The sequence below is a fragment of the Paractinoplanes aksuensis genome, from assembly GCF_024137025.1.
Taxonomy (GTDB): domain Bacteria; phylum Actinomycetota; class Actinomycetes; order Mycobacteriales; family Micromonosporaceae; genus Actinoplanes; species Actinoplanes aksuensis.
This window is the reverse complement of sequence record NZ_JAMYJR010000028.1, coordinates 1-57671: the sequence shown is the minus strand read 5'-3', so window position 1 is coordinate 57671 and position 57671 is coordinate 1. Positions and strand designations below refer to the sequence as shown.

Sequence of the window (57671 nt, the reverse complement as noted above, 5' to 3'; positions counted from 1 at the left end):
CACGGGTTCGTCGTTCGGTTCGATGCCGATCAGCCGCAGCACCATGTACCAGTTCGACGGCACGTCCCGGTGCGTGATGACCCGGAGTACGCCCGGCACCCGCAATGCCTCGGACACGTCGACGCTGTTGATCCGGGCGTGGTGGTGGGCGGACCGGTGAATCTTGACGTGCGCGAGGTCGGGGAAGGTTCGGTCCTCGAAGAATTCCGTACGCCCGGTGACGTGCCCCAGCGCGTCCGAGCGCTGCACCGTCTTGCCGATGACGGAGAACTTGTCGTCCGGGCGCTCGTCCTTGAAGTAGTCGGAGTCGATCGGGTTGACCCGGGGCATCAGAGCTTCGCCCCCTCGCGCCGGCGAACGGCCGCGTCGAGGATCGCGCTGACGATCGGCTCGTAGCCGGTGCAGCGGCACACGTTCCCGCTGATCGCCTCGTTGACCTCGTCCCGGGTCGGGTCCGGGTTGCGGTCGAGCAGCGCCTCGGCCGACATGATCATGCCGGGCGTGCAGAAGCCGCACTGGGTGGCGAACCCGTCGAGGAACGCCTGCTGCACATGGCTGAGCGCGGGACCGTCGGCCAGCCCTTCGACCGTCGCGATGTCGGCGCCGTCCACGGTCACGGCCGGCACGAGGCAGGACACGACGGGCTCGCCCTCGAGCAGCACGGTGCACGAGCCACAGGCGCCCTGGGCACAGCCCCGCTTGGCCCCGGTCAGCCCGAGTTGCTCACGCAGGGCGAGCAGCAGTGTCGTCTCGGGCCGGGCGATGAACGTCTTCCCGACCCCGTTGACCTTCAGATTGACGATTCTCACCGGCGACCTCGTTCCTTCAACAGCCGAGCAGCGCTCGCCGCAGGTGGACAGGAAAGACGCGCTTGCGGTACCAGGCCGAGGCGTACGCGTCGTCGGCGGGCGACAACTCGGTCAGGCCGTCCTGGGCCGCGGCGTGCACGGTGGCCTCGTTCAGCGGCCGGCCGATGAGCGCCTCCTCGACGGCGTGGGCCCGGAGGACGTGGTCGCCGACCCCGCCGAGAGCGACCCGCGCCCCGGTGACGATCCCGCCCGACTCGACGACGGTGGCCGCGACCGTGACCAGGGACGCGGAGTTGAAACGGCGACGGGCCGCCTTGACGTACTTGAAGATGCCGGGCTCCGGCCGCTCGAACGTGACGGCGGTGACGAGCGCGGGTTGCCGCAGCGGCAGCTCGGCCGGCTCGTCGTGACCGGCCAGCGTGGCCCGGGCATCCAGCGCGACCAGGGCGACGGCCAGGTCCCCGTGCGGTTGCCGGACGAACAGGTTGCCACCGACCGTGGCCAGCGTGCGCACCGGCACCGAGGCGATCGAGCGGACGACCGGGTTGAGCAGGGCGAGCCGCGCGTCGTGCTCGATCTGGGCCAATGTGGTGGTGGCGCCGAGGGTCACTGTGGACCCGGCGACGGTGATGCCGGCCAGACCGGTGCGGCGCAGGCTCACCAGGGCGGTCGGCGGTGATCCGTAGTCGTTGAGCGCCGGCATCAGAGCGGTGCCGCCGCCGAGGATGGTGGCTCCCGAAGCGATCAGACCCACAGCCGCGGGCACGTCCTCGGGGACATGAACCTCAGTCAACATGCGAGATCCTTTTATCGATATCGATAATTCAACGTAACGGGAGGTCACTAAGCTGGTCAATGTCCGGGTGGCGATGAGGTACGGGAGCATACGGTGAACCTGTCGAGGCCGACGCTGAGCGAAGGCATCCGGGACGGCCTGGTCGAGATGATCGTGTCGGGCCGGATCAAGACCGGCGAACGGCTGATCGAGACGAGGATCGCGGCCGACTTCGGTACGAGCCAGGCCCCCGTACGGGAAGCCCTGCGCGAACTCGAAGGGCTGGGCCTGGTCGAGAGCCGGCCGCGACGCGGGCGGCACGTGCTGCCGTTCGTCGAGCAGACGCTGCGCGAGGCGTACGTGGTCCGGGCCGCCCTGGAAGAGACGGCGACCCGGCTGGCCATGCTGAATCACAAGCTGCCGCTGGAGGACATGCGCGAGGACGTCGCCGACATGCGCCGGTCGGCCGCGGGCGAGGACGTGCGGGCGATGGGCCTGGCCAGCACCCGGTTCCACCGCCGGGTCGTGCTGGCCGCCGGCAACTTCCTGCTCGAACGGGCGTGGGAGGCGCTGCAGATCGAGGCCCGCACCGCGATCACGCTGATGGTGGCCGAACCCGACCTCGGCCACGTGGCCGACGAGCACGCCGACCTGCTGGCCGTGCTCGAGGCGGGCGACGTCGAGGCGGCCTGCCTGCACACACGGTCGCACCAGTGGGCGTACGCCGATCTGCCCCACGACATGCACGGCGCGGCCCGGACGGTGCGGTTCCTGCCCTGATGCCCGGTTCGGGGCTCTGACCAGCACCGATAGTGAAGACATTCTCATCCGGTTCTCATGGCCGGGTCACAGTTGCCGGGCACGCTGATCCCCGTGCGAGTTCTGGACGTTCACCAAGGTCGACGACACGTACGTCGCCCTGGGCGCGGCCACCCTGCTCCTGCGCGACGCGGCCGAGCGGGCCATGCGGCTGGTCGTCCTGGGCGCCCCCATAGCCGCCCGCCCCTGATCGAGCCGGGCCACGGGTCACCCGACCCTGAGTGAGCGAGCCGGGCCGGGGGTCGCCCGGCGCGAGCACTCACCCCGGCCGCAGCGCCCTGCCGGTCCATCGACGAGTCGAGCCGGGCGCCGATCCGGGGCACCGGCCGGCCCTGATCGATCACGGTCTCTTGGTTGCTGCCGCTGAACTGCTGGGTTACCGTTCGGGAGCGCTCCCAAACCGACCTCCCCCTCGGAAGGAAGCACCTTGTCCCCAACTGCTCTCCGGCGCTCCCTGCTGGCCGCGTCGGCCGTGCTCGTCACGGCCGGCGTCGCGCTCGCCGCCGGCACCGCCTCGGCCGGAACGCTCTCCGGCACCCTCTACCGTGACCCCGACACCGCAGTCGCCCGCTGGGTGGCCGCCAACCCAGGTGATTCCCGTACGGCGATGATCAGCTCGCGGATCGCCAGTCAGCCCGCCACCCGCTGGTTGTCGAACTTCAATGTGAGCACCGTGCAGTCCGAGGTCTCCGGCTACGTCGGCGCGGCCGTTTCGGCCGGGCAGGTGCCGGCCCTGACCCTGTACGGCATCCCCAACCGGGACTGCGGCGGCGCCAGCGCGGGTGGCGCCCCCGACCTGGCCACCTATCAGACCTGGGTCGGCAACATCGCCCGCGGGCTGGGCGGCCGCACCACGCTGATCCTGCTCGAACCCGACTCGATCGCCCTGCAGACCTGCCTCAGCGCGGGTGAGATCACCGCCCGCGACCAGGCGCTGGCCACCGCGACCCGCACCCTCAAGGCGGCCGGGGCCAAGGTCTATCTGGACGGTGGCCACTCGGCCTGGAACGCCGCCGCCGAACAGGCCCGCCGCCTGGCCAACGCGGGTGTGGCCGACGGCGACGGCTTCTACACCAACGCCTCGAACTTCCAGTCCACGGCGAACGAGACCGCCTTCGGCCGTTCGGTGCTGAGCGCGCTGTCCGGCCGCGGCATCGCCGGCAAACGCCAGGTGATCGACACCAGCCGCAACGGCGGCGCGGCCGGCGACTGGTGCGGCGACGACAACACCGACCGGCGGATCGGCCGCTACCCCACGCTGGACACCGGCGACGCCAACATCGACGCCTACCTGTGGATCAAACCGCCGGGCGAGGCCGACGGCTGCGCCTACGCGGCCGGCTCGTTCCAGCCCGCGCTGGCCGCCAGCCTGGCCACCAACGCCCCGAACCCGCCGACCACCACGCCCCCGACCACACCGCCCACCACCCCTCCGACAACTCCGCCCACCACTCCCCCGACGACCCCGCCCACCAACCCGCCGGCCGGGGCGTGCGGCGCGACCTACACGACGTCGAGCTCGTGGCAGGGCGGCTTCCAGGGCCAGGTCACGGTCAAGGCGGGCGGCCGCGCGATCAACGGCTGGTCCGTCTCGTGGACCCTCGCCTCGGGACAATCCGTGAACCAGGTCTGGGGCGGCACACTGACGGTGACGGGATCGACGGCCACCGTCCGCAACGCGGCCTGGAACGGCTCACTGCAACCCGGCGCCACGGCCGACTTCGGCTTCATCGCCTCCGGCTCGGCCGGCACCCCCGGCCTCACCTGTACGGCGTAGAGAGACTGCGGCCCGGCGGCCACCACGCCGCCGGGCCCAGCACCGGCGCCTCGATCCGCCCAGGCGATACCGCTGCCGGGCCAGACGGGCGTCCCGGTCGACCAAGGCGATACTGCCGCTGGGCCACACGGGCGCTGAAGTCGAGCGAGGCCGGGCCATGCGGCAGCATCTCAGTCAACCGGAGCGACGCTGCCGCCGAGAAATACGCGGACGATCCGGCCGAGCGAGGCGACGCCGCAGCCTGGCCAAGCACGGGCGCCGCGGTCGATCAGGGTGACGTCAAGTAAACCCGCGCCGCAGAGGTGCCATTTGGAACGCCGGCCACTGCGGCGTCAGCCAAAGCGGCTGGACCGGGCGGCGGACTGGCCGATGGTCTCCGAGCGGCTTGGGCTGGCGACGGCCGAAGCCGCGCCGGCCAAAGCGGCTGAACCGGGGCGGCGGGACGGGCTGATGATCGCCGAGGGGTTCGGGCCGGCCCCACACACAAAGCAGCGTCGGCCGGACGCGGCCCCGGGCCGGGTCGGGGGAACCCGGCCCGGGAGGTGCGTCCGGCCGACGGTGGTGGTCGTGATCAGGCGGCCTGGATCTTGATGTCGCCGCCGCCCGACTTGACCGTCACCTTGCGGGCCGACGAGTCGCTGGTCTTGACCGAGACGTCGCTGGGGCCGCCGCCGCTGTCCGCGTTCACCGCGTACGGCCCGCCCGGCAGCTTGATCGCGGCGCCGCCGCCGGAGGTGTCGACGGCGACCGAGTCCGGCTCGGCGGCCAGGCTGGCCTCGACCGCGCCGCCGCTCGACTTGACCGTCAGGTTCTTGGCCGACAGCTTGTCGACGTTCACCTTGCCGCCGCCCGAGTCGATGTCGACCGGGGCCGCCACGCCGGACACGTCGACCGCGCCGCCGCCGCTGGACAGCTTCGCGGCCAGCGTCGCCGGCATCTCGATCTTGTAGTCGACGTTGCAGACGCCGTCGACGTTGCACCGGTCGGACTGCAGCAGCAGCTCGCCGCTGCTCACACTGTGCCGGCTCACCGGCTTCTTGTCGCGGTACTGCAGCGTCTCGGTGACCTTGATCGGGCCGCTGCCGGTGACGATCTCGATGTCGCCGCCGTGCCCGTCGACCCGCAGGGCGGTGACCGACTCGGCGATCTCGTAGGACGAGGACTCGCTCTTCTCGCCGCCGCCGCTCGTGCCGCACCCGGCCAGCGCGGCCGCGACGATCGCAGCCAGGCCCGCCCCGCGTACCCAGCTCATCGATCCGTCCACTTTCAGCATCTCCCGCGGCCCTTTCCCGTTGACGACCAGAAGCTCAACTCGCCCTGGCACCTGCAAAAAATACTATGCACGTGCCTGATACGTCAATCCGTCAATGGCTTCCCGACTGTCCGATCAGGTCCGCGGACGCGACCGGCGAACCGGCCGCAGCGGCGATGAGCTGCTCCGGAGCACCGGTCAGGGCGGTCAGCACAGCCACCATCTCATCGAGGATCGCCTCTGCCTGGTCGGCGCCGAACAGATCCGGGCGGTAACCCAGGCGCAGGTTCAGCACGCGGCCCGGCACCACCGCCATCCGCAGCGGATAGTGCGTGGCGTCGTCGTTGTCCACGCCGGAGAGCCGCAACCCGGTGCCCAGCGTCTCGAAGGCCGCCGGGTCGAGCGGATAGTTCGTGAACACGGTCGTGGTGTCGAACAGGGCCGCCCCACCACCGGCCCGCCGGACGTCGGTCAGCCGCAGGTGATGATGGCCCAGCAGGGTCGCCTGCTCGTCCCGGACCCGCCGCAGCAGGTCGCCCACGGTGTCGCCGGCCAGCAGCCGCACGCGCACCGGCAACGTGTTGGCCAGCAGGCCGACCATCCGCTCGATGCCCGGGATCTCCGGCGGCCGGCCCGAGAACGTCGTGCCGAACACCACGTCCGTCGTGCCCGTCCGCCGGCCCAGCACGACCGCCCAGGCCGCCTGGATGACGGTGCCGACCGTGACCTCCCGGGCCCGGGCCGCCGCTTCGAGCCGGGCCGCGAACTCGGCCGACATGTCACGGCGCAACTGCCGCTGGGGCTGCGGGTCCTCGTCGGCCCCGGCCGGCGCGACCAGGCTCGGGGTCGCCCCGGCCAGCGCCTCCCGCCAGGCCTGATCGGCCGCGGCCGGGTCCTGCCCCCGCAGCCAGCTCAGATAATCGCGGTACGGGACCACGGCCGGCAACGCGCCGCCGGCGTACCGGACGAACACCTCCTGCAGCACCACCGGCACCGACCAGCCGTCCCAGAGCAGGTGGTGGCTGGTGAGCAGCAGCCGATGCCGGGCCCGACCGAGCCGCAGCAGCCGCCAGCGCAGCAGCGGCGCCGCGGTCAGGTCGAAGGGCTCGGCCCGTTCGGCGGCCGCGACGCTGTCCGCCTGCTCGGCCCGGCCGGTCAGGTCGTCGAGCCGCCACGGCAGACCGACCTCGGCCCGCACCACCTGGACGGGCTCGTCGAGCCCCTCGTGGTGGAACGCGACCCGCAGGTTGTCGTGCCGGTCGAGCACCTCCTGGGCCGCCCGGCGCAGCCGCTCGGGATCGAGGTCGCCGTCCAGGTCGAGCCGGATCTGCGCGGTGTAGACGTCGACCTCGTCGACCAGGGCGTGGAACAGCAGTCCCTCCTGGGGCGGGGCCAGCGGCAGCACGTCGGTCAGATCCGGGTACGCCGTCTCGAGCTGCTCCACGTCGTCCGGGCCCAGGGTGACGAGCGGGAAGTCGCTCGGCGTGAACCCGCCCACGGCCACCGCGGCCAGGGTGTGAAGCTCGGCCGTGAACCGATCGGCCAGGTCGCGTACGTCGGTCTCGGTCAGCAGTTCGCCCGCCCACGACCACATCGCGCGCAGCCGGGACCCGTCGAGCCCGTCGTGGCTCAAGGCGTTCAGGGTGACGGCGTGGGCCAGCGGCAGACCCGGGTCGGCCCCGCCGCTCAGGACTGGTCCGCCGCCGAACCGGCCGAGGTAGTTGAAGGCGAACGGCGCCACGGCGTCGACCGCGGCCGCCCGCAGCTGCTCCTTGACCCCCTTGACCAAGCGGACCGGATCCCCGGCCGGGTGCAGGCGGAACGCCCGCATCCGGGTGAACCAGCCCACCGTCTCGGAGAGGTCGAGGTCGGTGCCGTCGCGGCCGTGGCCCTCGACGTCGACCAGCACGCCGTCCCCGATCTCGGGACGCCACCGGGCGACCGCCGCCGCGAACGCGGCCAGCAGCACGTCGTCGGCCCCGGCGTGGAACGCCGCCGGCAACCGGGTCAGGACGGCCTCGGTCACCTCAGCCGGGATCTCCACGGTCAGCTCGCGCCGGGTCGCGACGGTGTCCACCGAGCGGTCCAGCGCCCGGTCACCAGGTCCCGCACCGGCCGCCTCGACCGAAACCGGCGGGGCGACCGCGGTCAGCTCGGCCCAGCGGCGGAACGACACCGGGACCGGCCCGAGGTCCCCGCCCGCCCAGGCCGTCTCCAGATCAGCCAGCAGGATGCGCCAGGAGACCCCGTCGACCACCAGGTGGTGAGCCATCAGCAGCAGCCGGCCCGGCTCCCCCGGTCCCGCGTCGAACCAGACGGCCTGCACCATCACGCCGCGGTCCGGGTCGAGCCGTCCGCGGGCGGCCTCGATCTGGGCGGCCACCGGCTCGGACGCGGCGACCCGGGTCACCAGGTCCGTGACGTCCAGCTCGGAGGGTGGTGGCACGGTGAGGCGCCACCCGTCGGTGCGGTCCAGCCGCGCCCGCAGCATGTCGTGCCGGGTCATCAGCGCCCGCACGGCGGCCCGGACGCGGTCCAGGTCGCCCGGCGCCACGGGCACGACGATGTGCTGGTCGAAGCCCGCGATCGGGCCCCCGAGGACGGCGAACCGGTGCATCAGCGGGGTCAGCGGCACGTCACCCCACCCGGCCTCCGGCGCCTCGGCCGGGGCGCCGGGGGCGACGGCCACGGCGGCCAGCGCCCGGACCGTACGCTGGGCGAACACGTCGCGGGCGGTGAACACCAGCCCGGCCGTGCGGGCCCTCGAGACCAGGCGCAGCGTCATGATGCTGTCGCCGCCGAGGTCGAAGAACGAGTCGTCGGCGCCGGCCCGTTCGATCCCCAGCACCTCGGCGAAGACCTCGGCCAGGGCGGCCTGCGGGGGCGACATCGGCCCGACCGGCTCGGCCGAGGCCGGCAGTTCCGGCGCGGGCAGGGCCCGGCGGTCCACCTTGCCGTTGGTCGTCATCGGCAGCGCGGGCACCACCACGACCACGGCGGGCACCATGTACTCGGGCAGTCCGGTGGCCAGCGCCGCCAGCAGCCGCGGGCCGTCCAGCGTGGTTCCCTCGACCGGGGAGGCGTACGCGACCAGGCGCTTGTCGCCCGGGCGGTCCTCGCGGGCCAGTACGGCGGCCTGGCCCACCCCGGGCAGCCGGTTGAGCGCGGCCTCGATCTCGCCCAGCTCGACCCGGAAGCCCCGCAGCTTGACCTGCAGGTCGGCCCGGCCCAGATAGTCGAGCACGCCGTCGGCCCGCCAGCGCACCAGGTCGCCGGTGCGGTACATCCGCTCGCCGGGCGCGAACGGGCACGCCACGAACCGTTCCGAGGTCAGACCGGGACGACCGGTGTAGCCCCGGGCCAGGCCGGCCCCGGCCACGTAGAGTTCACCGGCGACGCCGGGCGGAACCGGGCGCAGCGCGGCGTCGAGCACGTAGACCCGCGTGTTGTCGGTCGGGCCGCCGATCGGTGGCGCCGCCGGCATGTCGGCCCCGCCGGACATCACGAAGGTGGTCGAGAAGGTGGTCGTCTCGGTCGGGCCGTACCCGTTGACCAGATGCAGCGAGGGGCAGGCGGCCAGCACCCGGCGCACCGCGACCGCCGAGGCGGCGTCGCCGCCGGTGCTGACCTCGCGCAGCCCGGCGAAGCAGCCCGGCCGCACCTCGGCCAGCACGTTGAACAGCGCGGTGGCGAAGAACGCCGTGGTCACGCCGTGCCGGGCCACGGCCCGCTCGACCACGTCGGCGTCGACCGGGCCGGGCGGGGCGACCACGATGGTCGCCCCGGCCAGCAGCGGGATCCAGATCTCGTAGACCGACACGTCGAACGCGTACGAGGAGTGCATGAGTATCCGGTCCCCGTCCGGGTTCCACCGGGTGTCCAGGGCGAACTCGACCACGTCGCGGTGCCGGACGGCGACGCCCTTGGGGACACCGGTCGAGCCGGAGGTGTACATGACGTAGGCGAGCTGGTCCGGGTGGGGCGAGGCGAGCCCGTACGAGCCGGGCGGCTCGCTGTCGTCGGTCACGTCCAGCACCAGGGTGTCGCCCGCGAAGGCGGCACTGCCGGCCACGTCGTCGGTCACCAGCACCGCGGCGCCGACGTCCCGCAGCACCCAGGCCATCCGGTCGGGCGGCAGCCCCTCCGAGAGCGGCACGAAGCAACCACCGGCCTTGAGCACGGCCAGGAACGCCACCGGGACGTGCGCCGACCGGGACAGTTTCAGAGCGACCGGGGTCTCGGCGCCCACCCCGGCCGCGATGAGCCAGCGGGCCAGCCGGTCGGTGCGGGCGTCGAGTTCGGCGTACGTCATGGTCAGTCCGTCGGCGACCACGGCCTCGGCCTCCGGGCGCCGGGTGACGGCCGCGGCGAACCGCGAGACCAGGGAGCCGGCGCGAGGCTCGCCCCCGGTGACGTTCCAGTCCACGAGCACCCGCTGCCGCTCGTCGGCCGAGAGCGGATCGAGGTGGTCGGCCACGGCTTCGGGCCGGTCGGCGAACGCCGCGAGCAGGCGGGCCAGGCGCTCGACGTACGCGCCGGCCTCGGCCTCGGTGTACCGGGCGGGCTGGTACATCACGCGCAGGGTCAGCCCGTCCGCGGGCAGCACGGCCAGCGACAGCGGGTAGTGCGTGGCGTCGTCGAAGCCGACCCCGGCCAGCCGGAGCCCGGTGCCGAGGGTGGCGAACGCGGCCGCGTCCAGCGGGTAGTTCTCGAAGACGGTGGTGGTGTCGAACAGCGCCCCGCCCCCGGCCAGCTGCTGGATGTCGGCCAGCCGCAGGTGGTGATGGGCGAGCAGGACGTTCTGCTCGGCCTGGACCCGGGTCAGCAGCTCGGCCACCGTCTCGCCCGGGGTGAGCCGGATCCGGACCGGGACGGTGTTGATGAACAGCCCGATCATCTGCTCGATGCCGGGCAGTTCCGGGGGCCGGCCGGAGACGGTCGCGCCGAACACCACGTCCTCGGACCCGGTGGTCCGGGCCAGCAGCAGGCCCCAGGCGGCCTGAACGACCGTGTTCACGGTGACCCCGAGCCGGCGGGCCAGGGCGCCGAGCCGTTCGACGGCCTCCGGCGGCAGCGGCTGCCGCACGTCGGCCTGCTCCCCCGCCTCGGCCCCGGCCGCGACCAGGGTCGGGCCGGGCAGGCCGGCCAGCGCGGTCCGCCAGGCGTCGGACGCCGCCCCGCGGTCCTGCTCCCGGTGCCATTCCAGGAAGCGGCGGTACGGGACCGCGGGTGGCAGCTCGGCCCCGGCGTACAGCGAGAACAGCTCGCGCAGCAGCACCGGCACCGACCAGCCGTCCCACAGCAGGTGGTGGGCGGTCAGGATGAGGCGGTAGCGGCCGGCCCCGAGCCGCAGCAGACGCCAGCGCAACAGCGGGGCGACGGCCAGGTCGAACGGCTCGGACTGTTCCTCGGCCGCGATCCGGTCGGCCTCGATGTCCCGGGCGGCCGGGTCCAGCCGGCTGAGGTCGTGCTGACGCCACGGCGCCTTGACCGCGGGCCGGATCACCTGCACCGGCTCGGCCAGCCCCTCGTGGTGGAAGGCGACCCGCAGGTTGTCGTGCCGGGCCAGCAGGGCCTGGGCGGCCCGCCGGAGGGCGCCCGCGTCGACCTCGCCGTCCAGGTCGAGCCGGAACTGCGAGCGGTACACGTCGACCTCGTCGGTCAGCGCGTGGAACAGGAGGCCTTCCTGCAACGGCGAGAGCGGCAGGATGTCCTGGATCGACGGCGTTGTCACTTCGACAGCTCCCACTCGTACTCGTCGGTGTCCGCGGTGTCGGTGCTCAGGGCGCCGAGCGCGTCGATCTGTTCCTGGCTCAGCCGCACCAAAAGGTCGGACGGGGTGAGCCCGCCGTCCTGGGTCTCGGCCAGCGCCCGCAGGGCAGCCAAGAACTCGTCCGCGAGCCCGCGCACCTCGGCCGCGGAGAGCACGCGGACCGGCCACGACCAGGTGGCGTGCAGCCGGGGGCCGTCGGCGTGGTCCCGGGTCAGCGCGTCCAGCGTCACCGCGTGGGTCAGCGGCTGGCGCGGGTCACCGCCGCCGCCGACCGCGACCGGGCTGAACTCGCCCTCGCGGTGGTCGCCGAACCGGCCCAGATAGTTGAACGCGAACTGGGGTGCGGGCCGCTCGGCCCACTGCGCGGCGTCCGGGCCGTAACGCAACCGGCCGTAACCGCCGCCCCCGTCCGGCACCGAGCGCAGTTGTTCCTTGACCGCCTTGAGCAACGCCCCGGGTTCCCCGGCGGCGTGCAGGCGCACCGGGTACACACTGGTGAACCAGCCGACCGTCTCCGACAGGTCCAGACCTTCCCCGGTACGCCCGTGGCTCTCCAGGTCGAGCAGGACTCCCGGGCCGGCGCCGTCCCCGCGCCGCTCGCGCCACCGGGTCACCGCGGCCGCGAACCCGGCCAGCAGCACCTCGTCGACCTTGGCGTGGAACGCGGCCGGCACCCGGGTCAGCAGCGCCTCGGTGACGTCGGCCGGCACCTCGACGGTCAGCTCCTGGCGGGTCGCCATCGTGTCCCGGGCCGGGTCGAGCGGCCGCCGCCCGACCGGCGGTTCCGCGGCGCCCAGGGTCTCGCGCCAGAACGGCGCCTCGTCGGCCGGCACGGTCTTGGCGGCCTCGAGGCGGGCCCAGCCCCGGAACGACGTCGGCGCCGGCGCGAGTTCGCCGCCGGACCAGGCCGTGGCCAGGTCGGCCAGCAGGATGCGCCAGGACACCCCGTCGACGACCAGGTGGTGCGCGGCCAGCAGCAGGCGGCCCGGCTCGCCCGGCCCGGCGTCGAACCACACCGCCTGCAGGGTCACGCCGGCCTCGGGGTCGAGCCGGCCGCGGGCCGCGGCGGCCTGCAGCGTGGTCACGTGGGCCAGCTCGGCCTCGTCCCAGCCGCGGATGTCCATCCGGGTCACCCAGGAGTCGCAGTCCACTTCGGACGCCGGGGGCACGGTGAGCCGCCAGCCGTCCGTGCGGTCCAGCCGCGCGCGCAGGAAGTCGTGCCGGCGCAGCAGGGTCCGGACGGCCGCGCGCACCTCGGGGACTCCGGCCGCGGGCGGGGTCCGCACCACCACGTACTGGTGGAAACCCGCGACCGGACCGCCCAGCCCGGCGAACCAGCGCATCACCGGCGTCAGCGGGACGTCGCCCAGGGCCGCACCCGGCTCCTCGCGGACGGCCGCGCCGAGGTCGCCGGCCACCGCGGCCAGGGCCCGGGGCGTGCGGTGGGTGAACACGTCGTGCACGGTCAGGGCCAGCCCGGCCGACCGGGCCCGGGACACCAGCTGCAACGCCATGATGCTGTCGCCGCCCAGGTCGAAGAACGAGTCGGCCACCCCGACCGTGGCCGCGCCCAGCACCTCGGCGAAGACCCCGGCCACGAGCGTCTCGCGGGCCGTGCCCGCTTCCCCGTCGCCGCCGCCGAACTGCGGGGCGGGCAGGGCCCGGCGGTCGACCTTGCCGTTGGTGGTCATCGGCAGTTCGGCGACCACCACGACGATCGCCGGCACCATGAAGTCGGGCAGCACGGCGCCCAGCGCGGAGCGCAATCGGGCCGGGTCGAGTGGGGCGTCCGGCAGCGGCGAGGCGTAGCCGACCAGCCGGCGGTCGCCGGGCCGGTCCTCGCGGACCAGCACGGTGGCCCGTCCCACGCCGGGCAGCCCGGTCAGCGCCGTCTCGATCTCGCCCAGCTCGATCCGGAAGCCGCGCAGCTTGACCTGGCCGTCGGCCCGGCCCAGGAAGTCGAGCACGCCGTCGGACCGCCAGCGGACCAGGTCGCCGGTGCGGTACATCCGCTCGCCGGCCGCGAACGGGCAGGCCACGAAGCGCTCGGCGGTCAGGCCCCGGCGCCCGGCGTAGCCGCGGGCCACCCCGGCCCCGGCCACGTACAGCTCACCGACCACGCCGGGCGGGACCGGGCGCAGCTCCACGTCGAGCACGTAGAGCCGGGAGCCGTCCAGGGGGCGGCCGATGGGCAGGGCGCCGGCCGGGCCGGGGCCGGACGGCCGCTGGTAGGTGGCCGCGAACGTCGTCGTCTCGGTCGGGCCGTAGCCGTTGGCCAGCACGACGTCCGGGCAAGCGGCGGCGACCCGGTTCAGCGCGGCCGGTGAGGCCACGTCACCGCCGGTCCAGGCCTCGCGCAGACCGGCGAAGCAGCCCGGCTGCTCGGCCGCCAGCAGGTTGAACAACGCGGTGGTGAAGAACCCGGCGGTGACCCCGTGCTCGGCGATCATGCGGGCCAGAACGGCCGCGTCGACCGGGCCGGGCGGGGCCACGACGACCGTGCCCCCGGTGAGCAGCGGGACCCACAGCTCGTACGTGGAGGCGTCGAACGCGGACGAGGCGTGCATCAGGACCCGGGCGTGCGCGCCCCCGGCCCAGAGCCGGTCGGCGGCGAAGGAGGCCACGTCGCGGTGCCGCACGGCCACGCCCTTGGGCTGCCCGGTCGAACCCGAGGTGTACATGACGTATGCGAGCTGGTCGGGATGCGGACCGGCGGGCAACGCGACGCCGGGCGCCTCGAGATCGGCCACCGGCAGGACGGTCGCCGCCCCGGCGAAGTCCGAGCAGGCCTCCGGGTCGTCGGTGAGCACGACGGCGGCGCCGATGTCGTCCAGGATCCAGGCCAGACGCTCGGCCGGATAACCCTCGGACAGCGGCACGTAGCAGCCGCCCGCCTTGAGCACGGCCAGAACGGCCACCACGATGTCGGCCGACCGGGGCAGCCGCAGGGCCACCGGGTCCTCGGGCCCGGCCCCGGCCGCCACCAGCCGGCGGGCGAGCCGGTCGGACCGGGCGTCGAGGTCGGCGTAGCTGAGCCGGACGCCGTCGCCGAGCACCGCCACCGCGTCCGGCGTCCGCGCGGCGATCGCGGCGAACGCGGCCGGCAACGCCGTGTCCGCGGGCGCCCCCGGGGTCGTGTTCCAGTCGGACAGCACCTGCTCGCGCTCGGACCCGGTCAGCAGCGGGACGTCGCCCACGGCCAGCTCCGGGTCGGCCAGCAGCGCGCGCAGCACGCGCAGGAACCTGTCCTGGTGGACCGCGACCTCGTCGAGGTGGTAGCGGGCCGGGTTGGCGTCGAAGTCGATGCGCAGCCCGTCGCCCTCCCCGCGGTCGTAGACGGCGACGGTCAGGTCGTCGGTCGGGCCGAGCCGCAGGTTGTGAGCGGTGGTCGGATTGCCGGCGTAGGTGAGCTCGTAGTCGAACGACATGACGTTGACATGCGGGCCCGAGGGGCCGAGCTCGTCGATCGTGTAGTCGAGGTCGCGACGCAGGTCCTCGTAGCGGTAGCGCTGGTGCTTGAGGGCCTGGCGCATCTCCTGGACGGCCCGGCGGGTCAGCGCGTCGAGCGGCTGGGCCGGGTCGACCTCGATCCGCAGCGGGGCCACGTTGGCCGCGAGGGCGGGGGTGTTGCGGGCCAGCGGGGTGGTCCGGGCGGTGACCGGCATCCCGATCGCGATCCGGTTCTCGCCGGTGATCCGGTGCAGGTAGGCCGCGGTGGCGGCGAAGGCGACGACCGACCACAGGGTCCGGGCCCGGCGGGCCGTCTCGCGCAGCAGCGCGGTGTCGGCCTCGGAGAGCCGGACGGTGCGGCGCAGCGGGGCCGCCGCGTACTCGCCGGCCGGGTGGACGGCCAGGGTCGGGGCCGGCGGCCGGTCGGCGAACCGCTCGGTCCAGTAGCGCCGGTCGGCCTCGTACGCCTCGGAACCGGCGTACGCGCGTTGCTCGTCCAGCATCGCGGCCCAGTCACCGGGCGGGGGCGGCGGCACCGGGGCCCCCGCGGCCAGGGCGGTGTAGATCTCGGCCACCCGCTGGGCGACCAGCATGCCGGTCCAGCCGTCGACCGCGATGTGGTGCACGCGCTGGTAGTAGTACCAGCGTTCGGGTCCGAGCCGGAGGAACGCGAACGTCGCCACGTCGCCGTCGACGACGACCGCGCGGTCCATGTCGGTCCGCATCCAGGCCCGCGCGGTGGCGCCCGGCGTCGGATCGGCGGTCAGGTCCATCTGCTGCAGTGGCGCGGGCGGGCCGAGGAACTGGCGCGGACCGTCGGGGGTGGGCCGGACGGCGTACAGGCGCATGGTCGGGAAGTCGCCGACCATGTGGCGCACGGCCGCGGCCATGAGCTCCGGATCCATCGGCCCGCGGATCTCGACGTACTCGCCGATGTTGTAGGTGGCCCGGGTCGGGTCGAGCTGGTGGGCGTACCAGACGCCGGTCTGGGCCGGGGTGAGCGGGCGGCCCTCGGTGCTCTCGACGTCCATCAGCCCACCCGCAGGTGCTCGCGCAGGCTCCGCGGGCGCATGTCGGCCCACTCCCGCTCGATGTGCTCGAGGCAGGCGGCCCGGGTGGTGGCGGCCAGGCCGACCGTCCACCCGGGCGGGACCGGTACACGCTCGGGCCAGAGCGAGTGCTGGTCCTCGTCGTTGACGAGGACCAGGAAGGTGCCCTCGGGATCGTCGAAAGGGTTCGTGGCCATAACGTCGGGTCTCCTGGAATCAGGCGCGCTGTCGCGGCACGAGCGAGCCGAGCCGGTCGGCCAGCAGGTGGACGAGCTGGGGCGCGGCCGTCTCGGTGTAGAAGTGGCCACCGGGCAGGACGTGGGAGTCGAACCCGGCGGTGGTGTGCGCCTTCCAGCCGAGCGCGTCGGTCTCGGTGAAGGTCGGGTCGGCGTCGCCCCCGATCGTGGTGATCGGGCAGGTCACCGGCGCGCCCGCGGTGTACCGGTAGCGCTCGACGAGCTGGAAGTCGGCCCGCAGCATGGGCAGGGTCAGCTCGCGCAGGTCCTCGTCCTCGAGCAGCGCCGCGCCGGCCCCGCCGAGGTTGCGGATGTAGGTCATGACCTGCTCGTCGGTGCGGAACTCGAGCGGGCCGGGTGGGGTCGAGGGCGGCTTGCGGGCCGAGACGAACAGCCGGCCCAGCGGCGACGGGTAGCGTGGTTCGAGCCGGCGGGCCACCTCGAAGGCGACTGTCGCGCCCATGCTGTGCCCGAAGAACGCCGTCGGGCGGTCGAGCCGGCCCGCGACGACCCGCGCGATCTGCTCGGCCAGGGTGGTCAGGTCGGCCGGCAGCGGCTCGCCGTGCCGGTCCTGGCGGCCCGGGTACTGGACGGCGACCAGCTCGACCGAGTCGGGCAGGAAGCGGGGCCAGTCCCAGAAGGCGCTGGCGCTGCCGCCCGCGTGCGGGAAGCAGAACAGCCGGGTGGTGGCGGCCGGGCGCGGGTGGTGGACCCGGAACCAACCGCCCTGCACGGTACGGGTCGTCATGGTCAGCCCACCGCCGGCGCGGCCAGGGTGGCCGCCGGGATGTGCGGCTCGGCCATCGCCACCGCGATCTTGCGCGGTCCCGTGAACGGCTCCCGGCCGTGCGCGGCCAGCATGTTGTCGACCACCAGCACGTCGCGCCGCTTCCAGTCGTAGCGCACGGTCGCCTGGCGGTAGCAGGCGCGCAGGTGGTCGAGCACGTCGTCGTCGATCCGGCCGCCGTCGCCGTAGTACGTGTTGCTGGGCAGGCCGTCCTCGCCGAACAGCTCGAGCACCCCGGCCCGGACGTCGGCCGGCAGCGTCGTGTGGTGGAAGAACGTGATGTGGTTGAACCACACCGTCTCGCCCGAGTCGGGGTGGGTGTGCACGGCGTCGCGGACGGCCCGGGTCCGCATGCCGTCGGCGCCGCGCCACTCCACCTCGAGCCGGCGCTCGGCACAGTAGGCCTCGACCGCGGCCCGGTCGTCGGTGCCGAAGATCTCGCGCCAGTTCAGGCCGAACTCCTCGTGGAAGTTGCGGACGACCGACCACCGGCGCCGGGCGAACTCGTCGCGGACGGCCGGGTCGATCAGCTCGTACACCCGGCGGATGTCGGCCAGCGGGGTGGCGCCCTGCGTCTCGGGCTCGGCCACGCAGTAGAAGTAGAGCGTGCGCGGCCACGTCGCCTGGTACGAGTTCTCGTTGTGGACGAAGATCTCCTCCTCCGGCGGGTAATCGGTGGAGGTGTAGACGTTGCCCTTGATGGAGTGCCGGGGCGACGAGCGCTCGGCGTAGGTCAGCAGGTCGCCGGAGAGGCCGCGGACGACGTTCTCGAAGTCCGCGACGCCCTCGACCGGGAAGCCCCGCAGCAGCACGGCCCCGTGCGTGCCGAGCAGGCCGCGCAGTTCGGCCCGCCGGGTGGCGAGCAGTTCGGCCAGGCCGGGGTCGGCCGGCTCGGCGTGGACCACGACCGGCAGGGCCCGCGGGTCGGAAGCGTCGATGATCATCGAGAGGTACCGCCTTAGGAATGGGTGTGCCCCGAAGTCTCGGGCGGGTGGCTATATTCCGTCGCTATCGCGGCTACCGGCCGTCCATAGCGGCGTTGGCTTCGACCAGCTCCCGGCTGCCGGCCCGGATCGCGGGGCTGAGCAGGGCGCCGATCGCGAGGACGGCCATCGCGGCGGCGACGCCGAGCACGGTGGTGGTGACGCCCAGGGCGACCAGCAGGACACCGCCGAGGGCGGCGCCGGCCGAGTTCATACCGGAGCCGATCACCGCGAACACGCTGGTGACCCGGCCCTGCAGCTCGTCCGGGGTGATCTGCACCTGATAGACGGTGGCGGCCACGTTGAGCAGGGCGCCGGCGAAGCTCATGGCGGCGAACAGCCCGCCGATCGCGACCGGGTGGTCGGTGACCGCCATCGGCGCGGTGAGCAGGCCCCACAGGGCCAGCGCACCGGCCAGCAGCCGCACCGGGCTGAGCCGCCGGATCAGCCACGAGCCGGTCATCGCGCCGAGCACCCCGCCGCCGCCGGAGAGCAGCCCGATGATGCCGACCGCGGCGGGCGAGCTGCCGCCCTCCTTGAGGATCAGCAGCATGGACAGGCTGATCACCTGGAAGAGCAGGTTGCTGGCGGCCAGCACGCCGACCGCGGTCCGCATGAACCGCTGCTTCCACACCCAGCGCACGCCCTCGGCCAGCTCGCGCCGGATGCTGCGGTCGCCCCGGGCCCGGTCGGCCTGGAAACGGCGGCGGATGAACAGCAGGGTCACCAGCGACACCGCGTGGGCCACGGCCGCGAAGGCGAACGGCCCCCACCGGATCAGGGCGATGAGCCCGCTGCCGACCGGCTGCCCGGCCAGCCCGGCCGCCTGCCCCCGGGCCTCGTTGTGCGAGAGCGCGGCGGGCAGCTGGGCGGCCGGGACGACGTGGCGCACCGCGGCCCGCTCGGAGAGCCGGTAGAGGATGCCCGCGCTGCCCTCGACGAAGGCGGCGATCATCAGGTGCCACAGCCACAGGTGACCGGCCAGCAGTGCGGCGACCACACTGAGCATGGTGACCAGGCCGATCACGTCACAGGTGATCATGATGCGGCGGCGGTCCCAGCGGTCGACCAGCACCCCGGCCGGCAGCTGCACCAGCAGGTTCGGGAGCAGGGCGGCCGCCGCGACCAGACCGGCCGCGCCCGGTGAGCCGTGCTCCCAGATCATCAGCAGCGGGTAGGCGACCGCGCTGGCCCGGGCCCCGAGCAGGGCCGCGCCCGCGCCCAGCCAGAGCAGCCGGAAGTCGCGGTTGCGGCGTAGCGGCGGCAGCGGCTCCACCGCGGGCGGATCAGTGGCGACGCTCATGCCGGCTGGCGCATCCGCAGCGGCTCGGACCCGGAGGCGACCACTCCGTGCCGGCACCATTCGAGCACTGCCATCGCGCTGTGCATCTTCATCTCGGCCTGGGTGAAGGCGATGCTGTGCGGGCCGTCGAGCACCTCGGCGCTGACCTCCTCGCCGCGGTGCGCGGGCAGGTCGTGCAGGAAGATCGCGCGGGGACTGGTCCGCCAGAGCTCGCGATCGACGGCGAAGGGCGCGAATTTCGTACGCCAATCGGGGTCGGGCTTGCTCGTGCCGGTCGTCTGCCAGCGCGAGGTGTAGATGGCGTCGAACCCGGCCGGCAGGTCGTCCATGAGGTGCCGCTCGACCACGACCGCGCCGGTCCGGGCGGCCCAGGCCTCGGCCCGGGCCCGCACGTCGGGGGTGAGCCCGTAGCCGGGCGGGGTGCGCAGCTCGAGCCGCACCCCGGCGAACCGGCTCAGCCCCAGAGCCAGGGCGGCCGCGGTGTTGTTGCCCTCGCCGACGTAGAGCACCCGCAGCCCCTCGACGTGGCCGAAGTGCCGCAGCAGCGTGCTCAGGTCGGTCAGCCCCTGGGTCGGGTGCTCGTCGGCGCTCATGGCGTTGACCACCGACATCCGGTCCTGGGTGGCCCAGCCCCGCATCTCGGCCGGGTCGTCGGCGGTCCGGGCGATCAGCATGTCGAGCATCGACGAGAACACCCGGCCCGTGTCCTCGGTGGTCTCCCCCGTGTTGAGCTGAAGGTCGTTCGGGCCGTAGGTGACGATCCGGGCGCCCAGGCGCAGGGCCCCGGCCGAGAACGCGGTGCGGGTGCGGGTCGAGGTCCGGCGGAAGTAGACGCCGGCGATCAGACCGTCGAGCGGCTGTTCGCCGTCGTGGTCGCCGTGGCTGAAGGCGACGCCCCGGCGCAGCACCGAGGCGAGGTCGGCGTCGGTGAGGTCGTCGAGCGAGATGAGATGTCGGACGGGCAAGGGTTGCTCCTAAGAAGTAGAGATCAGGCGAGGCGGTCGCCGGCCGCGCGGGCGACCTGTTTGCCGGCGGCGCCGTTGGTGAGCACGACCAGTCCGCGGCCCGGGCCGACCCGGCACAGCGAGACCGCCTGGTAGCCGATCGGCGAGCCGGCGTGCCCGAACTCGAGGCTGTCGCCGGCCCCGTCGACCACCGTGCCCAGGCCGTACGCGCTGTCCGGGTCGGGTCGCAGCATTTCCGCGGCGGCCTTGTCGGACAGCTGGGCCCGGGGTCGGCCCAGGGCCGAGCGCCGGATCTCGAGGGCGAGCGTGGCCAGGTCGGCCGCGGTGCTCCAGAGCCCGGCGGCGGCCTGGTCGGGCCGCACGAGCCAGCCCCCGGGCACCGGGTCGCCGTGCTCGTCGTGGCCCAGCGCCACCGGCTGCCCGGTCCGCTCGGGCCAGGACTGGTCGAAGGTGCTGTCGCCCATCCCCAGCGGAACGAACACCAGCTCCTGCATCAGGGCCTCGAAGGGCTGGCCGGTGATGTCCTCCATCACCTGCTGCAGCACCGAGTAGTGCACGTTGGCCTTGCGGAACGCGGTGTCCGGGGCCACCTCCCGGTCGACCGGCGCGGTGGTCGCCGGCGGGCGGCCGTGCAGCAGGTCGAGCAGGGTCGGGGCCACGGCCGTACGCGGGAAGCCCTTGCCCGGCGTGGCGGTCAGGCCCGACCGGTGGGCCAGCAGCTGGCGCGCGGTGATCGGGGCCCCGCCCGCGGGCACCCGCCAACCGCGCAGGTAGCGGTTGACGTCCTCGTCGAGGTCGAGCCGGCCCTCGTCGACCAGCCGCAGGGCCCCGTACGCGGTGACGTGCTTGCTCATCGAGCCGACGTGGAAGCGGGTGTGCTCCCCGACCGGCTCGGTCCCGCCGGCCGCGGTCACCCCGAAGTGCTCGACCGCGACCAGCTCGCCCCCGTCCAGCAGCGCGACCGAGGCGCCGGGCACGTGCTGCTCGGCCATGGTCTCGAGCACTCCCGGCCACTGCGGCACGGCCACCGGCGCCGGGGCCGGTGCGTCGGCGGCGACGGCGGCGTCGACGGCCGCGGCCACGTCGCCCAGCGTGTCCTGGTCGTAGAGCATGAACAGCGACAGCGGGAGGCCCGCCTGCCGGGCCAGCGCCACCACCTGGACGACCAGGATCGAGTGCCCGCCGAGGGCGAAGAAGCTGTCGGTGACGCCGACCCGGTCCACCCCCAGCACCCGGCCCCACAGCTCGGCCAGACGCTGCTCGGTCGGGGTCCTCGGTTCCTCGTACGCCTCGACCGCGGCCTCCGGCGCCGGCAGCGCGGCCCGGTCCACCTTGCCGTTGGCGTTGAGCGGCAGGGCGGCCAGCGCCACGAAGGCCGACGGCACCAGGTAGTCGGGCAGCCGCTCGGCACACCAGGCGGTCAGCCCGGCCGCCGAGAAGTCGCCGGTCGGCACGACGTAGGCGACCAGCCGCACGTCGCTGCCGTCGCCCTGGGCCACCACGATCGCCTCAGCCACCGCGGGACTGGCGCTGAGCACGGTCTGCACCTCGCCCGGCTCGACCCGGTAGCCCCGGATCTTCACCTGGTGGTCGACCCGGCCCGCGAACTGCACCTGGCCGTCCGGCGTCCACCGCACCAGGTCTCCGGTGCGGTAGAGCCGGGTCCCGGGCGGGCCGAACGGGTCCGGCACGAAGCGTTGCGCGGTCAGCTCGGGCTGGCCGCCGTAGCCGCGGGCGACGCCGGCGCCGCCGACGTACAGCTCGCCCAGCACGCCGATCGGCACCACCCGCAGCGCCGGGTCGAGCACCAGCATGGACAGACCGGGCAACGGCCGCCCGATCGGCACCTCGTCCGGGCCGGGGCGGGCCGGCACCGGGAACGTGCAGGCGCCGACGGAGGTCTCGGTCGGCCCGTACTCATTGATCAGCCGGTCCGGGCCGAGCCACCCGGCCCAGCGCTCGGCCAGCGGCACGGGCAGCGCCTCGCCGGCCACCACGACCACCCCGGCCAGGGCCGAGGCCCGCTCCGCGTCGAGCTGGTGGGACAGGATCTCGAGGTGCCCGGGGGTGAGCTTCAGGAAGCTGAACGGCCCGGCCGCGGTCAGCGCCGCGCCCAGCTCCGACAGGTCCAGCTCCTGGGGCAGGAAGACCACCCGCTGACCGGCCAGCAACGGCGCCCACAGGTTGGGCACCACCAGGTCGAAGGCGACCGACGAGAACACCGCGCTGCCGCCCGCGCCGCCCCCGGCCAGTTCGGCCGCGGCCCACTCGAGGTGGTTGGCCAGGCCGCGGTGCGGCACCTGGACGCCCTTGGGCCGCCCGGTGGAACCCGAGGTGTAGATGACGTAGGCCAGCGCGTCCCGGTCGACCGGCATCCCGGGGGCCGTGGCCGGGCCGGAGGCGATCGCCGCCGCGTCCGCGACCAGGTCGACCACCGTGCCCGACCACTCCCCGAAGTCGCGGTCGCCGGTCGTGACACAGACCCGGGAGTCCGCGTCGCGCAGCATCCCGCCGGTGCGCCCGGCCGGGGCGCCCGGGTCGAGCGGCACGTACGCGCCCCCGGCCTTCCACACCGCCAGCAGCGCGACGGTCAGGTTGACCCCGCGATCGAGCTGGACGCCGACCACCGACTCCGGGCCCACGCCGAGCGCGCGCAGGTGGTGGGCCAGGCGGTTGGCCCGCTCGTCCAGTTCGCCGTACGACAGCGTCACGTCCCCGGCCACCACGGCCACCGCGCCCGGGTCGGCCGCGGCCCGCCGCTCGATGGTCTCGGGCACCGTGGCCACGCCCAGCGCCCCGGAGCCCTGGCCCCAGCCCAGCAGCGTGTCCAGCTCGCCCCGCGGCAGCAGCAGCTGGGTGGCGTCGCCGTCGCCGTCGGCCGCCATGGCCTCCAGCACCGCGCGCAGCATCGCGGCCACCCGTTCCGCGTGCGGCCGGGCCAGCGTCCGCGGCGCGGCCCGGACGATGAGCCGGCCCGGCCCGGTGGCCACCGAGAAACCGAACTCGTTGGTCGCGCGGCCGGTGCTGGCTGACTCGTCCACCATGCTGGTGTCGGTCCCGCTGAAGTCCTGGTAGCTGAAGTACGCGTCGACGACCCGGCCCCCGTCGCCCAGCTCGCGCTGGATCGCCGGCATCGGGAAGTGCCGGTGCTCCCACACGTCCAGCTCGGCCGAGGCGACCTGGGCCACCAGCTCGCCCCAGGTGCGGGCACTGCGGTCGGAGGCGACGGGCAGGATGTTGAGGTGCATGCCGAGCACCTGCTCGGCCCCCAGCGCCTCGGGCCGCACGTGGCAGACCAGTCCGGTGTGGAACCGGGCGGCCCCGGTCAGCTGGCCCATGACCTTGACGAAGGCGGCGTGCAGCACGCTCTTGAGCGAGGTGCCGGTGCCCGCGGCCAGCGCCTGCAGCCGGGCGCCGAGGTCCTCGTAGCCCACCTCGACCCGGTACTTGGCGCCGTCGGCGTCCGCGGCCCAGCCGGCGGGCAGGACGACCCGCTCGTGCCCGGTCACCACCGACCGCCAGTAGTCGCGGTCGGCCTCGGACCGCAGGGCGGCCAGTTCCGCCGCCACCGTGTCGGCGAAGCGCAGGCGCGGCATCGGCGGCAGCTCCGTCCCCTCGGCCCGGTACGCCTGCAACAGCTCGGCCAGCAGCGAGGTCACGCTCCAGCCCTCGATGACGGAGTGCGACATCGTGATGGTGAACTGCCAGCCCGCCGCGCCGCAGTCGTGCGCGGCCACCCGCACCAGCGGCGCCCGGCCGTGGTCGAGCGGCGCCTGTTCCTCGGCCGCCACGAAGGCCGCGATCGCGGCGTCCTGGTCGGCGGCGGCCAGCCCGCTCAGGTCGGTCACGCGCACCGGCAGCGACTCCGGCGCGGTCACCAGCTGCATCGGCGTGCTGAACGACTGCAGGTCGAAGAACGTGCGCAGGGCGTCGTGGCGGGCCACCACCAGGTCGACCGCCTGTTGCAGGGCCGGGGCCGAGAACGGCTCGCGCACCCGCAGCGAGTTGACGATCTGGTAGTTGCGCTTGCCGGTGGCCGCCATCAGCTGCACGACCATGCCGATCTGGTTCTGCAGCATCGGGTAGGCGTCCACCACGCCGGACGGCAGCGCCGCCCGGTCGGCCGCGGTGAGCAGCGCGAACGGCGCCACCACCGGGGTCTCGGAGCCGGCGTCGCGCACCGTCACGCGAGCCGCCAGGGCGCCCAGGGTCTGCTGCTCGAGCGCCTCGCGCACCGTCACCTCGAGACCGGCCTCGCGCAGCGCGCTGACCAGCATCACGGCCCGGATGGAGTCGCCGCCGAGCTCGTAGAACCCGTCGTCGACGCCGACCCGCTCGACCCCGAGCACGTCGCGCCACACCGCCGCCACCTGCTCCTCGAGCGGGGTCCGGGGCGCCTGGTAGGGCCGCCCGGTGGTCAGGGCGGCGCCGTCCGGGGCGGGCAGGGCCCGGCGGTCCAGCTTGCCGTTGGTGGTCACCGGCACCCGGTCGATGCTCACGGCGGCGGCCGGGATCATGTACTCGGGCAGGGTGCGGGCCAGGAAGGCCCGGATCTCGTGCGCGGCCGGGGCCTCGCCGCCCTCGGGCACCAGGTAGGCGACCAGCCGCTTGTCGCCCGGGTTGTCCTCCCGCACGAGCACGACCGCCTCGCGCACCCGCGGGTGGGCGGCCAGCGCCGACCGGATCTCGCCCAGCTCGATCCGGTAGCCGTGCACCTTCACCTGGTCGTCGATCCGGCCCAGGAAGTCGATGCCGCCGTCGGGGCGGCGCCGGGCCAGGTCGCCGGTGCGGTAGAGCCGCGAGCCGGGCGCCCCGTACGGGTCCGGCACGAACCGTTCCGCGGTCAGCCCGGGCCGGTTGAGGTAGCCCCGGGCCACGCCGGGACCGCCGATGTGCAGCTCGCCGGGAACGCCCGCCGGCACCAGGTTGCCGTGCCGGTCGAGCAGGTGGATGGCCAGGTCGGTCAGCGGCCGGCCGATGCAGGTGGCCGCGCCCGGCTCGAAGTCCTGCCGGTTGAGCCGGTGCAGGGTGACGTAGACGGTGGCCTCGGTCGGGCCGTACATGTTGACCAGCGCGGTCCGGCCCAGCCCCAGCTTGGCCGTCCACGGCCGCAGATCGTCGACCTCGAGCTGCTCGCCGGCCAGCACCACGGCCCGCAGGGCGAGCTGCTTGATCCGCCGGTCCGGGGCGGCCACCGAGATCAGCGACCGGAACGCCGTCGGGGTCTGGGCCATGACGGTGACCTCGTGCTCCAGCAGCAGCGCGAAGAACTCCTCGGGGGCCCGGCTGACCTCGCGCGGCACCATGACCAGCTGCCCGCCGTGCAGCAGCGCGCCCCACATCTCGAACACCGACACGTCGAAGCCGAACGAGTGGAAGAAGGTCCACACGTCGGACTCGTCGAACGCGAACGTCTCCTGGACCGTGGTCATCAGCCGCGCCACGTTGGCGTGGCTGACCGCCACGCCCTTGGGCCGCCCGGTCGAGCCCGAGGTGTAGATCGTGTAGATCGTGTTGGCCGGGACCACGCCGGAGCCGACCGGTCCGTCCGGCAGCGCCGCGAGCAGCTCGGCGTCGCCGTCCACGGTCACGACCGATCCGTCGTAGACACCGTCGAAGCCGGCGGCCAGGCGCCCGGTGGTGATCAGGATCGGCGCGGCCGCGTCGGCCAGCACGTAGCCGGAGCGCTCGGCCGGGTTCATCGGGTCCAGCGGCAGGTAGGCCGCGCCCGCCTTCAGGATGCCGATCAGGGTCGGCACGAGGTCGAGGCCCGGTTCGAGACAGACCCCGACCAGCACCTCCGGCCCCGCGCCGAGCGTGCGCAGATGCCGGGCCAGGCGGTTGGCCCGGGCGTCGACCTCGGCGTAGGTCAGCCGCCGGTCCCCGGCGACGATGGCCACGGCCTGCGGGGTCCGGGCCACCTGGGCCGCGAACAGGTCGTGCAGGCAGTCGCGGACCGGGGCCCCGGCCACGGCGCCGTTCGACGCCTCGTGCAGCAGCCGTTCCCGCTCCCCGGCCGGCAGGTACACCGCGCGGGCGTCGCCACCCGTGCCCCGGGCCATCGACTCCAGCACCGAGCGGTACATCCCGGCCAGGCGCTCGCCGTTGGCCCGGCTGATCGCGTGGGTGTGCGTGTTCAGCGACAGGTGGCTGGTGCCGTGCGAGTGCACCGAGAGGTCGAACTCGGTGGGCGCCTCGCTGATCCGGGCCCCGGAGTCGACCGACTCGTCCTCGACCCGCTGGAAGTCCAGGTAGTTGAAGTACATGGTGACCAGCCGGCGGCCGCCGCCCCACTGCCGCTGGATCTCCGGCATCGGGTAGCGCCGGTGCGGCCAGGTCAGCGTCTCGCGGTCGAAGACCTGCCGGATCAGCCCGCCCCAGGTGGCCGCGGTGCGCATCAGCGGGAACGGCAGCGTGTTGAGGTGCATGCCGAGCACCCGTTCGGCGCCGGCCGCCTCGGGGCGGATGTGGTGCACGACGCCGCTGTGGAAGGCCGGCTCGTCGGTGAGCTGGCTCAGCACCTTGAGGTGGGCCGCGAGCAGCACGCTCTTCATCGAGACGCCGAGCTCGGCGGTCAGGGCCCGCAGGCCGTCGGCCAGGTCGTCGAGCCGGACCCGCAGGCCGTACGCCTCGAGACCGGCCCCGGACGTGTCGCGCCAGTCGGCCGGCACGCTGACCGGGGCGTGCTCGGCCGCCACGGCCCGCCAGTAGTCCCGGTCCGGTTCGGACGACAGCGACTCCAGCTCGCCGGCCACGGCGTCGGCGAAGCGCACCGCGGGCGGCTCGTACGGCTCCGGCGCCTCGCCGTCGCGCAGCCGCCGGTACAGGGCCAGCAGCTCGGAGTGCAGGGCCTGGTGGCTCCAGCCCTCCATGATCACGTGGGACTGGGTCATGGCCAGCCACCAGTGCCGGTCGCTCTCGCGCAGCGCGAAGATCCGCAGCAGCGGGGCCTCGGTCAGCGGGAGCGTCGCGGCCCGCTCGGCCGTGACGTGCTCACGCAGCCGCTGTTCGGCCTCGGCCCGCTCGAGCCCGCGCAGGTCGACGACCTCGACCGGGATCTCGGCCTCGCGGTGCACCAGCTGCAGCGGCACCGGATAGCCGGTCAGGTGGACCGAGCTGCGCAGCACCTCGTGCCGCTCGACCAGCGCGGCGACCGCTCGGCGCAGCGCGGCCGGGTCGAACACCCCGTCCTCACGGATCCGGACCGCGGTCACGTTGTGGTAGTTGTTCGTGCCGTCGTCGGCCAGCAGCTCGACCGCCATGCCGGTCTGGATCTGGGTCAGCGGGTAGGCGTCGGCCACGTCGTCGGCCAGCCGGGCCCGGATCTCGCCGGAGATCAGGGCGAAGGGCACAACCCCGGTTTCCCGTACGGCCGGAGCCCGCTCGGCGATCGTGCCGGCCAGCTGGGCCAGGGTCCGCTGGCTCAGCACGTCGGCCACCGAGACGTCGAAGCCGGCCGCCCGCAGCGTGCCGACCAGTTGCACGGCCCGGATCGAGTCCCCGCCGAGGGCGAAGAACTCGTCGTCGACACCGATCTCGCTGACACCCAGCACCTCTTCCCAGGCCGCGGCGACCCTTTCCTCGACGGCGTCGCGCGGCGCCACGTAGGCCGCCGCGGCCAGCGCGGACGCCTCCGGGACGGGCAGCGCGGAGCGGTCCACCTTGCCGTTGGGGCCGAACGGCAGCGCGTCCAGCCGGACGAAGGCCGCCGGCACCATGGCCTCGGGCAGCGAGGCGGCCAGTTCCTGGCGCAGGGCCAGTGGTGTGGGCTCGTGCCCGTCGGCCGCGATGACGTACGCGACCAGTTGCGGCGGAGCCCCGTCGTCGGTGCGGATCAGCACGATGGCGTCGGCCACGGCGGTCAGCGCGGTCAGGGCCGCCTCGACCTCGCCCGGTTCGACCCGGACGCCGCCGATCTTGGCCTGGCTGTCCCGCCGGCCCAGGAACTCGACGGTGCCGTCGGCCCGCCAGCGGGCCCGGTCACCGGTGCGGTAGAGCCGGGAACCGGCCGGCCCGAAGGGATCCGGCACGAAGCTCGCAGCGGTCAGCTCGGGCCGCGCGTGGTAGCCCCGGGCCAGGGCGGCGCCGCCGATGAACAGCTCGCCGGGCGCACCCACCGGCACCGGCTGGAAGCCGGCGTCGAGCACGTACAGGCGCACGTTGGCCATCGGCGCGCCCAGCGGCACCCGCTGCAGCCCGGGCAGCGCCTCGGGCCGGCACGCCCACGCGGTGACGTCGACCGCCGCCTCGCACGGGCCGTACTGGTTGTGCAGCTCGACGCCGGGCAGCCGGCGGGTGAACTCGCGGACCAGGCCGACCGGCAGCTCCTCGCCCCCGCTGACCACGATGCGCAGGCTGCGCAGATCGGCGTCGGCGTCCTCGGCCAGCACGGCGGCCAGCATGGACGGCACGAAGTGCAGGTTGGTCACGCCGTAGCGGGCGATCAGGGCGGCCAGGGCGGCCGGGTCGCGGTGCGCGCCGGGCGGGGCGACGGCGATCCGGGCCCCGGCCATCAGCGGCCCGAAGATCTCGGCCAGCGACGGGTCGAAGCCGATCGGGATCTTCTGCAGCACCACGTCGGCCGCGGTCAGGCGCAGGTAGGTCCGCTGCGTCCACTCGAGCCGGTTGACCAGCCCACGATGGGTGCAGACGACGCCCTTGGGCCGGCCGGTCGAGCCCGAGGTGTAGATGACGTACGCGTTGCCGTCCGGGTCGCCCAGTGGGGCCGGGTTCTGCTCGTCGGCGCCGGCCCAGGCGGCCTCGTCGTCCAGCAGCACCGGGAGCGCGGCCGGGGCCGGCAGCTCGGCCAGCACGGCCCGGCGGGTGATGAGCACAGGCGTACGGGTGTCGGTCAGCATGTGCCGCAGCCGGTCCGCCGGGTAGCCGGGGTCGAGCGGCACGTAGCTGCCGCCCGCCTTGAGCACGGCGAGCACGGCCACGACGAGCTCGGTCGAACGCTCGACGCACACGCCGACGGTCACCTCGGGCCCCACGCCCAGACCACGCAGGTGGTGGGCGAGCCGGTTGGCCCGCGCGTTGAGACCGGCGTAGGTGGTCTCGGTGAGCCCGTCGACGACGGCCACGGCCTCGGGCGTGCGGGCCGCCTGCCGCTCGAAGAGCTGGTGCAGCAGGGTGTCGCCGGCCGGAGCGGCGGTGTCGTTGAAGCCGGTGACGACCTGCTCCAGCTCGCCGTCGGGCAGGTGCGCGGCCCGGGCGTCCCCGTCCGGGTCGGCGGCCATCGCGGCCAGCACCGACCGGTACATCCGGGCCAGCCGCTCGCCGTTGCGGCGGCTCAGCACCGACGTCCGGGTCTTGAGCACCAGCCCCGGGCCGGACGTGGTGACCTGCAGGGCGAACTCGTTGCCACCGGTGGCCCGGCCCGCGCCGGCGTCGATCAGCCGGTCGTCCACGACGTGGTAGTTCTGGTAGTTGAACAGCACGTCGAGCAGCCGGCCGCCGCCCGCCACACGCTGGATCTCGGGCAGCGGGAACCGCCGGTGCGGCCACAGCCCGACCTCGGTCGCGAAGACCTGCCGCACCAGCTCGCGCCAGGTCGCCGCGCCGCGCCGCACCGGGAACGGCAGCGTGTTGAGGTACATGCCGTGCACCCGCTCGGCGCCCAGCGCCTCGGGCCGGGCGTCGACGACCAGGCCGGTGGCGAACGTGGGCTCGTCCGTGAGCCGGCCCATGACCGCGATGTGGGCGGCCAGCAGCACCGCCTTGACCGACGCGCGGGCCTCGGTGGCCAGCGCGCGCAGTCCGGGTTCGAGGTCGGCCAGGGGCACCCCGACGGTGTAGTCCTCGGCCGGCGAATCGTCGCCCAGGCCGCTGGGCAGGCCGGTCGCCGGGTGGTCCCGGACCACCGTGGACCAGTAAGCCCGGTCGTCGGGGGCGGCCATCGACGCGAGCTCGGCCGCGATGAAGTCGGCGAAGCGCACGCCGGGCGCCGGGTGCGGGGCGGCCCGGCCGGTGTCGCGGATCTCGTGGTACGTACGCACCAGGTCCATCAGCAGCGAGTGAGTGCTCCAGCCCTCGGTCATCGCGTGCGGCTGGGTCAGGGTGAGCCGCCACGAGCCCGGTTCCACGTGCACGCCGATCCGCAGCGGCGGGGCCACGGACAGGTCGAGCACGTCGGCCCGCTCGGCGTCGAGGTAGGCCCGCACGGCGTCGGCCCGCCCGCTCTCGTCCACCCCGCGCAGGTCGTGGACGGTCACCGGGACGTCGACCTCGGCGTGCACCAGTTGCAGCGGCACCGAGTACGAGCTCAGGTCGACCGACGTGCGCTGCATCTCGTGCCGGGCGACCACGGTCCGGACCGCCGCGCGCAGGGCGGCCTCGTCGAACGGCTGCTCGTCGCGGACGCCGAACGAGGTGGCATTGTGATAGAAGCTGCCGCCCAGCATCTCGACCACCATGCCCGTCTGGACCTGCGACAACGGGTAGGCGTCGACGATCCCGCCCGGCAGCGCGGCCCGGTCGGCCGCCGTGATCAGCGCGAACGGCGCGACCCGGGTCTCCGGGGCGGCGCTCGTGGTGCGGCCCGCGACCAGGTCGGCCAGCGCGGCCACGGTGCGGGTGGCGAACACGTCGCGCACGGCCACGTCGTCGCCCTGGGCCCGCATCCGGCCGACCAGCGCGACGGCCCGGATCGAGTCGCCGCCGAGGTCGAAGAAGCTGTCCTCGACGCCGACCCGGTCGACGTCGAGCACGGCCCGCCACAGCTCGGCGATCCGCTGCTGCTCGGGCGTGGCCGGCGCGACGTACGTGTCGGTGGCCGCCGCCGGCTGCGGCAGCGCGGCCCGGTCGACCTTGCCGTTGGCGGTCAGCGGCAACGCGTCCAGCTCGACCAGCACGGCCGGCACGAGGTGGTCGGGCAGCCGCTCGGCGCACCACGCGGTCAGGGCCCGCGCGTCGAAGTCCCCCTTCGGGACGACGTACCCGATCAGCCGCGGCTCGGCGTCGGCCCGCACGTAGGCCGCGGCCACCCCCGGGTGGGCGGCCAGGACGGCCCGGGCCTCCCCCGGCTCGACCCGGTGGCCCCGGATCTTCACCTGGTGGTCGGCCCGGCCGACGAAGCTCAGCTCGCCGTCCCCGGTCCACCGGGCGAGGTCGCCGGTGCGGTACAGACGGGATCCGGGCGGCCCGAGGGGGTCGGGCACGAACCGCTGCGCGGTCAGGGCCGGGTCCCCGGCGTAGCCGCGAGCCACGCCGGATCCGCCGATGTGGAGCTCACCGACCACACCGGCCGGGACGACGTGGCCGGCCTCGTCGAGGATCACCGTGGTCGCGCCGCCGACGGGACGGCCGATCGGCACGTCGGTCAGCGGGCCGTCCGGCAGCCGGTAGGTCGTGGCGGTCACGGTCGTCTCGGTCGGCCCGTAGCTGTTCATCAGCGGCCCGGCCCAGCGCTGGGCCAGCGGTCCGGGGAAGGTGTCCCCGGCGACCACGGTCAGCCCGGTCAGTGCTCGCTGCTGGTCGGGGTCGAGCTGCTGGGCCAGGATCTCGAGGTGGCCGGGGGTCAGCTTGAGGAAGCCGAACGGTCCGGCCGCGTCCAGGTCGGGACCGAGTCGGGTCAGGTCGGCCGCCGGGTCGAGCAGCACGAGCCGCCCGCCGGTCGTCAGCGGCGCCCACAGGGTGGGCACGACCAGGTCGTACGCGGCCGACGAGAACAGGGCGGCCGAGCCACCGAGCTCGCGGCCGGCCCAGGCCAGGAACGAGCCGAGCGTGCGGTGCGACACGAGCACGCCCTTGGGCTGCCCGGTCGACCCGGAGGTGTAGATGACGTAGGCCAGGCTGTCGGGGTCGATCGGAACGCCGGGCGCGGTCGACGGCTGGGCCGCGACCGCTGCCGCGTCCGGGTCGACGATCGCACCGGACCAGCCCGGCACCTCGCCGTCGGCGGTCACGCAGAGCTCGGCGCCGGAGTCGGCGAGGATCCGGGCCGTGCGGGCCGCGGGCGCGCCCGGCTCCAGCGGCAGATAGGCGGCGCCGGTCTTCCAGACCGCGAGCAGCGCGACGATCAGACCGACGCCGCGCTCGACCCGCACCCCGACCACGGTCTCGGGGCGGGCGCCCTGGGCCCGCAGGTGGTGGGCGAGGCGGTTGGCCCGCTCACGCAGCTCGGCGTACGTCAGGGACTCGTCCCCGGCGACCACGGCGACCGCCTCGGGCGCCTGGGCCTCGATGACCTCCGGCGCCGGGCGACCCGTCACCGGCTCGCTGCGGCCGCGCGCCAGCAACGATTCGAGCTCGCCGTCGGGCAGGAACACGCCCATGGCGTCGCCGGTGGCCATAGCGGTGAGCACGGCCCGCAGCATCCTCGCGATCCGCTCGACGTGCGGCTGGCTCAGCACGTGCGAGTGGCTGCGCACGCTGAGCAGCCCGCCGACCGCGGTGACCCGCAGCGCGAACTCGTTGGGGTTCTCGCTGATCTCGGCCGCGGTGTCGACCCGGTCGGTGTCGACCTGGTGGAAATCGAGGTAGTTGAACAGCACCGTGACGAGCCGCTCGACCCCGGCCCGGCGCTGGATCACGGCCATCGGGTGGTGCCGGTGGGTCCACGCGGCCAGCTCGTCGGCGAAGACCTGCCGGACCAGCTCGTCCCAGCTCCGCGCGTCGCGCCGGGCCGGGAAGGGCAGGATGTTGAGGTGCATGCCGAGCACCCGGTCGGCGTCCTGGGCCTCGGGGCGCACGTGCGAGACGAGCCCGGTGTGGAAGCGCGGGGCGTCGGTCAGCTGGCTCATCACCTGGACGAAGGCGGCGTGCAGCACGCTCTTGAGCGAGGCGTCGGCCCCCGCGGCCAGGGCCCGCAGGCCCGGCTCGAGCTCGGCCAGGGGGAAGCTCGCGCCGACCTGGGTGATCGGCGCCGACCGGTCGCCGTGCCAGCCGGCGGGCACGGTGAACGGGCGGTGCCCGGCGACCACGCCGGCCCAGTACGCGCTGTCCTCGGCCGACTCCAGCGACGCCAGCTCGGCCGCGACGGCGTCGGCGAACCGCACCTGCGGCACGGTGTGGGCGGCGAGCGATCCGGTGTCGCGCAGCTGCCGGTAGCAGTCGACGATCTCGGTCTGCAGCGAGCTGACGCTCCAGCCCTCGAGCACGACGTGCGACTCGGTCAGCCCGAGCCACCACGTGTCGTCGCTCTCGAGGTGCGCGGCCACCCGCAGCAGCGGCGCCTCGGTCAGGTCGAACAGGTCGGCCCGCTCGGCCGCGATGTGCTGCCGCAGGGCGGTCTCGAGCTCCTCGGCGGTCAGGTCGCGCCGGTCGTGCACGCCGACCGGCGCCTCGGCCTGCGCGTGGACGACCTGCATCGGTACGGAATAGCCGGTGAGATGCACCGACGTGCGCAGCACCTCGTGCCGGGCCACCACCGCGCGCACGGCCCCGGCCAGCGCCGCCGGGTCGAACGGCCGGTCGTCGCGGATCCGGAAGACCCCGGAGTTGTGGTAGGCGTTGCGCCCGTCCGGCTCCTGCTGTTCGAGCACCATGCCGAGCTGGGCGCGGGTCAGCGGATAGGCGTCCGTCGCGCCGGCCGGCACGACGGCCCGGTCGGCCTCGGCCAGCAGCGTGAACGGCGCGACCGTGGTGACCGGCGCGGCCACGGCCCGGCCCCCGGCCGCCTCGGCCAGCGCGGCCACCGTACGCAGGGTGAAGACGTCCCGCACGGACACGTCGAGGCCGTCCGCGTGCAGGGCGCCGGCCAGGGTGACGGCCCGGATCGAGTCGCCGCCGAGCGCGAAGAAGCTGTCCTCGACGCCGATCCGCTCGACCCCGAGCACGTCGGCCCAGACCGCCGCGATCCGCTGTTCGAGCTCCGTACGGGGCGCGACGAAGCCGGGGCCGGCGAACGAGTCGCGCTCCGGATCGGGCAGGGCCCGCCGGTCGAGCTTGCCGTTGACGGTGAGCGGGATGCGGTCCACCGCCACGAAGGCCGCGGGCACCATGTAAGCGGGCAGCCGGTTCGCGCAGTGCTCGGCCAGTTCGGCCCGGTCCGCCTCCTGCTCGGCCACGTAGTACGCGACCAGTTGCGGCTCCCCGTCGGCGGTGCGCCGGACGATGGCGACCGCGTCGGCCACGGCCGGGTGGGCCAGCAGCACATTGGTGATCTCGCCGAGCTCGATCCGGTAACCGTGGATCTTGACCTGGTCGTCGATCCGGCCGTGGAAGTCGAGGCTGCCGTCCGGGCGCCGGCTGGCCAGGTCGCCACTGCGGTAGAGCCGGCCGCCGGGCCCGCCGAACGGGTCGGGCACGAACCGTTGCGCGGTCAGGGCGGGCCGGCCCAGATAGCCGCGGGCCACGCTCGGGCCGCCGACGTGGATCTCGCCCGGCACGCCCAGCGGCACGAGCCGCCCGGCCGGGTCGAGCAGGTGCACGGTGGTGTCGGCCAGGGCCCGGCCGACCGGGCTGCCGGCGCCGGAGTCGACCTCGTCCGCCCGCACCCGGTGGTACGTGGTGTGCACGGTCGTCTCGGTGATGCCGTACATGTTGATCAGAGCGGGACTTTCCAGGCCGTACGCGCCGGCCCAGTCCCGCAGCGCGGCCAGGTCGAGCGCCTCGCCGCCGAAGACCACGTAGCGCAGCCCGCGCAGACTCCTCCCGCCCCGCCGGGCGTCCTCGCGGACCAGCTGGGCGAAGGCCGACGGGGTCTGGTTGAGCACGGTGACACCGCGCGCGGTCAGCAGGTCGTGGAACGCGGCCGGGTCGCGGGTGACGTCCTCGGGCACGACGACCAGCCGGCCGCCGTGCAGCAGCGAACCGAAGATCTCCCAGACCGAGAAGTCGAAGGCGTACGAGTGGAACAGCGTCCACACGTCGGCCGGGCCGAACGAGAAGTCGGCGGCGGTGGTGGCGAGCAGCCGGGCCACGTTGGCGTGGGTCACGACCACGCCCTTGGGCCGGCCGGTCGAGCCCGAGGTGTAGATGACGTACGCGGTGTCGCCGGGGCGGCTGACGAGGCCGAGCGGCCCGTCCATGGCCGCCGGGGGCGCGTCCGCCTCGACCAGCACGCCGTCGTAGACCGCGGCCAGTTCCGGAGCCAGCTCCCGCGAGGTCACGAGGATCGGGGCGTCGGCGTCGTCCAGCACGTAGCCGAGGCGCTCGACCGGGTGGGCCGGGTCGAGCGGCAGGTAGCCCGCGCCCGACTTGAGCACGGCCAGCAGGCTGGGCACGAGCTCGGGGCCACGCGGCAGGCAGACGCCGACCAGGACGCCGGGCCGGGCGCCGAGGTCTCGCAACTGGCGGGCGCGCCGATCGGCCTGTGCGTCCAGTTCGGCGTACGTCAGGGACTGATCCCCGACGACCAGAGCGACCGCGTCCGGGGTGCGCGCGACCTGCTCCGCGAACAGTTCGGGCAGGCTCCGGGTGACTGCCGTGACCCGGCCCGCGCCCGCCGCCCGCAGCAGGAACTCGCGCTCGCCGGCGGGCAGCAGGATCGTCTGGGCGTCGGCCTCGGGGTCGGCCGCCATCGACTCGAGCACAGCCCGGTACATGTCGGCCATGCGCCGGGCGTGGTCCGGGCTCAGCGAGCGCGAGTCGGCGGTCAGGATGATGTGCCCGGCCCGCGACGAGACGGTCAGCGGGAACTCGGTCGGGCTGTCGTCCAGGCCCACCTGGTCGTCGACCACGTCGGCGTCCATCTGGTGGAAGTTCTGGTAGTTGAACATGACGTCGAGCAGGCGCCCGGTGCCCGCGGCCCCGCGCTGGATCTCGGGCAGCGGGAAGCGGCGGTGCGGCCACAGCCCGACCTCGCGGGCGAAGACCTGACGGACCAGGTCGAGCCAGGTCGCGGCCGTGCGCTCGAGCGGGAAGGGCAGCGTGTTGAGATACATGCCGTACACCTGGCCGGCGCCGACCGCCTCGGGCCGGGCGTCGCAGACGATCCCGGTGTGGAACTCGGCCTCGCCGGTCAGCTGGCTCAGCACCTTGAGGTGGGCGGCGATCATGACGCTCTTGAGCGAGGCCCCGGCCCGGGTCGCCAGCTTGCGCAGCGCCGGTTCGAGGTCGCGCCACGAGGCGGCGGCCTGGTGCAGCGTGCGGGCGGTCCCGGCCGGCTCGCCCCAGCCCTCGGGCAGCCGGAAGCCGGGGTAGCGGTCGGTGACCGCCTGCCAGTAGGCGCGGTCCTCGGTGGACTCCAGCGCGTCCAGCTCGGCCGCGATGAAGTCGGCGAACCGCACGTCCGGGGTCTCGTGGGCGGTCGCGCCCCGCCCGTCGCGCAGCGAGTGGTAGCAGTCGAGCAGCTCCATCACCAGGGTGTGATGGCTCCAGCCCTCCAGGATCGGGTGGCATTCGGTGACCGACAGCCACCAGCCGTCGTCGGTGGTGTGCGCGGCCAGGCGCAGCAGCGAGGGCACGGTGAGGTCGAACAGGTCGGCCCGCTCGCGCGCCGTCCACTCCCGCAGCGCCGCCTCGAGCTCGGCGTCGTCGAGCCCGCGCCGGTCCTCGATCGTGACCGGCAGGTCCGCCACCGCGTGCACGACCTGCATCGGCCGCGAGAAGCCGGACAGGTGCAGCGACGTGCGCAGCACCTCGTGCCGGGCGACCAGGATCCGGGCCGCCGCGCGCAGGGCGGCCGGGTCGAACGGCTGGTCGTCGAGGACCCGGAAGCTGCTGACGTTGTGGTAGTTGTTGTCGCCGTCCATGACCAGCATCTCGACGACCATGCCCAGCTGCACCTGCGACAGCGGATAGGCGTCGACCACGCCGGTCGGCAACGCGGCCCGGTCGGCCGGGCCGATCAGCTCGAACGGGGCGACCCGGCGGTCGGTCTCGGCCCGGGCCGGGCGGCCGGTGATCAGCTCGGTCAGCCGGGCCACGGTGCGATGCGCGAAGACGTCGCGCACGGCGACGTCGAAGCCGGCCTCGCGCAGGGCGCCGACCAGCGCCACGGCCCGGATCGAGTCGCCGCCGAGGTCGAAGAAGCTGTCGTCGACGCCGACCCGGTCCGCGGTCAGCACGTCGCGCCAGACGGCGGCCACGAGGTCCTCGGTGGCGGTGCGCGGGGCGACGTACGTGGTCTGGGCGAACGCCTCGCCGCCGGGCGCGGGCAGGGCCCGTTTGTCGAGCTTGCCGTTGACGGTGAGCGGGAAGGCGGGCACGGCGACGACGGCCGCCGGGACCATGTACTCGGGCAGCGACTCGGCCATCCGGGCCCGGACGTCGGCCGGGGCGGGCGGCTCGCCGTCGGCCACGAGATAGCCGACGAGCCGCTTGTCGCCGGGCACGTCCTCGCGGACGACGACGACGGCGTCGCGGACCCCGGGGTGGGCGGCCAGCACGGCCTGCACCTCGCCCAGCTCGATCCGGTAGCCGTGGATCTTCACCTGGTCGTCGATCCGGCCCAGGAAGTCCAGGCCGCCGTCGGGGCGGCGGCGGGCCAGGTCACCGCTGCGGTAGAGCCGCGAGCCGGGCGGGCCGAACGGGTCCGGGACGAACCGCTGCGCGGTCAGCCCGGGCCGGTTCAGATAGCCGCGGGCCACGCCGGGTCCGCCCACGTGGATCTCGCCGGGCACCCCGACCGGCGCCGGGTGGCCGAAGCGGTCGAGCAGGTGGACGGAGAGGTCGCTCAGCGGCCGGCCGACCCGGTTGGGCGCGGCCGGGGCCAGGTCGTCCGCGGTCAGCTCGTAATACGTCGTGTGCACCGTGGTCTCGGTGATGCCGTACATGTTGGCCAGCACCGGAGCCCGCAGGCCGAGCCGGTCGGTCCACGGCGGCAGCTCGCCGAACTCCAGCTTCTCGCCCGCGAAGACCACCGCGCGCAGCGCCAGCCGGTCGATCCGCGGGTCGGCCGCGGCCGCCGCCGCGACCAGCGACCGGAACGCCGTCGGGGTCTGCGAGAGGACGGTGACGCGCTCCTCGACGAGCAGGTCGAGGAAGTCGTCGGGGGCCCGGGTCACGTCGCGCGGCACCACGACCAGGCGGCCGCCGTGCAGCAGCGCGGCCCACATCTCGAACACCGAGACGTCGAAGGTGTACGAATGGCTCATCGAGACGACGTCGGCCGGCCCGAAGCCGTAGTGCTCGTGCGCGGTCGTCATCAGGCGCACGACGTTGCTGTGGGTGATCTCCACCCCCTTGGGGCGCCCGGTCGAGCCGGACGTGTAGATCACGTAGATCAGGTCGTCGGGCGTCGCGCCGGAGGCGACGGGCTCGGCCGAGCGGGCGGCGATCTCGTCCGCGTCGCTGTCCAGCCGCACCACGTCGCCGTGGAAGACCCCGGCGAGCGTTCCGGCCAGGGCCTCGATGCTGACCAGGATGGGCGCCCGGGCGTCGTCGAGCACGTAACCGAGCCGATCGGCCGGGTGGGCCGGGTCCAGCGGCAGGTAGGCGGCGCCGGACTTCAGCACGCCGAGCAGGGCCGGCAGCAGTTCGGCGTCGCGCTCGAGGCAGACTCCGACCAGCACACCCGGCCCGGCGCCGAGCGCGCGCAGGTGCCGGGCGAGACGGTTGGCCCTGGCCTCGACCTGCGCGTAGGTCATCCGGTCGGGACCGGCCACGACAGCCACGGCGTCGGGCGTGCGGGCCGCCCGCGCCGCGAACAACTCGTGCGCGCAGCCGGCCACCGGCGGCCCGCCGGCCGTGCCCGCGGCCGCCACCACGGCCGCGTGGGCCTGGTCGTCGAGCAGGGCGAGGTCGCTGAACCGGGTCTGCGGGCGCCGGACGGCGTCGGCCAGCAGCTGCTGGAACCCGTCGGCGAAGCGGCGCACGGTGGCCGCGTCGAACAGCGCGGTGGCGTACTCGAACCGGCCCAGCATCGTGCCGTCGGGGCGCTCCTGCACCTGCAGGGTCAGGTCGCACTTGGCCACGCCGGTCGCGAGCGGCACACCGGTCACCTGGACGCCGGGCAGGGCCACCGCGTCCTCGCGCCATTCGTGCATGGTGAAGGCGACCTGGTAGAGCGGGGTGCGCGACATGTCCCGCTCGGGCTGCAGCTCGTCGACCAGCAGCGCGAACGGCACCTCCTGGTGGTCGAACGCGGCCAGCAGCCCGGCCCGGTTGCGGGTGACCAGCTCGTCGAACGCCGGCTCCCCGGCCCAGGCGGCCCGCAGCACCAGGCTGTTGATCCCGTACCCGATCAGCTGTTGCAGCTCGGGCCGGGTGCGGCCGGAGACCACGGTGCCCACCGAGACGTCGTCCTGACCGGTGATGCGAGCCAGGAAGCTCTGGTACGCGGTCAGCAGCACCACGAACGGGGTCGTGCCGTGCCGCTCGGCCAGCGTCCGGATCCGGGCCGCGAGCCCGGCCGGCACGTCGAAGTCGACCTGGGCGCCGACGGCGTCGCGCACGGCGGGCCGGGGCCGGTCGGTCGGCAGTTCCAGCGGCAGCGCGCCCGCCAGCTGTTCACGCCAGTAGGCCAGGTGGCCGTCCAGGTCCCGCGTGCGCTGCCAGGCCGCGTAGTCGGCGTACTGCACCGGCAGCGGCGTCAGCGCGGGCGGCGTGCCCTCGACCATGGCCCGGTAGCAGGCGCCCAGGTCCGAGCCGAAGACCCGGGTCGACCACTCGTCACAGGCGATGTGGTGGAAGGTGACGGCCAGCAGGTGCTCCTCGGCGCCGAGCCGGAACAGCCGGGCCCGCACCGGCCAGTCCACGGCCAGGTCGAAGCCGGCCGAGGTCTCGCCGTGGACCCGGGCCCGTACGGCGGCCTCGTCCCCCGCCTCGGCGGTGAGATCGTCGACCGGCAGCGGGCGGGCGGTCATCTCGTCGATCACCTGCACCGGCACGCCGCCGCGGGTGATGTGCCGGGTCCGCAGGATCTCGTGACGGGCGCAGACCACCGACCACGACCGTTCGAGGGCCGCGGTGTCGAGCGGGCCGGTCAGCCGCAGCACCAGCGGCACCAGGTATTCGGGGCTGTCCGGCTCGAGCCCGTTGAGGAACCACATCTGCTCCTGGCCGAACGACAGCGGCAGGTCGCCGCCGCGGTCGGCCCGCGGGATCTGCTGGGGGGCCGCGGCCCGCGCCCCGGCCGTCCGGCGGCCACCGAGCCGCCGGCGGAGCAGTTGCTCGCGCAGGGCGACCAGGTCGGCCGGCTGGTGGGTGCTCTCGTCGATGCTCATGCGTGCAGCCCTTCCGGCCCCGTCTGGTCGCCCAGCGGCGTCGCGTGCCCGCTGAGCTCGTTCTCGGTCATGGCGGCGATCTCGGCCCGGACGGCGTCCTCGACGGCCGCGGCCAGCGCGGCCGGGGTCGGCCCCTCGAAGACCGTGCGCACCGGCAGCGTCACCGCGAACTCGCGCTGGATCTCGGCGATGAGCCGGATGGCCAGGATCGAGTTGCCACCCGCGTGGAAGAAGTTCTCGTGCGCGCCGGCCGGGGCGCCCAGCAGCTCCTGGAAGATCCCGGCGATCAGCTGCTCGGCCTCGGTGCCCGGCGCGTCGTCGAGGACGGCCCCCACCGGCTCGGGGGCGGGCAGGCGCCGCCGGTCGAGCTTGCCGTTCGCGTTCAGCGGCAGCGCGTCGAGCCGGGTGAACGTGCCGGGGATCAGGTAGTCGGGCAGGCGGCCCGCGCAGAACCCGGTCAGCTCGGCCCGGTCGAGGTCTGCCTCGGACACGTAGTACGCGGCCAGCCGCCGGGAGCTGCCCTCGCCGACCGCGACCACGGCCGCCTCGCGGATCGCGGGGTGGGTCACCAGCACCGCGCGGGCCTCGCCCGGCTCGACCCGGTAGCCGCGGATCTTCACCTGCTCGTCGACCCGGCCCAGGAACTGCACGGCCCCCTCGGCCAGCCACCGCACCCGGTCGCCGGTCCGGTAGAGCCGGGCGCCGGGGGTGGTGCCGTACGGGTCGGGCACGAAGCTCGCGCCGGTCAGCCCCGGCCGGCCCAGGTAGCCCCGGGCGACGCCGGCGCCACCGACGTAGAGCTCGCCCACCGCGCCCACGGGCACCGGCCGCATCGCCACGTCCAGCACGTACATCGTCATCCCGGGCAGCGGCCGGCCGATCGGCACCACGCCCGCGCCGGGTTCGGCCGGCACGACATGGGTGCAGGTTCCCACCGAGGCCTCGGTCGGCCCGTACTCGTTGATCAGGGGTCCCGTCCACCGCGCGGCGAGCCCGCCCGACAGCGCCTCGCCGGCCGCCACGACGACGCCGGCCAGGCCGGCCGTCTGCTCGGCGGTGATCTGCTGGACCAGCACCTCGAGGTGGCCCGGGGTCAGCTTCAGGAAGCTGAACGGCCCGGCCTCGACCAGGCGGGCGCCCAGCTCGGAGAGGTCGAGGTCGGCCGGCAGCAGGACCACCCGCTCGCCCACCAGCAGCGGCGCCCAGACGTTGGGCACGACCAGGTCGAAGGCGACCGACGAGAAGACCGCCGAGCCACCCGGACCCGCGGCCACCAGCTCGTCGGCGGCCCAGCGCAGGTGGTTGGCCACACCGCGGTGCGGCACCATGACGCCCTTGGGCCGTCCGGTCGAGCCGGAGGTGTAGATGACGTAGGCCAGGCCGTCCGGGTCGGCCGCCCCCTCGGGCGCGGTGTCCGGGCCGGTGGTGACGGCGCGCGGATCGATGACCGGGCCGGCGAACTCGACGGGCGAGCCGGCCGCGATCAGGGCAACGGCCCCGCTCGCCGCGAGCAGCTCGGCCGCCCGGGCCGGCGGCGTGGCCGGGTCGAGCGGCAGGTAGGCCGCGCCCGCCTTCCACACCGCGAGCAGCGAGACCAGCAGCGACGGGCCCCGCTCGAGCAGGACGCCGACGACCGCGCCCGCGCCGGCGCCGTGCGCGCGCAGGTGGTGGGCCAGGCGGTTCGCCGTCCGGTCGAGCTCGCCGTAGCTGAGCCGGCCGTCGGTCGTGACGACCGCGACCGCGTCGGGGTCGGCGGCGGCGCGGGCGGCGATCAGCTCGTGCGTGCAGGGACCGGCGGGCTGGGCCGGGCCGTGGGCCCACTCCCCCAGCAGCAGCGCGCGTTCCGGGCCGGTCAGCAGCTCGGCTGCGCCGAGGGTGACGCCGGGGTCGGCGGCCACGGCGGCCAGCAGCCGCTGCAGGTGGCCGGTGAGCCGCTCGACGGTGGCCCGGTCGAACAGCGACTCGGCGTACTCGAGGCCGCCGTCCAGGCTGCCGTCGGCCCGGGCCCGCAGGAACAGCGTCAGGTCGGTGTGGGCCACCCGCCAGGTGTCGCGCAGGGTGTCCGCGTCGACCACGTCGACCGCGGAACCGGTCAGTTCCGCGTCGTGCATGTCGAATGCCGCCTGGTAGAGCGGGGTCCGGGAAAGGTCGCGCTCGGGCGCCAGCTCCTCGACGAGCCGCTCGAACGGCACGTCCTGGTGAGCGAACGCGGCCCGGCCGGCGTCGCGCACCCGGTCCAGGGCCTGGGCGAAGGTCCAGGCCGGGTCGAGCCCGCACCGCAGCACCAGGCTGTTGAGGAAGAAGCCGACGACGTTCTCGACCTCCGGCCGGTGCCGGCCCGAGACCGGGCTGCCGACGGCCACGTCCCACTGCCCGGTGTGCCGGGCCAGCAGCGTCGCGTACGCGGTCAGCAGCGTCATGAACGGCGTGGCCCCGTGCGCGCGGCCGAGGTCGGTCAGCGCGGTGGCGACCGGCGCCGGCACGACGAACGGGACCACCGAGCCCCGGCCGTCGCGGGTCGCCGGGCGGGCGTGGTCGGTCGGCAGGTCGAGCGGCTCGAGCCCGTCCAGCGCGGCCCGCCAGTGGGCCAGTTCGGGGGCGAGCGCCTCGTCGGTGAGCCGGCCCCGCTGCCAGGCGGCGAAGTCGGCGTACTGGACGGGCAGGGCCGGCAGCGCGGCGTCCCCGGCAGCCAGCAACGCGGCGAACTCCCGTTCGAGCACGGTGCTCGACCAGCCGTCGCAGACGATGTGGTGCACGGTCAGCGCGACCAGGTCGCGGCCGCCGTCCACCCGCACCAGCAGGGCCCGGTACAGCGGCCCGGCGGCCAGGTCGAAGGTCTGCCCGAACTGCTCGCGCAGCAACGGGGTGAGTCCGTCTTTCGTGGTGGCGGCGACCGGCAGCGGCACGGCGGCGGGCGCGGCGACGACCTGGGCCGGGGCGCCGTCGACGAGCGGGAACCGGGTGCGCAGGGCCTCGTGCCGCGCGACCAGGGCGGTCAGGGCGGCCCGCACCGCGTCGTCGGTGGCCTCGCCGGGCACCGGCAGCAGCACGGCCGAGATCCACTCGCCCGTGCCCGGGGTCATCTGCTCGGCGAACCACAGCCGGTGCTGCCCGGACGAGAGCGGCAGCACGCCGTCGCGCGGCACCGCGGTGATGACGTCGGGATCGGCCGGCTCGGGCTCGATCAGCTCGGCCTGAGCGGCCAGGGTGGTCGCGTTGAGCAGGCCGCGGAGCTTGACGTCGCGCCCGCTGGCCTTGCGCAGCTGGTTGGCCAGCCGGGTCAGCTGCAGCGACGAGCCGCCGAGGGCGAAGAAGTCGTCCTCGAGGGCGACCTCGTCCAGCTTGAGGATGGCCCGCCAGGCCCCGGCCACCAGCAGCTGGGCCTCGGTCTGCGGCGGCGTCGGCCTCGCCGTTCCGGCGTTCTCGGCGCCCGGGACGGGCAGTGCGGCCCGGTCGAGCTTGCCGCTGGTGGTCAGCGGGAACTCGTCGAGGGCGACGTACGCGGCCGGCAGGTGCGACTGCGGCAGCCGGTCGGCCAGGAAGGCGCGCAGCTCGCCGGTGACATCGGCGTTGTCGGCCCGCACGTAGGCGGCCAGCCGGGTCTCGCCACCCTCGGCGCGATAGCCGTGGACGACGGCCGCGCGCACCCGCGGGTGCTGCCGCAGGGCCGCCTCGACCTCGCCGGCCTCGATCCGGACACCGTTGACCTTGAGCTGGGAGTCGAGCCGGCCCAGGTATTCGAGGACCCCGTCGGCCCGCCGGCGCACCTGGTCGCCGGTGCGGTAGAGCCGGCCCGGGCCGCCGGGGTCGGGGACGAAGCGCTCGGCGGTCAGGTCGGGCCGGCCGAGGTAGCCGCGGGCCACGCCCACGCCGCCCGCGTACAGCTCGCCCGGCTCGCCGGCACCCACCGGCGCGCCGGTCTCCGGGTCGAGCACGAGCACCCGCATCCCGGTGATGGGCCGCCCGATCGGCACCGGGCCGCTGCGCTGGGACGTGTCGAAGCGGTAGGCCGTGGTGTCGATGGCGCACTCGGTCGGCCCGTACGTGTTCCAGATCTCGACCTTGACCCGCTCCAGCACCTGCCAGGCCAGCTCGGCGTGCAGCGGCTCACCGGCCGAGAACAGCAGCCGCAGGCTCGTGCAGCTCTCCCAGCCCGGCGCGTCGACGAGCTGGCGCAGCACCGAGGGCACCACCTGCAGCACGGTCGCGCCGTAGCGGCCGACCGCGTCCAGCAGGGCGGCCGGGTCGCGTTCGGCGCCGACCGGGGCCGGCACCACGGCGCCCCCGCTGACCAGGGGCGCGAAGACCTCCCAGCACGAGGCGTCGAAGGTCAGCGCGGTCTTGAACAGCACCCGGTCGCGGGCGCCCAGCTCGTGCTCGCGCACGGTCCAGGCGACCCGGTTGGCGATGCCGGCGTGGGTCACCACCACTCCCTTGGGCGTGCCGGTCGAGCCCGAGGTGTGGATGACGTACGCCGCGTCGTCCGGGTCGAGGGGCCCGGCCGACCAGCCCGGGGCGGCCCCGGGGCCGGCGTCCCCGGCGACCACCGGGTCACCGCCGGCCGCCCGTACCACCGGCAACAGGTCGTCGCTGGTCAGCACGTGGCCGACGCCCGCGCCCGCGATCAGCCGGCCCAGGCGCGCCGGCGGCTCGTCGGGGTCGAACGGCACGTACGCCGCCCCGGCCCGCCACACCGCGAGCAGGCCCACCACCAGGTCGGCCCCGCGGCGCAGGCAGATCCCGACCGGCGACTGCGGGCCCGCGCCGAGCGAGTGCAGGTGCCGGCCGAGGTGACCGGCCCGGGCGTCCAGGTCGGCGTACGTCATCTCGTGGCCGTCGAGCACCGCCACCGCGTCCGGCGTCGCCGCCGCCCGGCGGGCGACGAGGTCGGCGATCAGGGTGGTCTCGTCGGGCCGGTGCTGGGGCGACGGTGCGTTCATCGGAGCTCCTCGTTCGGTGGCGGGATCGGTGGTCGGCCCGGCCGTCAGCCGGCGGCCTGCTCCATGCGGCGGCGCAGGCTCAGCGGGCGCATGTCGGTCCAGACCTCGTTGATCCGGGTCAGGCACTCCTCGCGGGTGCCCTCGGTGCCCTCGGTGCTCCAGCCCGCGGGCAGGTCGCGGTCCTTCCACCAGATCGAGTACTGCTCCTCGTCGTTGAGGACGACCTGGTAGGTCCGCTCGTCGCGCTGCTCGTCGCTCATGGGGTGCTCCTTGTCGGTTCGTACGGTCGAAGGGGGTGTCGAAGTCAGCCGGCGACCAGCGGGGCCACCTGCGGGGCCTCGCGCCACAGGTGGGCCACGTCGCCGAAGTGGGTCGCCACCCACTCGTCGGAATAGATCGTGTCGAGGTAGCGGTCGCCGCCGTCCGGGAAGATCAGGACGCAGGTGGCGCCGTCCGGGATCCGGTAGGCGGTCTTCTGCAGCGCCGCCACCGTCGCGCCGGACGAGCCGCCCGCCAGCACCGCCTCGCGGTGCAGCAGGCGCCGGCACTCGACCACGCATTCGAGGTCGCTGACGAAGACGGCGTCGTCGGCGTGGGCGGTGTCGGCCAGCGCCGGGCGGACCCCGGCGCCGTGCCCGGGGATGAGCCGGGGCCCGACCGTGTCGCCGAAGATGCGGCTGCCGACGGCGTCGACCGCGATGACGTCGGTGGTCATCCGGTGGGCCCGGATGTAGTCGGAGCAGCCGTGCATGGTCCCGGTCGTGCTCACCGCCGAGAACAGGTAGTCGACCCGGCCGTGGAGCGCCTCGGCGATCTCGCGCATGGTGTTCTGGTGGGCCGCCGGGTTGAGCGCGTTGCCGTACTGGTTCGGCCAGTAGGCGTACGGGATGGTGGCGACCAGGTCGCGGACCCGGCGCAACCGCGCGGCGAGGAACTCGCCGGTGCTGCGGTCGGGCTCGGTGACGACCTCGACCTCGGCCCCGTAGGCCTGCAACATGGCCAGGTTGCGCTCGGTCGTGCGGGCGTCGACGACACAGACGAAACGCAGCCCGAAATACCGGCACACCTGGGCCAGCCCGACGCCGAGGTTGCCCGAGCTGGACTCGACCACCACCGAGCGGTCCGGCGACAGCCGGCCCCGCCGCACGAGGTCGATCAGCATGTTGAGGGCGGTGCGGTCCTTCACGCTGCCCGCCGGGTTGAACCGCTCCATCTTGGCGAACACCCGGAACCGCGCGTCCGGTATCAGCTTGCCGAGCTCGATGAGCGGCGTGTTCCCGATCGCACTGAGGATGCCCTTGAGGGCCTCTTCCGCCACACGGATCTCCTAAATCGGTCCAGGCCGCACACACCGGCACGCGACTGATCCACTGTGGGCCGCGGTTCCATACGGCGGCTCTATCCGGCCTATGCGCCCGCGATAGAACGGCTACGGACAGCGAAGGGCCCGCCGGCGCGAGACGCACCGACGGGCCCTTCTGCGATCCGGTCGAGGTCAGCCGGCGACGGGCTGGTCCTCCTTGCGTACGACCGGAGCGTCGTCCCCGTGCGGGCCGGGCGCCTCGGCGGCCGGCTCCGGCGGCGCCTCGAGGGTGATGCCCGGCAGCCAGCGCAGCCACCGCGGCAACGCCCAGCTGCGATCGCCGAGCAGCGTCAGCGCGGCCGGCAGCAGCACGCCGCGGACGATGGTGGCGTCGACCGCGATGGCGAACGCCATCCCGATGCCGAGCATCTTGTAGTCGACCAGCGACAACGCCGCGAAGACAGCGAACACCGCCACCATGACCGCGGCCGCGCTGGTCACCACGCCGGCGCTGCCGCCGATGCCGTGCACGACAGCCTCTTTGTTCGGTGTGCCCGCAGCCCAGCGCTCACGGATCCGGCTGAGGATGAACACGTGGTAGTCCATCGACAGGCCGAACAGGATGACGAACATGAACAGCGGCAGCCAGCTGATGATCCCGCCGTACGGGGTGAAGCCCAGCAGCGAGGCGCCGTGCCCGTCCTGGAAGATCCACGTCATCAGGCCGTAGGCGGCGCCGATCGAGAGCAGGTTGAAGGCGATCGAGATCAGCGGGATCGCGACCGACCGGAACGCGGCCACCAGCACCAGGAAGGCGAAGCCGAGCACGAAGGCGAAGACGATGGGCGTACGCGTGTCGAGGGTCTTGGCGCTGTCGTACATGCCGGCCGTCTCGCCGGTGACCGCGAACTCGACGTCCGCGACCTGGCCGAGGCTGGCCGGCAGGGCCTTGTCGCGCAGCAGTTCCAGTGCCCGGTGCGACTCGTCGTCGCTGCCGGTGCCGGCCAGCGACACGTAGACGGCCCGGGTATCGCCGTCGCCGATCTCGGCCGTGCGAACCGGTTCGCGCAGCTGTCCCCCGCTCGCCGCGACCTGGGCCCGCAGGTTGTCGACCGCGGTCTCGAAGGCGGGGGTCTCGACGCCGGGCCCGCTGACCACGATCTTGGCCGGGGAAGCGTTGCCCGGGAACGCGGCCTGGATGGTGCCCAGGTTCTTGATGGCCGGGATGGTGTCGGGCAGCCGCTGCTGCAGGCTGGGGTCGCTGAGCCGCATACCGAACGCGGGCAGGGCGGCCAGGGCCAGCAGCGCGGTGGCGAACAGGCCCCAGATCAGCGGGCGCTTCACCACGCGGTGCACGATCGCCGTCCAGATCTTCGACTCGCCGGCCGCGGTGCGCCGCCGGCCCAGCCAGGGCAGACGGGCGCTGTCGACGCGGGTCTTGAGCATGGCCAGCAGGGCGGGCAGGGCGGTGATCGAGCCGACCACGGCCAGGCCGACCACCGCGATGGTGCCGAAGGCCATGCCGGTGAAGGTGTCCATGCCGGTCAGGAAGAGCCCGGCCATCGACACCATGACGGTCAGACCGCTGATCACCACGGCCCGGCCCGAGGTCGCGGCCGTGATCCGCAGGGCCTCGCTGACCGACCGGCCGGCCATCCGCTCCTCGCGGGCCCGGCGCAGATAGAACAGGGAGTAGTCGACGCCGACGGCCATGCCGACCAGCAGCACGAGCGACGAGGCGCTGTCGCTGACCGGCAGCCAGTTGGCCCCCAGGGTCAGCAGGCCCATGGCGCCGGCCACCGCGCTGATGGCCAGGATGAGCGGCACCGAGGCGGCGACCAGGGCCCCGAACACCAGGACCAGGATCAGCAACGTGAGCGGGATCGAGATGATCTCGGCCCGGGTGAAGTCGTCCTCGGTGACCTCGTCCATGGCCAGGTCGACGCTGGCCACCCCGGACTGCACGACCGTCGCGCCCGGGTGCCGGGCGGCCACCCCGGCCGCGGCCTGCTCGGAGGCGGCGATCGTCGAAGGAGCGTTGGCCCAGCCGTTGCGGGGCCCGGCCAGCGAGAACGTGACCAGCGCCGACCGTCCGTCGGGCGAGACCAGACCGCGCGGCTCGGCCGGGGTCGGCCCGGCGACGTTGGAGATCTTGTCGCCGAGACCGCCCAGCGCCGTGACCACCTCGGTCACGGCCTGCTGGTGCTCGGTGTTCTGCGCGAACGGGGCCGAGCCGGCCGGGAACTGGATCAGGATGCTCTCGGTCGGCGGTACGGCGGCGCCGTCGGCCTCCTCGACCATCCGCTGCGCCTGGCCCGATTCGCCCGGGTCGTAGTGGCCGGGGCCCTTGCCGCCGACCACCGCGCCGATGGCCAGCAGCACGAGGGTCAGCCCGAGCCAGCCGAAGAAGGTCGCCTTGCGATGCACCGCCGACCAGTGCGCTATCCGGTCGGTGAGCGGTTGACGTCGGGACGACTCTTCTTCAGTCGGCACGGGACTTCCTTCCTGGGGATGCGGGGCGGGTGACCGGGTGGAGCCTCAGTCGCACATGGCGACGAGAACCCGGCGGGCCCCGGTGAACGAGCGGCGGCCGTGTGCCACCGCGATGTTGTCGAAGACGAGGACGTCGCCGCGCTTCCAGTTCACGTCGACCGCCTCGGCGAGGCCGCGGTCGCGGATCTGGATCACGTAGTCGTCCGGGATCGGGCGGCCGTCGGCGAACGTCACGGACTGCGGGAGCTCCTCGGCCGGCATGATCTGGGCCAGCGCGGCCGCGGTCGTGTCGCCGAGGGCGGCCGGGTGCCACTGGTCGGACTGGTTGAACCAGACCTCCTGGCCGGTCTCGGGGTGGCGGATGGTGGCGGGCCGGACCGAGGTGATCCGCAGGCTGCCGTCGGGCTGCCACTGCCATTCGGCGCCGGACTCGGTCAGGAACGCGTCGACCGTCGCGCGGTCGGTCGTCTCGAACGTGTCCTGCCAGCTCTTGCCGAGGCCGCGGCCGCCGTGCAGGTTCTGCGAGTACCGGACGCCGCCGCGGAACGCCTCGCGCACCTCGGGGTCGAGCGCCTCGAGCCAGCGGGCCGCGTCCACCAGCGGCGTGGCCCCGCCGGTCTCGGCCGCCGTGTGGCAGTAGAAGACCAGCCGGGTCGGCCACGAGCTCGCGTACGACAGCTCGTTGTGCATCGAGATGGTGAACTCGGCCGGGTACTCGGTCGAGGTGTAGAGGTTCGACCCGACCTTGGTCCGGGGCGAGTTGCCGTGCACGTAGGCCAGCCGGCGCGGCAGCAGCAGGTCCATGATCGGCTCGATCTCGTCCGGCTGGACGTCGAAACCGGTGTACAGCAGGGCCATCGCGGCCGTGAGCTCCTTGCCGAGCTCGGTGTTGCCCTCGAGGTGCTCGACCAGTCCGGCCGCGGTCGGCGCGGTGCCGATGTCGGCCGGGGTGATCGGGCGGGGCTGCCAGTCGCGGGAAGTCGTCATCAGGCCTGGGCCTCCGTGAGAAAGTCGTCGACCCGCACGCCGCGGCCGGCGGCCAGGGCGAGGGTGCGGACGTGGTCGGCCAGCGCGATGTCGAGCACGCCGAGGCCGAACGGTGAATAGACGAGGACCCTCTCCGGGTCGCGGGTGAGGGCGGCCGGATCGCGCAGCACCGCGCCGATGGTCGCGTCGATGAAGTCGCGGTGACCGGCCAGTTGCTCGGCCAGGTGGACCGAGGTGCGCTCACGGGCGACGTGGTCGACGTCGTCGACCACGTTCTGGGCGCCCAGCAGGGCTTCCGGCTCGATGTCGCGCAGCGACGTGTGCAGCACCGTGGTGCCCGGCCGGCAGTCGGCCAGGTCGAGGTAAGGCGTGGCCGCGGTGGTGGCCAGGGCGACCAGCCGGTGCGCGGCCAGCGCCTCGGCCGCGCTGTCGACGACCGTGACGGTCAGACCGGCGAAGGTGGCCTCGGCCCGCTCGGCGAACGTCTTGGCCCGCTCGGCGTCCAGGTCGAACAGCGCGACCTCGGCCAGCGACGGGGCCGCCGTCCGCAGGAACCGCAGGGTCTCGAAGTTGATGACCCCGCAGCCGAGCAGCGACACCCCCCGCGGCGCGGCCTCGACGCCCAGCGCGAGCGCGCCCAGGGCGGCGCCGGCGGCCGTGCGGCGGGCCGAGATCAGCGACGCCTCGAGCAGGGCCTCCGGCACCCCGGTGTCGCACGAGTTGAGCAGCAGCGCGGCGCTGGCCCGGGGGATGCCCCGCTCCAGGTTGCCCGGGAACGAGGCGATCCACTTGAGACCGGCCAGCTTCGTGTCGCCGCCCAGGAAGGCCGGCAGCGCGATGATCCGGTCCCGGGGCTGGTCCGGGAAGCGGAGGAAGGACGAGTGGGGCAGCGCGGACCGGCCCTCGTCGTGGAGCCGGTAGGCGCGCCCGACCACGTCGAGGACGTCCTGTTCGCGCCCGTCGAGCAGGCTCTCGACATCCGCCTTGCGAAGGATCAGCATCCGGTTCTCCGTCCGGTCGGGATTGACCGGCCCACCCTGCGGCCCCGTTCCATATCCGGCCCATCAACCGGCCATATCGCGCTCAGGCCGCGCGCCGGTGGCACCTTCATGACGATCCGGTCGCCCTGTTCCCGGGCATAGAGCCGGATCAACGTGGGCATCCGGTAGACCGAGCGCGCCCCCGTGGTGTCCACGGTCAGCAGGTGCGCCTCGGCCAGTTCGTCCAGGCGGTCCTCGGCCTCGGCCGGCGACAGGCCCAGCACGCGGCCGGCCGACTGGGCGGTCATGGCGGTCGTGTCCTGCGCCGCCAGCTGCCGCAGCGAGACCCGCAACCGGTCGTCGAGGGCGCTCACGCTGGACCGCAGCGCGTCGCGGACGGACCGGTCGGCCACGGTCAGCTCGTCCAGCGTCCGGCTCTGGTCCCGCAGCCGGGCGGCCAGGTTGGCCAGCGGCCAGTGCGGACGGCCGGCCAGCCGGGCCCCCGCGATCCGGACCGCCAGGGGCAGGTAGCCGCAGGCCTCGGCGACCGCCTCGGCCGCGGCCGCGTCGGCCACCACCCGGGTCTCGCCGGCCATCCGGGCCAGCAGCATCGTCGCCTCGCCGGCGGCGAACGCGCCGAGCACGAGCGGGCGGACGCCGTCGAGCGCGGTCAGCGGGGCCCGGCTGGTGACGAGCACGCCGCACGTCGCGGGCGCCTGCAGCAGCGGGCGCACCTGCTCCTCGTCGGCCGCGTCGTCCAGCACGAGCAGCATCCGCCGGCCCGCGTACGCGCCGCGGTACTGCCGCACGCCGTCGGCCGTCGTCGCCGGGGCCGGGGCCGGGCTGCCGCCGGTCGCGCAGATCTCGGCCAGCACGTCGACCGCCGCCCGGGGCCGCCCCTCGGTGTCCCGCAGCGAAACGAAGACCTGGCCGTCCGGGTAGTCGGCGGCGATGTCGTGCGCGACCCGCAGGGCCAGCGCGGTCTTGCCGACGCCGGGCAGGCCCACGACGGCGGCGATCTTGGCTGCCCCGCTGGCGTTCCCGGCGGTCAGCGCGGTCCGCAGCCGGATCAGCTCGAACTCGCGCCCGGTGAAATCGGCGGGCGCGGCCGGAGCGGCCGACGCGACCGCGGTGACCGGCGCCGGGGCGGCGACGGCGGTGTCGCCGCGCAGCAGGGCCCCGTGCAGTTCCTGCAGCGCCGGGCCGGGATCGATGCCCAGGTCGTCGGCCAGCCGGACCCGGTACTCCTGGTAGACGCGGAGCGCGTCGGCCTGCCGGTCACAGCGGTAGAGCGCTCTCATGAGCTGACCGCGCAGGCTCTCGCGCAGTGGGTGCGCCGCCACCAGGCCGGTCAGCTCGGAGATGACCGCGGCGTGCCGGCCCAGGGCCAGGTCGGCCTCGATCCGGTCGCTGACCACCGAGAGCCGGCGTTCCAGCAGGGCCGGCGACTCGGCCTCGGACAGCGCCTCGGTCACCCCGACCAGGGCCGGACCCTGCCACAGCTCGATCGCGGCGGCCAGCGAACCGGTCGCGGCGAGGTGGTTGCCGCGTTGCAGCTCGACCCGGCCCCGGGCCGCCAGCGCGTCGAACTCGACCAGGTCGACCATGGACGACGGGCCGGTCATGCGCAGCAGATAGCCCGGCCGCTGCCGGACCACCTCGGCGTGGCCGGTCAGCATCCGGCGCAGCCGGGACGCGTACGTCTGCAGCTGGGCCGGCGCGGTGACCGGGGCGTCGGCGCCCCACAGCATCCGGGTGAAGGTGGCGTCCTCGACGACGCGCCCCCGGGCCAGCAGCAGCATGGCCATGACAGTTCTGATCTTCGAACCGTTCAGCTCGACCAGGTCCGGCCCGCACCAGGCGTCGACCGGTCCCAGCAGCCGTGCCCTCACCGGGCGGCTCGCCTGATCCGTTTTGGACAGACTCGTGTCCCCATCTGATCCCCCGTTTCCGCTCAGACATGCGCACGGGGGATTGACTTCACCGGATGTGACCCGGGGCCCCCGCCACCGCAAGTCTGGGGCGAGGGTTCGGCTCCTGTCCGGCCGCAACCGTGACAGGTACCTGCCGTGGCACGTTTCTGCAAGGGGCAATAGCTGCCATGTGCCAAGAAATGGCGTAGAGGGGGCAAAGCCCTCGTGACGAGGGTCACAGCGCCTCTTTTCGCCCTCGTGACACGCGCAAATACCCATGGCAGGAATCCTCAAACGTCGATGAGTTCAATGACCGACAGTCAGCACACAGACCGCGAGGGTAGGGTCCACAACGGACATTCGCGGTAGAAACAGCGGTCTTACGACACGCCGCGTCGAGCGGATCTTCCGAATTGCCGGGTTGCTGGCCGCGCTGTGCTTCCGTCAGAATGCTCAGCCGGACTTATCGCGGCATCTCGTGATTTTTTCGGGTTGTGACTTATCTGGGGGTAGCGATTCGATGACGACCGACCTCGATCTCGGGCCGGACGCGCAGATCGTCTACCGCGCGATGCTCAACCGGCCCCGGGCCGACGTCAGCGAACTGGCCGGCGACCTCGGCTGGCCGACGGCCCGGGTGGGACGCACAATCGGTCAGCTGTCCCGCCTGTCGCTGGTCCGTCCGTCCCTCGAGGAGCCGGGCAAACAACAGCTGATCCACCCCGAACTCGGGCTGAGCCTGCTGCTCCAGCGGCAGGAGGCGGAACTCCTCGAACGCCAGAAGGCGATCTCCAACACCCGGATGGCCGTCACCCGGATGCTCGGCGAGTACCGCGAGAGCCGGTCCGACACCGAGCGTGTGGGCATGCAGACCTTCTACGACATGGACGCCGTCCGGGCCTGCACGGAGCGTCTGACCCACGACTGCCGCACCGAGCTCGCGGTGACCGGTATCGATCTGATCCGCGATCCGGGCCGGCCCGAGTCGGCCACCGCTCTCGACCGGCATCTGTTGTCCAACAACGTGGAACTGCGGTACATCTTCCTCGAGAGCAGCTTCAACGAGACTGCCGTGGCCGACTACGCCACCTGGTTGTCGTGTCGTGGTGCGCATGTCCGGACCACCCCGCAACTTCCGCCTCGAGTCGCCATCTACGACCGGGAGATCGCCCTGGTCGAGTTGAATCCCGCCGAACCGGGCAGCGGCGCCGTCGTCCTGCGCGGCGCCGGCCCGGTCAGCGCCCTGCTGGCCCTGTTCGACCAGCTCTGGAACCAGGCCGCCCGGTTCGGCGAGCCGCAGCAGGACGACCATGAGCTGACCCCGCAGGAACGCGCGGTGACCCGGCTGCTCGCCTCCGGTTCCACCGACGAGGTGGTGGCCCGCAGCCTGGGTTTCTCGGTCCGCACGGCCCGGCGGATCGTCGCCGACCTGATGGCCCGCCTCCAAGCCGGCAGCCGGTTCCAGGCCGGGGCCCGGGCCGTCGCGCAGGGCTGGCTCGAACCGTCCGATCTGGACATCGTCGTCCGCCGGCCCGAGGGAGCGGGCGCTACTCCGCGTCCCGCAGCAGCTTCTCCATCGCCTGCACCCGGCGCTGCAGGTCGGCGACCTCGGACGTCAGGCTCGTGACCTGGGCGCCCGTCGCCGTCTGGCGGGCGACCGACTCCTCGGCCAGCTCGCGGAACTCCTTCTCCTTGCTGTTCACCGTCCGGGTCTGCCAGACGTAACGCGCCGTCCAGACCAACAGGACGCCGAACAGCAGCAGCACCGCCGCGTAGCCGAAGTCCATGATCGCGTAATCGTTCACCGCCAGCTCCATCTTCCGTATCACCCCTGCTCCTGCGGGTCGTCGCGGAGCCGCGCCTCTTCATAGCTGAGGGTGGGCGCGGCCGCGGCGAGTGCCTGCGGCGTCAGTTCGATGGCGAACTGACAGATCGTGTAGTACTTCATGGCCTTGCCCTCCGGCGACAGCTCGAGGGTTGCCTCCACCAGCCCCGCCGCCTCCAGCTTGCGGAGGTGTACCTGCAGCAGCGCCCGGCTGATCTCCAACCTGCGGGCCAGCCGGCTCACGTACTCCCGGCCGTCCATCAGCGCCGCGATGATCCGGATCCGGTGCGGGTTGGAGAGCGTGGACAGCACTTGCACCAGCTCGTCGCCGGTCAGTTCGGACGACTTCATCAGCCTCCCCGCTCGTCTCGGCACCTGCAACGGAAGTTTTGCAGGTGCCGAGACGAGTTGTCAACTGGCCAGTCGCCATACCTCCCGGTTCGAGACCGGTCCAGTCGCGGCCCCGCCCTGGGCGATCATCCACAGTCCACCGCCGGGAATCGGCTCGAGCTCGGTGACGTCAGTGGTCCGGGCGTACGGTCCGGTCACGACCTGCCACGCGGCGCCGGTCCAGCGGCGCAGCGCGCCGTCGGCGCGGGCCGAGCCGATCGCGCTCGGGGTGATGCCGAGCAGCCACTCCCCCTCGAACTCGGTGAGGGCAGTGACGGTCTGGGCGGGGGACGACGCCGGGCCGCAGATGTTCTGCTTGGTGAACCCGCTCCCGTCCCAGTGCAGGGTGAGCGCGCACTTGGTGGCCGGGTCCTGGCCGGCGATCCACACGTCGCCCACCCGGCCCGCGATCTTGGTCGTCCGCCAGCCGTACGGGCCGGAGCCCACCGGCGCCTGCACCTCGGTCCAGACCTCACCGTCCCAGCGGGCCAGGTACACGCTGCCGGTCGCATTGCCCAGATGCTTCTGCCCGACCACCCAGACCTCTCGCGGACCCGTCCGGTGGATGCCGGCCAGGCTGACGCTGGACGTGACCGAGGGCAGCTTGGTGATCGCCCAGGACTGCCCGTTCCACCGGGCCACCGCAGGCTGCCAGCCGCCGGTGGTACGGTCGTCGCCGGCCACCCATACGTCGTCGCGGGCACTGGCCTCGGCCGCCTGCGGCTGGAAGGTGCGGGGCGCCGGGCTGCGGTCGGTCCAGGTCCGCCCGTCCCAGTGGTAACCGCGGTAGATGCCGTCGGTGGCCGGCTCGTACTCGCCGAACAGCCACCGGTCGTCGAGCGCCGTGCCGGTCATCGCCTTGACCGGGACCTGCTTGGGCGGCGTCGCTACGTCGGTCCACTGGGTGCCGCCCCACTGCCAGGTGTGCCGCTGGTCCGTGCACTCCCAGCAGATGGTGGCGTTGGTGCTGCCCTGCATCAGGGCCGAGTCGGGCCCGAAGACCTGGATGTCGCCGCCGTTGAACTTCTGCCACTCCGGCGCGACGGGCGTGACCAGTTGCCAGGTCGCCGCCTCAGCGGCCGCGGCCGGGGCTCCGGTGAGGCCGACGGCCAGGCACACGGCCGCGCCGACGGCGAACACGTTTCGTAGTCTCATGCCGGCAGTCTGGGCGGGCCGCCGATAACCGGGCTGTATCGGACCTACAACCCCAGGATCAGCGGGCCGGCAGGCTCACCCGGCGGCCCAGGCCGACCTTCGGCGCGTCGGTCACGGTCACCATGGCGTAGGCGCCCGTGGGCACGCCCTTGCGGGCAGCCACCCGGGAGGCGGCCTTCAGCAGGGTGCGCTCGTTGGCGCCGGCGATGAAGAAGACGTACTCGTCGCCGATCTGTTCGCCGTCCTCGTACTCCTCGAGGCCGAACTCGTCCTCGAGGTCGATCAGGAAGTCACCCACGTCGTCGATCCACTCGTCCTCGCCGGTCGCCGGGAAGTGGATCTCCACCATCACTGCCATGCCGATGATGATTCAGCACCGGCCACCGCCGATGACACCGAGGGTCCGGCCGATCTTGAGCCGGAGGTTTCCGTACGGGAACCGGGGTTAGGTTGAAGACATGGAATATCGCACGCTCGGGCGCAGTGGCTGCGCCGTGTCCTCGCTCTGTCTCGGCACGATGACTTTCGGCAACGAGTCCGACGAGAAGGTGTCGCACGCCCAGCTCGACCGGTTCGTCGAGGCCGGCGGCACGTTCGTCGACACCGCCGACGTCTACTCGAAGGGCGAGTCGGAGTCGATCATCGGTCGCTGGCTGGCCGCGCGCCCGGCCGACGTCACCGAGGCCGTCGTGCTCGCCACCAAGGGCCGCTTCCCGATGGCGGCCGACCCCAACGGCGCCGGGCTGTCGGCGCGGCACCTGACCCGGGCCCTCGACGCCTCGCTGAGCCGGCTCGGGGTCGACGCGGTCGATCTCTACCAGGCCCACTCGTGGGACCCGTTCACCCCGCTCGACGAGACCCTGCGCACCCTCGACGGGTTCGTCCGGGCCGGCAAGATCCGCTACTACGGGTTCTCGAACTTCACCGGGTGGCAGCTCACCAAGGCGGTCGCGCTGGCCCGCGAGCTGGGCCTGGCCGGGCCGGTCAGCCTGCAGCCGCAGTACAACCTACTCGTCCGCGAGACCGAGTACGAGATCGTCCCGGCCGCGCTCGACGCCGGGCTCGGGCTGCTGCCGTGGAGTCCGCTCGGCGGGGGCTGGCTCACCGGCAAGTACCGGCGGGACCAGCGCCCGACCGGGGACACCCGCCTCGGTGACAACCCGGAACGGGGCATGGAGGCCTACGACCGGCGCAACAGCGTGCGTACGTGGGACGTGGTCGAAGCCGTGCAGCGGGTCGCCGAGGCCCGGGGCGTGTCGATGGCCGAGGTGGCCCTGGCCTGGGTGACCGACCGGCCCGGCGTGACCTCGACGATCCTCGGCGCGCGCACCCTCGACCAGCTGGACGCGAACCTCAAGGCGGCGGGGCTGCACCTGACCGTCGACGAGATCAGCATCCTCGACGAGGCCAGCGACCCCCGGCCGAACGACTACCCGTACGGCCCGCTCGGTGTCGATCAGCGCAGCCGCACCTTTTAGTCCCGGCAACGTGCCAGAGCGTTCATCAACTGGACACTCTGCGTAGCCAACTGGGTAACGGTGGGCCCATGAAGAAACTCGCCTGTGTCATCACTGCCGCGGGGGGGGGGGGGGGGGGGGGGGGGCCCCCCCCCCCCCCCCCCCCCCCCCCCCCCCCCCCCCCCCCCCCCCCCCCCCC

The 57671-nt window shown here is 73.9% G+C and carries 27 protein-coding genes (1 of these 27 running past the window's edge); 4 read left to right on the top strand and 23 right to left on the bottom strand.

Annotated features, from left to right (window positions below; genetic code table 11):
• The 3 genes in view from M1L60_RS25375 to M1L60_RS25365 are tightly spaced (at most 16 nt apart) and all read right to left on the bottom strand, a layout consistent with a single transcriptional unit that may run on beyond the window.
• Positions 1–330 carry the 5' end (the start) of a xanthine dehydrogenase family protein molybdopterin-binding subunit gene (locus tag M1L60_RS25375; RefSeq protein WP_253240012.1) on the bottom strand. 1050 nt of this gene lie to the left of the window's left edge, so 330 of the gene's 1380 nt are visible here — the first part of the coding sequence; it begins with the start codon at positions 328–330; the stop codon falls past the left edge of the window.
• Positions 330–809 (bottom strand): (2Fe-2S)-binding protein, encoded by a 480-nt coding sequence (locus tag M1L60_RS25370; protein WP_253240011.1) that lies wholly within the window; start codon positions 807–809, stop codon positions 330–332. The genes M1L60_RS25375 and M1L60_RS25370 overlap by 1 nt, the downstream gene beginning before the upstream one ends.
• Before the next feature lie 16 nt (positions 810–825).
• Positions 826–1605 carry an FAD binding domain-containing protein gene (locus tag M1L60_RS25365; RefSeq protein ID WP_253240010.1) on the bottom strand — a complete coding sequence of 260 codons (780 nt, stop codon included), beginning with the start codon at positions 1603–1605 and terminating at the stop codon, positions 826–828.
• 93 nt (positions 1606–1698) lie between these two features.
• Here M1L60_RS25365 and M1L60_RS25360 point away from each other — a divergent pair, with 93 nt between their 5' ends.
• Both M1L60_RS25360 and M1L60_RS25355 read left to right on the top strand, forming a co-directional pair.
• Complete coding sequence (locus M1L60_RS25360; protein WP_253240009.1) at positions 1699–2364, top strand: GntR family transcriptional regulator; 666 nt, start codon at positions 1699–1701, stop codon at positions 2362–2364.
• A 466-nt stretch (positions 2365–2830) separates the two neighbouring features.
• Positions 2831–4180, top strand: a complete 1350-nt coding sequence (locus tag M1L60_RS25355) for a glycoside hydrolase family 6 protein (protein WP_253240008.1) — start codon at positions 2831–2833, stop codon at positions 4178–4180.
• A 571-nt stretch (positions 4181–4751) separates the two neighbouring features.
• Here M1L60_RS25355 and M1L60_RS25350 read toward each other — a convergent pair.
• From M1L60_RS25350 to M1L60_RS25275, 16 genes are all read right to left on the bottom strand, one after another.
• The gene (locus M1L60_RS25350) at positions 4752–5432 is read right to left on the bottom strand and encodes a DUF4097 family beta strand repeat-containing protein (RefSeq protein ID WP_253240007.1); all 681 of its coding nucleotides are present in this window, start codon (positions 5430–5432) and stop codon (positions 4752–4754) included.
• A gap of 112 nt (positions 5433–5544) precedes the next feature.
• Positions 5545–11166 (bottom strand): non-ribosomal peptide synthetase, encoded by a 5622-nt coding sequence (locus M1L60_RS25345; protein WP_253240006.1) that lies wholly within the window; start codon positions 11164–11166, stop codon positions 5545–5547.
• Complete coding sequence (locus M1L60_RS25340; protein WP_253240005.1) at positions 11163–15686, bottom strand: non-ribosomal peptide synthetase; 4524 nt, start codon at positions 15684–15686, stop codon at positions 11163–11165. Before M1L60_RS25340 ends, M1L60_RS25345 begins: the two co-directional genes overlap by 4 nt.
• Entirely contained in the window at positions 15686–15901 is a 216-nt protein-coding gene (locus tag M1L60_RS25335) for an MbtH family protein (protein WP_253240004.1), read from the bottom strand. Before M1L60_RS25335 ends, M1L60_RS25340 begins: the two co-directional genes overlap by 1 nt.
• Before the next feature lie 19 nt (positions 15902–15920).
• Positions 15921–16688 carry a thioesterase II family protein gene (locus M1L60_RS25330; protein WP_253240003.1) on the bottom strand — a complete coding sequence of 256 codons (768 nt, stop codon included), beginning with the start codon at positions 16686–16688 and terminating at the stop codon, positions 15921–15923.
• 2 nt (positions 16689–16690) lie between these two features.
• On the bottom strand, positions 16691–17671 hold the full coding sequence (locus M1L60_RS25325) for a TauD/TfdA family dioxygenase (RefSeq protein WP_253240002.1): 981 nt from the start codon (positions 17669–17671) through the stop codon (positions 16691–16693).
• Between the two features lie 73 nt (positions 17672–17744).
• Entirely contained in the window at positions 17745–19013 is a 1269-nt protein-coding gene (locus M1L60_RS25320) for an MFS transporter (RefSeq protein ID WP_253240001.1), read from the bottom strand.
• Positions 19010–19978, bottom strand: a complete 969-nt coding sequence (locus M1L60_RS25315; RefSeq protein ID WP_253240000.1) for an ornithine carbamoyltransferase — start codon at positions 19976–19978, stop codon at positions 19010–19012. Before M1L60_RS25315 ends, M1L60_RS25320 begins: the two co-directional genes overlap by 4 nt.
• A 23-nt stretch (positions 19979–20001) precedes the next feature.
• A complete protein-coding gene (locus M1L60_RS25310) occupies positions 20002–40029 on the bottom strand; it encodes a non-ribosomal peptide synthetase (protein ID WP_253239999.1) in 20028 nt (6675 codons plus the stop codon).
• Positions 40026–44969 carry a non-ribosomal peptide synthetase gene (locus M1L60_RS25305; protein ID WP_253239998.1) on the bottom strand — a complete coding sequence of 1648 codons (4944 nt, stop codon included), beginning with the start codon at positions 44967–44969 and terminating at the stop codon, positions 40026–40028. The genes M1L60_RS25310 and M1L60_RS25305 overlap by 4 nt, the downstream gene beginning before the upstream one ends.
• Before the next feature lie 44 nt (positions 44970–45013).
• Positions 45014–45229, bottom strand: coding sequence for an MbtH family protein (locus M1L60_RS25300; RefSeq protein WP_253239997.1), 216 nt, complete (start codon positions 45227–45229; stop codon positions 45014–45016).
• 44 nt (positions 45230–45273) lie between these two features.
• On the bottom strand, positions 45274–46287 hold the full coding sequence (gene sbnA / locus M1L60_RS25295; protein ID WP_438862152.1) for a 2,3-diaminopropionate biosynthesis protein SbnA: 1014 nt from the start codon (positions 46285–46287) through the stop codon (positions 45274–45276).
• Positions 46288–46464: 177 nt separating this feature from the next.
• Entirely contained in the window at positions 46465–48765 is a 2301-nt protein-coding gene (locus M1L60_RS25290; RefSeq protein ID WP_253239996.1) for an MMPL family transporter, read from the bottom strand.
• A gap of 45 nt (positions 48766–48810) precedes the next feature.
• Complete coding sequence (locus M1L60_RS25285) at positions 48811–49752, bottom strand: TauD/TfdA family dioxygenase (RefSeq protein ID WP_253239995.1); 942 nt, start codon at positions 49750–49752, stop codon at positions 48811–48813.
• The gene (sbnB, locus tag M1L60_RS25280; protein ID WP_253239994.1) at positions 49752–50753 is read right to left on the bottom strand and encodes a 2,3-diaminopropionate biosynthesis protein SbnB; all 1002 of its coding nucleotides are present in this window, start codon (positions 50751–50753) and stop codon (positions 49752–49754) included. Before sbnB ends, M1L60_RS25285 begins: the two co-directional genes overlap by 1 nt.
• The gene (locus M1L60_RS25275; protein WP_253239993.1) at positions 50747–52624 is read right to left on the bottom strand and encodes an AfsR/SARP family transcriptional regulator; all 1878 of its coding nucleotides are present in this window, start codon (positions 52622–52624) and stop codon (positions 50747–50749) included. The genes sbnB and M1L60_RS25275 overlap by 7 nt, the downstream gene beginning before the upstream one ends.
• Positions 52625–53165: 541 nt before the next feature.
• Here M1L60_RS25275 and M1L60_RS25270 point away from each other — a divergent pair.
• Positions 53166–54272, top strand: a complete 1107-nt coding sequence (locus M1L60_RS25270; protein WP_253239992.1) for a helix-turn-helix transcriptional regulator — start codon at positions 53166–53168, stop codon at positions 54270–54272.
• Here M1L60_RS25270 and M1L60_RS25265 read toward each other — a convergent pair.
• The 4 genes from M1L60_RS25265 to M1L60_RS25250 are packed head-to-tail and all read right to left on the bottom strand — an operon-like array spanning position 54193 to position 56373.
• Positions 54193–54450 (bottom strand): hypothetical protein, encoded by a 258-nt coding sequence (locus tag M1L60_RS25265; RefSeq protein WP_253239991.1) that lies wholly within the window; start codon positions 54448–54450, stop codon positions 54193–54195. The two genes, M1L60_RS25270 and M1L60_RS25265, sit on opposite strands and share 80 nt — an antisense overlap.
• 20 nt (positions 54451–54470) lie before the next feature.
• Positions 54471–54821, bottom strand: coding sequence for an ArsR/SmtB family transcription factor (locus tag M1L60_RS25260; RefSeq protein WP_253239990.1), 351 nt, complete (start codon positions 54819–54821; stop codon positions 54471–54473).
• 60 nt (positions 54822–54881) lie between these two features.
• Positions 54882–56015: a hypothetical protein gene (locus tag M1L60_RS25255; RefSeq protein ID WP_253239989.1), complete on the bottom strand. Its 1134-nt coding sequence runs from the start codon at positions 56013–56015 to the stop codon at positions 54882–54884.
• 58 nt (positions 56016–56073) lie between these two features.
• Positions 56074–56373, bottom strand: coding sequence for a hypothetical protein (locus M1L60_RS25250; protein WP_253239988.1), 300 nt, complete (start codon positions 56371–56373; stop codon positions 56074–56076).
• 100 nt (positions 56374–56473) lie between these two features.
• On the opposite strand from M1L60_RS25250, the gene M1L60_RS25245 reads away from it, so the two are divergent.
• Positions 56474–57493 (top strand): aldo/keto reductase, encoded by a 1020-nt coding sequence (locus M1L60_RS25245; protein ID WP_253239987.1) that lies wholly within the window; start codon positions 56474–56476, stop codon positions 57491–57493.
• Positions 57494–57671 lie beyond the last annotated feature (178 nt).

Bases quoted from the DNA above. Each gene is read 5' to 3' on its own strand.
- M1L60_RS25365 (WP_253240010.1), bottom strand. From the start codon at position 1,605: ATGTTGACTGAGGTTCATGTCCCCGAGGACGTGCCCGCGGCTGTGGGT.
- M1L60_RS25350 (WP_253240007.1), bottom strand. From the start codon at position 5,432: ATGAGCTGGGTACGCGGGGCGGGCCTGGCTGCGATCGTCGCGGCCGCG.
- M1L60_RS25340 (WP_253240005.1), bottom strand. From the start codon at position 15,686: ATGGACGTCGAGAGCACCGAGGGCCGCCCGCTCACCCCGGCCCAGACC.
- M1L60_RS25335 (WP_253240004.1), bottom strand. From the start codon at position 15,901: ATGGCCACGAACCCTTTCGACGATCCCGAGGGCACCTTCCTGGTCCTC.
- M1L60_RS25330 (WP_253240003.1), bottom strand. From the start codon at position 16,688: ATGACGACCCGTACCGTGCAGGGCGGTTGGTTCCGGGTCCACCACCCG.
- M1L60_RS25325 (WP_253240002.1), bottom strand. From the start codon at position 17,671: ATGATCATCGACGCTTCCGACCCGCGGGCCCTGCCGGTCGTGGTCCAC.
- M1L60_RS25320 (WP_253240001.1), bottom strand. From the start codon at position 19,013: ATGAGCGTCGCCACTGATCCGCCCGCGGTGGAGCCGCTGCCGCCGCTA.
- M1L60_RS25310 (WP_253239999.1), bottom strand. From the start codon at position 40,029: ATGAGCATCGACGAGAGCACCCACCAGCCGGCCGACCTGGTCGCCCTG.
- M1L60_RS25305 (WP_253239998.1), bottom strand. From the start codon at position 44,969: ATGAACGCACCGTCGCCCCAGCACCGGCCCGACGAGACCACCCTGATC.
- M1L60_RS25300 (WP_253239997.1), bottom strand. From the start codon at position 45,229: ATGAGCGACGAGCAGCGCGACGAGCGGACCTACCAGGTCGTCCTCAAC.
- M1L60_RS25285 (WP_253239995.1), bottom strand. From the start codon at position 49,752: ATGACGACTTCCCGCGACTGGCAGCCCCGCCCGATCACCCCGGCCGAC.
- sbnB (WP_253239994.1), bottom strand. From the start codon at position 50,753: ATGCTGATCCTTCGCAAGGCGGATGTCGAGAGCCTGCTCGACGGGCGC.
- M1L60_RS25270 (WP_253239992.1), top strand. From the start codon at position 53,166: ATGACGACCGACCTCGATCTCGGGCCGGACGCGCAGATCGTCTACCGC.
- M1L60_RS25260 (WP_253239990.1), bottom strand. From the start codon at position 54,821: ATGAAGTCGTCCGAACTGACCGGCGACGAGCTGGTGCAAGTGCTGTCC.
- M1L60_RS25255 (WP_253239989.1), bottom strand. From the start codon at position 56,015: ATGAGACTACGAAACGTGTTCGCCGTCGGCGCGGCCGTGTGCCTGGCC.
- M1L60_RS25250 (WP_253239988.1), bottom strand. From the start codon at position 56,373: ATGGCAGTGATGGTGGAGATCCACTTCCCGGCGACCGGCGAGGACGAG.
- M1L60_RS25245 (WP_253239987.1), top strand. From the start codon at position 56,474: ATGGAATATCGCACGCTCGGGCGCAGTGGCTGCGCCGTGTCCTCGCTC.